The sequence below is a fragment of the Streptomyces hesseae genome (genome assembly GCF_031845785.1).
Lineage (GTDB): Bacteria > Actinomycetota > Actinomycetes > Streptomycetales > Streptomycetaceae > Streptomyces > Streptomyces hesseae.
The window spans coordinates 57672-114299 of record NZ_JAVRFI010000011.1 but is presented as its reverse complement, the minus strand read 5'-3'; the positions used below and the strand labels follow the sequence as shown (position 1 = coordinate 114299).

Sequence of the window (56628 nt, the reverse complement as noted above, 5' to 3'; positions counted from 1 at the left end):
GTGCCGGCCTCGGCGGAGAGCCGGTCCAGTTCGTCGCAGCGGGTCCGGGCGGCGGCCTCCTCGGCGGAGGCGTGCCGCAGCAGCCGGGTCGCGGCGTCGGCGGCCGCGCGGGCCGCCTCCGGGTCGGCGGGCGGCAGCGCGGCGGCCTCCGCCGGGCCGGGGTCGGCCAGTTCGGCGGCGACGGCCGCCTCCTCGCGCCGCCACGCCTCCTCCCGTTCTTCGAGTTCCCGTCGCGCAGGGGCGCTCAGCAGCGCCTCAGCGGCCTGGGCGGGGGTGCCGAAGCCGGCGCGGTAGGCGGCGTCGGCGAGCCGGTCGTCGGCCTCCTTGAGCTGGTCCGCCGTGCGGGCCGTCTCCCGTGCGGCCTCGGCGGCGCCGGCGACGAGGCCCACCCGGCGCTCCAGCAGCGCGGCGCGGTGGGCGACGCTCTCGGCGCCGTCCCGGGCGCGGTCCAGCTCCCGGGTCAGGGCGCGGAGTTCCTCGTCGAGGCTGTCCCGGCGCGTGGCGTGGGCGGCGAGGCGCAGCCGGGCCTCCTCCTGCCCGGCGCGGCGCCGCTCGTGCTCGTGCTCGGCGCTCTGAAGGGCCTGGCGGGCGCGGTGGAGGTCCTCGGCGGCGGCGCGGGCCCCGGCGTGGGCGCGGGCCAGGTCGTCGACGAGGGCGGTGAGGTCGGCGACGGTGGCCTCGCCCGCGTCGGCGGTGGCCACGGCCAGTTCTTCGCGCAGGGGCCGTAGCGCCCGGTCGGCGGCGTCGCGGGCCTCGTCGGCGCGGCGGCTCGCGGCCAGCGCGGATTCCTCGGCGGCGCGGTCCACCTGTCCGGCGTCGGCGCGGGCCGGGCCGGGGTGTTCGGTGGCGCCGCACACGGCGCAGGGTTCGCCGGGCGTGAGCTCGGCGGCGAGCTCGGCGGCGATGCCGCGCAGTCTGCGTTCCTTGAGGTCGAGCCAGTGCTCGTGGGCGGCGACGGCCTCCTCGCGGGCGCGCAGCAGCCGGGCCTCGGCGGTGGACACCTCGTGGGCGAGGCCGTCGCGGCGGCGGGCGGCGGCGAGCCGCTGCCGTTCGGTCTCCAGGCGTGCGGCGAGGCGTTCGGCCTGCCCGGCGGCCTCCTGTGCCTCGTCGACGCGCCGTTGGTGGTCCCGGCGGGTGGCGTCCCAGCCGGCCAGCCAGTCGGCGGCCTCGGCGAGGAGGGCCTCGTCGGCGTCGGCGGCCCGCTCCAGTCCCTTGGTCTCGGCGGTGATCGCGGCGGCGCGGTCCTCGGCCCGGCGGGCGGCGGCGAGCGAGCCGAGCTCCTCGCGGAGGGCGTGCTCCAGGGCGCCGAGCTCCTCGGCGCCGGCCTCGCGCCGCTCGGCGGGGAGCGGCGTCCTGGCCCGGTGCTCGGCCTCGGCCGCGGCCCGGTGCCCGGCCTCGGCCCGGTCGCGCGACTCCAGCGCGGGCGCGACGACTTCGGCCGCCCGCCCCCGCGCGAGCCGCTCGCGCAGCGCGTCCCGCTCCTCCCGCCCCTCCGCGAGGGCGGCGGCGCGCCGCAGGGCGTCGGCGTACCGCCGCTGCGACCGCTCCAGATCGCGGGCCTCGTCGGCGCGCTGCCGCGCGACGTGATACCCGCGCTCGGCGGCGCGGGCCGCCGCGCCGGCGATGTCCCGCCGCTCCCGCGCGTGCGTACGGGCGAGGGCCGCCCACTCCAGCACGGCCTCGGCGAGCCCGGCGTCGCCGGGCGCGAGCGGCACGGGCGCCGAGGCCCGGCCCCGGCCACCGCGGGGCGCGGGCACGCGCCCGGCCGCCGGGCGCGGCACGGCAGCGCCCTCCGCGTCCGGAGCCGTCGCCGGGTGCGGCGCGCCCACCTCCGGCAGGGTCGGGTCCGCGGCCGCCTGCCGCATCCGGTGGCCGAGGGCGAGCAGGCGTTCGTCGCCCGCGCGCACCCGTGCCTCCGCCGCGCGGCGGAGCTCCGCGAGGTGTTCCTCGACCGCGGCGAAGCGGCCGGTGTCGAAGAGGCGGCCGAGGAGCCGGGCGCGGGCGCCGTCCTCGGCGCGCAGGAAGCGGGCGAAGTCGCCCTGCGGCAGCAGGACGACCTGGCAGAACTGCTCGCGGTTCATGCCGAGCAGCCGGGTGACCTCCTCGCCGATCTCGTCGTGGGAGCGGCTGAGCGCCTTCCACTCCGTGGCCCCGGCGGGCAGTTCGCGCAGCGCGCTGTACGCCTTCTCCCGTGTGAAGCCGGTGCCGCGCTTCTTGGGGCGGGGCTGCTCGGGGCGCCGGGTGAGCTCCAGGCGCCGTTCGCCGACGGTGAGTTCGAGGACGACCTCGGTGGCGGTGCCGGGGTCGGCGTGGTCGCTGCGCAAGGTGAGGCCGGTGCCCTGCCGGGCGCCGGGCACGCCGCCGTAGAGCGCGTAGCAGACCGCGTCGAGGACGGAGGTCTTGCCCGCGCCGGTGGGCCCGTGGAGGAGGAACAGTCCCGCGCCGGCGAGCTCGTCGAAGTCGATGTGCTGGGTGCCGCCGAAGGGCCCGAAGGCGGTCAGGGTGAGCCGGTGGAGCCTCACGGGGTCACCTCGCGGGCGGCCTCGTCCAGGCGGACGGAGTCGAGCGCGGCGGTGAGCACGGCGCGCTCGGCCGCGTCGGGTCCGTCGCCGCCGCGTACGTGGGCCACGAAGTCCTCGGCGATCTGCTGGTCGGTGCGGCCGCGCAGCCGCGAGGCGTAGGAGGCGAGGGGGTCCTCGGGGGCCCGGTCGGGTTCGAAGACCAGGCTGAGGGTGTGGGGAAAGCGGTGGGTGAGCCGGGCCATGGGCTCGTGGGGGCGTTCCGGGTCGGTGAGGGTGGCCTCGACCCAGGCGTCCTCGTGCCGCTCCAGGCCCGGGTCGGCGAGGAGCTCCTCCAGCCGGCCGCGGATCCGGGCGAGGCGGCGCGGTACGGGGCAGTCGAGGCGCTCGGCGGTGACGGTGCCGTCCCCGTCGAGGTCGACCAGCCACATGGTCTTGCGGTGGTTCGCCTCGGAGAAGGAGTAGGCGAGCGGGGAGCCGGAGTAGCGGACGCGGTCGGTGATGGCCTGGCTGCCGTGGAGGTGGCCGAGGGCGGTGTAGTGGACGCCGTCGAAGACCTCGGCGGGGACGGCGGCGACGCCGCCGACGGTGATGTCGCGCTCGCTGTCGCTGGTGGTTCCCCCGGCGACGAAGGCGTGGGCGAGGACGACGGCGCGGGTGCCGTCGGGCCGCCCGGCGAGGTCGGCCCGTACCCGGTCCATGGCGGCCCGGAGCACGGCCGTGTGCCCGGCCCTGTCGGCGCCCAGCCGCTCGCGGACGAGGGCGGGCTCGAGGTAGGGCAGGCCGTAGAAGGCGACGTCGCCGTGGTCGTCGGCGAGGAGGACGGGCGTGCCGCAGCCGTCGGGGTCGGTGCGCAGGTGTATCCCGGCGCGCTCGATGAGTCCGGCGCCGACTCCGAGGCGGCGGGGCGAGTCGTGGTTGCCGGAGATCATCACGGTGGGGACGGCGAGCTCGGCGAGCCGGTGGAGGGCTTCGTCGAAGAGCTCGACGGCGGCGAGCGGGGGAACGGCCCGGTCGTAGACGTCGCCGGCGACGAGCACGGCGTCGACGCGGTGCTCGCGGACGGTCCGTACGAGGTGGTCGACGAAGGCGCGCTGGGCCTCCAGAAGGTTCACGCGGTGGAAGGACCGTCCGAGGTGCCAGTCCGAGGTGTGCAGCAGTCTCACAGGACGGCTCCGGCCCGCATCGTCTCGTCCCCTTCGCTGTGGTCCCCGGTATCGGTGGGCGCTTGTGTCACACCTGTTCCGGACGGCACTCTGTCCAGTTCCGTCCCCCAGTTTCGCATCCGGGCGGGGGCCGGGCGGCACGATCGGCCGGAAAGCGGGCGGCGGCCCGCCGGGGGTCAGACGTCGCCGTAGGCCTCCCCGCCCAGTTCCAGCCGGGCCGAGCCCGCCGTGGCGTCGGCGAGCCAGGAGCGGAAGGACTCGACGTCCGCCTCGGGCAGCCCGATCTCGATGCTGACGCCCGTGCCGTAGGTCACGTTCCGCACCTCGCGGCCGGTGGCGCGCAGCTCGTTCTCCAGCTTTCCGGCGCGCTGGTGGTCGACGGTGACGGTCGCCAGCCGGAAGCGGCGCCGGGTGATGGTGCCCAGGGTGTCGAGGGCCTCGCCGACCACACCGCCGTAGGCGCGGATGAGCCCGCCGGCGCCGAGCTTGATGCCGCCGAAGTAGCGGGTGACGACCGCGACGACGTAGCGGGTCTCGCGCCGGACGAGCATCTGGAGCATGGGTACGCCCGCGGTGCCGCCGGGCTCGCCGTCGTCGCTGGCCTTCTGGACGGAGCCGTCGGCGCCGATGACGTAGGCCCAGCAGTTGTGGCGCGCGGTGGGGTGCTCCTTGCGGATCCGGGCGATGAAGGCCTGGGCCTCCTCCTCGGTCGCGGCGGGCGCGAGCGCGCAGATGAAGCGCGACTTGTTGATCTCGATCTCGTGCACGCCCTCGCGCGCGACCGTCCGGTATTCGTCGTGCATCCCGTAAGCCTAAATCGTCCCCCGATCCGGTCCGGATCTTGGCCGGATCTTGCGGGTGATCCCGGGAATGGTGGGATGGGGAAGCTCGTTGAGCGGGCATGTACGCAGAACCGGGGATCATCCGGAAGATCATCGAGGGGACCGGGCCCACCTGGGCGGTGGTCGGTCTGTCAGCAAATGAGCAGCGCGCGGCGTTCGGCGTGGCCGAGTTCCTCCAGCGCCATGGCAAGCGCGTCGTGCCCGTGCACCCCAAGGCCGAGACGGTGCACGGCGAGCGGGGGTACGCCTCGCTCTCGGACATCCCCTTCGACGTCGACGTCGTGGACGTCTTCGTCCGCTCGGAGTTCGCGGGCGCGGTCGCGGACGAGGCGGTCGCGGTGGGCGCGAAGGCCGTCTGGTTCCAGCTGGGCGTGATCGACGAGGACGCGTACGAGCGGACGCGCGCGGCCGGACTGCCGATGGTCATGGACCGCTGCCCCGCGATCGAGATCCCCCGGCTGCGCTGAGGTCCCGTCCCTCCTTGTCACCCCCATGTCCCCGCGGCGGGCGTGCGCTAGCGTCAGTTCATGATCGTTGCGCGTATGGCCCGCCCCGAGGACGCCGCCGAGATCGTCCGGCTGCGTCGAGTGATGTTCGCCGCGATGAGCGGCCACGACTCCCCCGGCCCCTGGGAGGCCGCGGCCGAGGAGATAGCGCGCCGGCAGCTCGCGGAGACCGGGCGGCCGGGGCTCGTCGGATTCGTCGTGGACGGCGAGCCGGCCGTCGACGGTGCCGGCCCGGAGGACGCGCCGCGTCTGGCCGCGTGCGCGGTCGGCCGGATCGAGGAGCGGCTGCCCGCCCCGGGGCACCCGACGGGCCTGTTCGGCTTCGTCTTCAACGTGTGCACCGATGTCCGTTACCGGGGGCGGGGTTTGGCCCGTGCGACGACGGAGGCGCTGCTCGACTGGTTCGCCGGGCAGGGCGTCACGCGCGTCGATCTCCATGCCACGGACGACTCCGAGCGTCTGTACCGCGACCTCGGTTTCGCCGAGCACTCGCTGGCGCTGTCGCTCGACGTATCGCGGCGGCCGAACGGTGTCAGCCGGCGAGACCGTCCAGGACGGTGACCCCCGGCAGCGACGCGATGGCCTTGCCGGGCACGATGAGCTTGCCCCGGCGGCTGCCGCTGCCGATGAGCACGTACGGGCTGTCGGCGACGGCCGCGTCCACCAGCACGGGCCAGCCGGCGGGCAGCCCGATCGGGGTGACGCCGCCGTACTCCATACCCGTCCCGGTGAGCGCGGTGTCCATGGCCGCGAACGAGACCTTGCGCGCGCCGAGATGGCGGCGTACGACGCCGTTGACGTCGGCGCGGGTGTGGCCGAGGACGACGCAGGCGGCGAGCGTGGTCTCCCCGCCGCGCTTCGCCGCGACGATCACGCAGTTCGCGGACTTCTCCAGCAGCCACTGCCCGTAGTGGGCCACGAGGACGGCGGTGTCGGCCTTCTCCGCCGCGGTGTCGACGTGGAGCAGCTCCTCCACGGGCACCGGGCCGCCCCAGCCCCGGATCGCCTCCGCCACGGGCGGGACCAGCAGCCCCAGCCGTTCGGCGGCGGGCCCGACGTCGTCGAACGCCTCCATGGGCGTCGGGTTCTCGCTCACGATCGTCACCGTAACAGCCCCGCCGGAGAGGGCGCCGGGGCGTCTCAGCGGGCGGGCGGGACGGCCACCGCCATGGTCATCTCGACCGGTTCGGAGCCGTCGTTGCGGTAGGTGTGCGGCACGTTCGCCTCGAAGGTGGCCGAGCTGCCGGCCGGCACCCGGTGCTCCGACCCGTCGACGACGAGGGTGAGCTCGCCGGCGGTGACCCGCAGCAGCTCGACCGTGCCGGGCGGGTGGGCGTCCGAGGCGCTGCTGTCGCCGGGCACGATCCGCCACTCCCACAGCTCCAGCGGGCCGCGCGCGTCGGTGCCGACGAGGAGCGAGGTGTGACTGCCGGCCTCGGTGGACCACATCCGCACCGCCTGCTCCCGGGGGACGACCCGGACGCGTGCGCCCTGGTCGTAGTCGAGGAGGGTGGTGATGCTGACGCCGAGCGCGTCGGCGAGTTTGACCGTGGTGCCGACGCTGGGGTTGGTACGGGCCTGCTCGATCTGGATGATCATGCCGCGGCTGACCCCGGAGCGGGCCGCCAGGGCGTCGAGGGTGAAGTTGCGCTCACCACGCCAGCGCTTGAGGTTACGGGCGAGTGACTGTGTGAGCTGATCGAGGTCCGTCACGTTCGATCCCGTCCAATATATTTTTCGCCAAGTTCAACATAATGAACTACGGTGTCCCGGACTCTTACTGTTCACCACACTGTACTGCGAGGTCCTTCCCATGACACCGGTCTTCGCCCTGGCCACCAGCCTCATGTGGGGGCTGGCCGACTTCGGCGGCGGTCTGCTCACCCGGCGCATGCCCGCCCTGACCGTGGTCCTGGTCTCCCAGCTGCTGGCCGTGGCCGCGCTGGGCTCCATCGTCGTCGCCACCGGCGGCTGGTCCGAGACCGGCCCCCAGCTCTGGTACGCGGTCGCGGCCGGCGTGGTCGGCCCGGCGGCGATGCTCGCCTTCTACCGCGCCCTGGCCCTCGGCCCGATGGGCGTCGTCTCCCCGCTGGGCGCGCTCGGCGGCGTCGCCGTGCCGATCGGCGTCGGGCTCGTCCTGGGCGAGCGCCCCGGTCTGCTCCAGCTCGCGGGCATCGCGGTCGCCGTCGCCGGCGTCGTCCTGGCCAGCGGCCCGGGACTCGGCGGCGCGCCCGTACAGCGCCAGACCCTGGTGCTCACGCTCGTCGCCGCCTTCGGCTTCGGCTCGGTGATGGCACTGATCGCCGAGGCCTCGCACAACCTCACCGGGCTCTTCCTCGCCCTGTTCGTCCAGCGTCTGTGCAATGTGGTGGTGGGCGCGGGCGCCCTCTACGCCTCCGTCCGCCGGGGCGCCCCGGCCCTGCCGGACAACGGCTGGCAGGGCATCCGCTCGGCGCTGCCCGCGCTCGCCTTCGTCGGCCTGGCCGATGTGGCCGCCAACGGCACGTACAGCATCGCGGCCAACAGCGGCCCGGTGACCGTCGCGGCCGTCCTCGCCTCCCTCTACCCGGTGGTCACCGCGCTGGCCGCCCGGGGCTTCCTGAGCGAACGGCTGCGCGGGGTGCAGGCCGCGGGCGCGGGCCTGGCGCTCGTGGGAACGGTCCTGCTGGCGACGGGCTGACGGCCGGGTACGGCCCCGGCGCGTCGCCGGGCCGTTCGCCGACGCTCCAGCGCCGGCGCTCAGACCTCGCGGTGGGCCTTCGCCAGTTCCAGGTACATCGCGGCGTTGAGCCGGATGTGCTCGCGCTCCTCCTCGGTCAGCTCCCGGCGCACCTTCGCGGGCACGCCCGCGACCAGTGAGCCGGGCGGCACCCGCATGCCCTGGGGTACGAGCGCCTGCGCGGCGACCAGTGAACCGGCCCCGATCACAGCGCCGTTGAGCACGGTCGCGCCCATGCCGATCAGCACGTCGTCCTCGACGGTGCAGCCGTGCAGCACGGCGTTGTGCCCGACGGTCACCCGCTCGCCGACGCACACCGGGAAGCCGGGGTCGACGTGCACGGTGCAGTTGTCCTGGATGTTGCTGTCGGCGCCCAGCGCGATCGGGCCGCAGTCGGCGCGCAGCACGGCGTGGTACCAGACGCTCGCCCCGGCGGCGAGGGTGACGTCGCCGAGTACGACTGAGGTCGGGGCCGTGAATGCCTCCGGGTCGATCTCCGGTTCCCGCCCGCCCACGCCGGCGATCAGCGCTCGCTCCGTCATCGCCCCGGTCCTCCCTTGATCCACACAACTGATCCACGCGACTGATCCACACGGCGCCCTTCGCGCCCCCGGAACGGTATCCCCCTCCGTCTCCGCCGCATATGACGATGGCCCGAATGTGTCACCTATGAATAACTTTCTGATGATTTGTACAGCCTCGTAGTGCCAGAGCGGATCACGAAGCTGGAGGACGCATGCCGAGTTCGACCCCACCACCCGTCATCGTGCTGATGGACGGCGACCCGCTCCGCAGGAGCTCGCTCGCCGAGACGATCGCGGGCTGGTACGAGCAGGACTTCCAGGTCCTGCAACTGGGCTCCGGCGAGTCCGCCGGCCTCGGCGCCCTGGCCGGGGGCGGCACACGGGTGGCGCTGGTGGCCGAGGTGGGCGAGGACAGCGCCGGGCTCGCCCGGACCGCCGAGGCGGCCAAGATCCCGGACGCGGCCGGCCTGGTGTCGCTGGTGCCCGACGGGGAGACGGCGGCCGTGACCGACGGCGGCGGCCCGGCGAAGGCAGGCTTCGTCGAGGAGGACGGCCTGCGGACGACGCACCTCCGGCTCGTCGACAACCTGCTGTACGACTGGTGGCTGGAGGCGCCGCCGGATCTGCGGAAGCTGTTCGGGTCCGTCGAGATCTCGGGGAACATCAAGGCCAAGGGGGCCTTCAGGATCCGGGAATTCCTCACCGGGTCCGGCGTCGTCTTCCGCTGGCCCAAGGACTCCCAGGGCAAGGACATCCTGGTCAAGGTGACCCCGCCGGGAAGCCGGACCGCCACGGAGCTCACGAACCCGACGCTCGTCCAGCTGGCGAAGGCGCTCGGGCTCCTGAACACGTCGCTGAAGGACTGGTACGACCTGGTGATCGTCGGCGGCGGGCCCGCCGGTCTGTCGGCAGCCGTCTACGCCGGCGCCGAAGGGCTCTCCACCCTCGTCATCGAGGACGACGTCCCCGGCGGCCAGGCGGGCACCTCGTCGAAGATCTGGAACTACCTCGGGTTCCCGGGAGGGATCCCCGGGCACACCCTGGCGACGTCCGCCTTGAAGCAGATCAAGGAATTCAAGGTGCACTGGCACCCGCTCGCCGTCGCGAAGGCCCTGCACCTGGGCACCGACACCGACCAGACCTGGGTGCTCCCCCACGAGGTCGAGCTCTCCGACGGAAAACGGATCAAGGCCGGTGCCGTCGTCATCGCCACCGGCATGACCTGGCGGCGACTGGACAAGAGCACTCGCGCCGACGAGCTGGAGGGCGCCGGCGTCTACTACCACGCCCTCATGACCGACCTCGACTACATCGAGGGCAAGGAGATTGCCATGGTCGGCGGAGGCAACTCCGTCGGGCAGGCCGCGGTCCACTTCGCGCAGAAGGCCAAGAAGGTCACATTGATCGTCCGGTCCGATCTCAAGGGCATGTCCCAGTACCTGGTCGACGCGATCGAGCGCCTGAAGAAGGCCCAGAAGATCGACGTGCTGCTGAAGACCGAGGTCAAGGAATGCGTGGCCGCGAAGACGAAGAAGGAACTGGCGGCCGTGAAGATCGGCCCCACCGGAAAGGAGCATCCCGCCAAGAGCACCCTCGACACCGAGTGGCTGTACGTGCTGATCGGCGGGGTCCCGAACACCAAGTGGCTGAGCGAGAGGGTTCTGCTCGCCCCCAACGGCACGGTCCTGACCGGACATCACGTCCCCGGCCAGGAGGAACGGCTCAAGCGGGTGGAGAAGGAGGTCCGCGAGCGCGCGAAGAAGGAGGGCCGGCCCCCCAAGAAGACCGAGGAAGAGGTGGCGAAGGCCGTCGAGGCCGCCAGGGTGCCGTCCACGGGGACCAGCGTCCCCGGGGTCTTCGCGGTCGGCGACGTCCAGTACGCGGCGCCGCCCCGCGTCGGCGGGGCGGTGGGCCGGGGTGCCGCCTGCGTCGCCGACCTGTTCGGCTACATCAAGGCGTACCCGTACCTCTTCCCGACCTACGCCGGAAAGACCGGCAAGGGCGGAAAGGGCGGAAAGAACGGCAAGGGCAAGGACTGAGCGGGAACGCCGAAGGCCCCCGGCAGCCGCCGGGGGCCTTCACGAGATACGCGTTACGCGTGGCGCGTGGCGCGTCGTCACTCCGCGGCGGCGACGGCCTCGGCCTCGGTGGACCGCCCGGCGGTCGCCTCGCTCTCGCGCGAGGCCTTCTTGGCCTTGATCCGCATCACCACGAAGGACCCCAGGCCGAAGAGCAGCGCGGCCACCAGGCCGAGCCAGGAGAACTTCCCGATCCATTCCTCGGCGACCTTGCCGACGGTGTAGATCAGCGCGACCGTACCGCCGGCCCAGACGATGCCGCCGAGGACGTTGGCGATGAGGAACTTCCAGTACGGCATCTTCAGCACACCGGCGAGCGGGCCGGCGAAGATCCGCAGCAGGGCGATGAAACGGCCGACGAAGACGGCCCACATGCCCCACTTGGTGAACGCCTTCTCGGCGGTGGCCACGTGGTGCGGGCCGAAGTGCTTGGGGAACTTGCGGCCCAGCCAGTCCAGCAGCGGCTTGCCGCCCTTGCGGCCGATCAGATAGCCGATGGAGTCGCCGATGATCGCACCCGCGACGGCGCACCCGCCGAGCACGTACGGGTTGATGTGGTCCTGCGAGGCGGCGAGCAGCGTGGCGCTGACGAGCACGATCTCACCGGGCAGCGGGATGCCCAGGCTCTCCAGTCCGATCACTCCGCCTACCAGGAGGTAGACGGCGATGGCCGGAACTGTCTCGAGCCATTCCTGGATGTGCAACGCCGGATCCTCCCCGGTTGACGGCCCGCTTGTACGCGGCCCGATGTGTACGACCTGCCCCCGGCGCGCCATGTCGCGCACGCCGGAAGACTACCTGGAGGTGAAGACTCGGATCCGGGTCCGCTGGTTGAGGCGGGACGGTCACATCTTCGCCACATCGTCTTCGCCACGCCGTCTTCGCCACGCCCTCGGGGAAGCCGTCCGGCTCAGGCGGCCTCCCGGGCCGTGTCGGCGTCCAGCGCGGCGCCGAGCCAGGCGTGGGCGGAGCCCGCGGTGGGCTCGGGCGGGCCGGAGGGCGGGCTGATCAGCTCGGCGACGAGCCCCCAGTAGTGATCGATCCGCGGATCCGCGGCGAGCTGGCCGCCCAGCAGCCGGCGGAAGGCCGGGGTGTCGGGCGTGCCACGGGCGTGGGCGTAGGCGGAGACGAAGCAGTCGAGCGCCTCGCCGGGCCGCGCCGGGCGCCCCGCCCGCAGCTCCGCCGAGGCCAGCGCGTACGCCTCGATCAGCCCGTCGTAGAGCACGGCCGGGCGGTAGCCCTCCTCGGGCCGGTGCACGGCGGGCCGGTTGTCCGCGCCGCCGCAGTCGCCGGAGACGAAGGCGTGCAGCCGGGCGAAGGCCAGCACCTGGGCGGGGGTCGGGTCCTCGGGGGGCGGAGGGACGGCCTGGTCGATGATCGCGGAGGCGAGCCGGGCCGGCAGCCTCCGGGGGATCCAGGCCCGCCAGAAGCGCACCAGCGAGGCCGTGCTGGGCGGGGTGGAGATGGAGCCGATCAGGAGCAGCCGGTCGGCGCGCTCCTGGGCCGGGCAGTCCCGGAGCAGTTGGAGGGCGGCCTCGCGCCAGCGCAGGGCGGCCATCCGCGAGCCGATCTCCCGCAGCCGCTCGGCGATGACGTCCTCCAGGACGCCGTCCAGGGCGCCGGCCGGGGCGTCCTCCCGGCCGAGGACCCGGCCCACGTCCGGTACCGGCAGGTCCAGGGTGCGCAGCGAGCGGATCAGCCGGAGCCGGTCGAGGGCCTCGGGGCCGTACCGGCGGTGGCCGCCGGTGCTGCGCCCGGCCTCGGGCAGCAGGCCGCGGTCGGAGTAGAAGCGGACTGTCTTGACGGTGGTGCCCGCGCGTTCGGCGAGCTCTCCGATGCTCCATGTGTCGTCGGCGGACAACGTGTTGAACCTCCCCCAGGTGGAGCTCTTACCGTACCGGCGAGCGCGGGCGGCCGGATCGGCCGGCCCGTGGACGACGGCTTACGAGGAGACGCGCATGACGGCATTCGTTCTGGTTTCCGAGGCCTTCACCGGCAGCTGGATCTGGCAGGAGGTGGTCGCGGGGCTGAGGTCGGCGGGGGCGGAGGCGCACCCGGTGACACTCACGGGCATGGGCGACCCGACCCGTCCGGCGGGTCCGGGGACGGACCTGGAGACGCACATCGAGGACGTGGCTCGGGCGATCGACAGCGTGGACGCGCCGGAGGTGGTGCTGGTCGGGCACGGCTACGGCATCCACCCGGTGCTCGGCGCGGCCGGGCGCCGCCCGGGGCGCGTGGCCCGGATCGTCTATCTGGACTCCGGTCTGCCGCAGGACGGTGACGCGCCGCTCAAGGTGGTGCCCGACCCGGCCGTCCACGAACTGCTGGCGGGGCGGGACGGGGGCGGCGACCGGCTGATCCCCGCGCCGGCCCTCGACGAGTGGGGACGCTGGGGCAGCCTCGACGGCGTCCCGGGCGAGGCGCTGGAGCGGCTGACCCGGCTCGCCGCGCCGCAGCCGGCGGGCACGTTCACCCAGCCGCTCCGGCTGCCGGAGGAGGTCGCCGGGCTGCCGACGACCGGTGTGCTGTGCACCGCCAACGGTTCCAGTATCGAGATGGTCGAGGCGTTCGTGCGGCTCGGCGACCCCCAGCTGCGGGCCCTCGTCGATCCCCGGGTGAGCTTCTTCGAGCTGCCCACCGGGCACTGGCCGATGCTCTCGTGCGCCACCGAGCTCGCCGAGGTGCTCGTACAGGCCGGCGCGGGCGAGGGGTACCGGCTGTCGGTGGACGGGCGACCGCGTGAGGAGTCGTTCCTCCTGGAGGTGCCGGAGATGCCCCGCGAGCGGGTGGGGCGGGTCGATCTCCACCTTCCGGACGCCGACGGCCCCCGCCCGGCGGTGGTGTTCGTCCACGGCGGCCCGTTCCCGGCCGACCTGCGGCCGACGCCCCGGGACTCGGCCACCTTCACCGGCTACGGCCGGTACGCGGCGAGCCTGGGCGTGGTCGGCGCGACGGTGGACCACCGGCTGCACGACCTGGCCGACTACGGGCGCGCGGCCGAGGACGTCGCGGCGGCGGTCGAGCTCGTCCGGGCCGATCCGCGCGTCGACGGCGAGCGCGTCGCGCTCTGGTTCTTCTCCGGCGGCGGGCTGCTGTCGGCGGACTGGCTGGCGGCCGCCCCGTCGTGGCTGCGCTGTGTGGCCGCGACGTACCCCGTCCTCGCGCCGATGCCGAACTGGGGGCTCGTCCCGGACCGCTTCCGTCCCGCCGAGGCGATACAGCGGGCTGGCCGGCTGCCGTTCGTCCTCACCCGGGTGCAGCTGGAGCGGCCGGAGATCGCCGCGACGGTCGTGGAGTTCCTGACCGCCGCCGAGAAGTGCGCGGCCGCCGTCGAGATCGTCGACGTGCCGGGCGGCCATCACGGGTTCGAGACGCTCGACCACACCGAGGAGGCCCGCCGGGCCGTGGAGCGGGCGATGGGGTCGGTGCTGGGGCATCTGCGGGGCTGACGCGTCGCGGCCGGATTCCCATCGCGGCCGTCTCCCGCGTCCCCGGCAGCATGGAGGTGTGGTGGATCGGTGACGACGGCTCGGTCAAGGACGCGTGCTAGTACGAGGACAACGGCGACCGGTAACCCGGCCCAGCGGCACCGGCCGCAGCCACGGCCACGGAGGTGACCGGTATGTCCGTGGCCGCGTCGGAGCGGGAGATCGCGGCCGGGCCACCACGGACATCTTGCCGCCAGGGATCGTCACCGCCACCACAGCGGTGTGGAATCTCCGGGATGCGGGACCTCCCGGGCTGATCGGCCAGTTGAGAATCAACTGCGGGACGGCCATCCGGATCGGCTTACTCCTGGCACATGGCGCCGCGCCGTCCACCAATCCTCGCAAGCAGGTGGCCAAGGGGCTGAAGCCGCGTTCTCCTCCGACCTGTCCGCTCCGGGATTCGCAGGCCGACCCTGGTCATCACGCGTGCTGGAGAAGCTGGGCCGTGATGATGTCGCCGGTGGTAGTACCGGAATTCGTCACCACCTGTGTGCTGCTCAGGTTGTTCTCCAGGATGGTTATCCTGTTTTGAATGTCGGGCGTGATCCCGTCCGCAGCACTCAGGTAGAGGTGTCGCAGGACATCGACACCCGTTTGGCTGGCGCTATCGACATACCCGGCGACGGATTCCAGTGAAGCCCTGAGGCTCTGCCATCCGTTGGCGACGCCCTGCGCCGCGGCGGCCGCCTGGTTCGCCTGCTTCCCGAGATCAGTCAGCCCGGCCTCGCAGGCCTGGAGCAGCTTCACCTCATCCCGGATCTTCTGCTGCCTCCTGAGGATCTCACCCTTCTGGTCGTGGAGCTGCGCCAGGGCCTGCCCGTTGGTGCGCCCCATCCCCTTGACGAGCAGCGCGCCGCCGCCGATGGCCAACCCCAGAGACAGCCCGCCGGTGAACACCGCGCCGAGAACACCGACGGCTATCAAGGCCAAGCCGCCGAGGATGGCCAAGCCGTTCGCCGCTCTGGAGGAGTTCGCGTTGATCTTTGCGTTCACATCCTTCAGCTGGTCGTCCAGCTGTTTCAGGATCCCTTGGTCACCGCCCGCTACAGAGTGCAGCTTGGTGGCGTAGGAGGCGAACTCCCTTCCGTTGCCTGTGAAGGCGTCGCGCATGTTCTGCATGGTCACGGCGTACTGCTGCGCCTTGTCCCCGAGCCGGCCCACATCATCCCGAATGGCGCGGAGCATTTGCGCCACGGTGTTCGGAGGTAAATTCTGCTGGAGAATGTTGACGAAAGCTCCTTGGAGATGGAAGTACGCGCGGGTCTCGGCGAGCAGTGCCATGGATTGCGGCTGCACAGTGTTGAGGTACGACCTGGCCGTGTTCGCGGCCTTGTCCAGCTCGTTGTTGATACCCCCTGCGTAAGCCCTTAACTGGCTGTTGTCGCTCCCGCTCAAGTCCAGCTTCGCCTGCTGCATCACGCTCAGCGCATATGACTGAACGATCGCAGTCATTCCCCCCTGCTGTACGACCGCATTCCCCACCTGCTGCTGCGCTGTGATGCTTTGCTGAATGGCCGTGGTCATGCTCTTCCCTTCCTTTACCCTTCTCGATGCTCCGCGTCAGTTGCCGGTGATCGCAGCGCTCAGTGTCTTTGTCTGCTCCCGAAGCGATTCCCACTTGACGGCGGCCCCGTCGATGTCCTTGGCCAGCGCGGCACTCTCACTGGGCTGCGTGTGCTTCACCACGGCCGCCGAGTACTCGGCGTACACCTGCTGCCATATGTTGGCAACGGCTCTGGCCGGCCCTGCGACGGCGCGCACACTGCGCACATAGGCGGCGCAGTCCTCGTCGACCTTCACCATCACCTGCAACCCAGCCTGTAGCCCGGCAAGCTCCTTGTAGAGCGTCTCGAGCTTTTCGCTGTCCTTACGGAGCTTCTGCAATGCTTTGCCGACATCGCCGGAGTAGGTGTCCTCGATCCCCCCGTGCGCGGCCTCCGGGCCATCCGTGGCCTTGCCCTTGCCCCCGATTCCCTTGAGGGCGTCCGCAACGGAATCGAGGATCCTCCGTGCTCCCTTGCCGGCCTTGTGAGACGCCTCGATCACGTCGTCCAAGTCCTTGCTCACCGTCTGCTGCATGTCCTTCAGCGCACGGGACGCGGTGGCGATCTTCCCCTTACCTGCGGATAGCCTCCTGATCTCGGCACCCGCGCAGGTGGCGAGGGCGGCTCCTCTGGTCTCCGCCTGCTCGCAGAAACTCTCATACAGCTTGGCGAACTCATCCGCCATCTGCTGGAAGTTTCCGAAGTCCTTCGTCACGGCGTCGAGGCAGACGGCCGACTGCTCAGGAGCCTGCGCGGCAAGCGTTTGCATGCTTTGGAAAAGCGCGGACGCGCTCTGGATGTCGACGAGCCTTCTGACGACTCCGGGGATCTGTGTACTCAGGTAGGCACGAGCGCTGTCCCTGACCTCTTCCTGAGCCGTGCTCATGGCCTGCGCCTTGCTCTTGTCCGCGGTCTGCACCGTCGCCCCGGCGGCGCTGACCAGGCACCAGGTCTGCGCGGCAAGAGCCGTCGTCACCAGTTTGTCCATGGCACGTCCCAGCGCGAACGGGTCAAGTGACCCGGTCGGCACAATACTCGGTCCGGTTTCCGACGATGACGTCATGCGTACCTCCTCCAGTTGAAGACCAAACGCGCGGGATCACGGGGATCGCGATCCCCGTCGTGCGGCAACTCATGAAATGGTGAACTTCTTCGACACGGCCACCGATCGGGGGTCAGCAGTGCTCGAGCGTGAAGACATGGACCGGGGAACGGGCGAGGCCGGCACCATGTCAACCCGGACCGCTCGGCCCCTAAGGGGCCCAACTTGAAGAAACTCACTGAGGCCCGACGAAGCTACACCACTTAACCCCTGGTCACCATGACGGCTATTCAGCCAAGTTCTGAGAGCAGCGACGCGATGAGGACAGGCGTTGGGCAACTCTCTGCATGAGCATTTAAGTGGAAGATCGGCCACTGCGAAAACCTCTGCATCTGCGGACTGGACAGGCCGACGGTTGACCGGATTCTCCGCCGGGCGACCCACGTCGGGACGGGATCGAAGAAGTCCTCTTCCCGCCAGGAATCGAAGTTTTTGGCCGGTGACAGGTCGGCCTGCTTGCGGTGGCTGCGGCGGGTGGCCCCCACCCTCGGGTGCCCCTCCGCCGGGAAGCGGCGGAGGGACAGGTGGGAGTGAGGGAGGCGCGGTTACGGCTTCGGTGCCGCGGGGCCCATCGCCATGAAGGAGAACCCCAGAGGGGTCCAGGCACCGTTGGTTGCGGTGCGCACGGTGAACAAGCCCGTCTCGGCGGATTCGACCGAGATGGCTCCCCGCTCACCGCCCTTCCACAAAGTGGCCAGGACGGTCGGCCGGGAAACGAAGGCCTTGGTGAAGGCGATCATGTACGTCCCTGTCAGACCCGGCCTCACTACGAAGCCATCGCCGGAGAGAACGTTTCCGTTCGCGTCGACGGTTCCGTACACCTTGTGCTCCACCGACTGCGGAGCGCCGATGCGGAAGCTGAGCTTCGCGGCGGTGACGCCGATGGTGAGGCCGTCCGGGACGGTGCGGTCGCCGGGGGCGGCTGTGGCCGCCGCCTGGACGTTGACGGAGTAGAAGCCGTCCGGCTTGTTGCCTATCGCGTCGGCCTTGAAGCGCACGAGCCGGCCGCCGGGGTCACGGCTCTCGATCGCCATCGGCCGGTTGATGCCCTCGTCGAGCTTCATGTAGCGGATCTCGCCGGTGGGCGGGAAGACCAGGCCCTCGGGGAGCTTCACCTGGATGATCTCGCCGGGGCCGACCGGGTCGCCGTCGACGTACACCTCGACCGTGAACGAGGAGTTGGCACCCGGCAGCAGGACCTGCGGGTTGGGGCTTCCCTGAGCGATGTGGAACGCCATGTCTCTTCTTCCTTCTTCTCTGTGTGTTTCTCGGTGAGCGGTTGAGCGGTTGAGCGGTTGAGCGGTCACCCGTCGGCGACGGGTGCCTCGTACGGGAGCCGGTCGCCCGGGGTGACCCGGTGGTAGGCCGCGAGCTGCGCGGCGGCGATCCGGTCCCAGTCCAGGTGGGCCACCGTCGGCGGCCCCTTCGCGCCCAGCTCCGCGCAGCGGGCCGGGTCGGCGGTCAGGGCGACGAGGGCGGCCGCGTACGCGTCGAGGTCGCCGGGCGGGACGCGCACTCCCACGTCGTCGGTGACCAGGTCGCGCAGGCGGGGGATGTCGAAGGCCAGCACCGGGGTGCCGGTGGCCAGGGCCTCGGCGGCGACCATGCCGAAGGTCTCCTGGCGGCTGGGCACACAGGCCAGCCGGGCCGAGGCCAGCAGGTGGAAGCGGGCCGGGCCGTCGACGCGGCCCAGCCACCGGACGCGGTCGGCGATCCCGAGCTCGGCGGCCAGGGCGCGGGCGTCGGCGGCGTGCGGGCCGTCGCCTGCGATGTGCAGGTCGGCGGTGGTGCGCGGGGCGGCGAGCGCGTAGGCGCGCAGCAGCAGGTCCAGTCCCTTCGACGTCGTCTCCAGACGGCCGAGGTAGAGCACGTGGTCGCCCCGCCGGGCCACGGGCGGTACGAACGCGGCCCGGTCGACGCCGTTGGGGATCACCTCCACCCGCGCGGCCGGGTTGCGCCGGCGCAGCTCCTCGCCGAGGTCGTCGCCGACCGCGAGCAGCGTGGTGTGCGAGGCGAGCCCGCGCCGCTCGACGGCGCCGAACGGCAGATGGAACTCGCGTGCCTTGTCGGCCGCGAACAGCCACTGCACCAGCCCGACGACCGGCCTGCGGGTCAGGTAGGGCACGCAGACGGACGAGAACGGGGCGGCGAAGTCCTCCACCACGACGTCCGGGTCATGACGGCGCGTCAGCCGGCCCAGCCGGGTGACGACGACGGCGAAGTAGGCGATCTGCGCGGCGAAGCGACTGCGGGCGAGCGGTCCCGGACGCGCGGGCAGCGGCACGTACCGGACGCCGTCGCGGACGGTCCCGGTGGCGCCGGGCCACGGGGCGACGACGACGGTCACCTCGACTCCCCGCGCTGCCAGCCGCCGGTTGACCTCGTGCGTACGGACCGAGCCGCCGCCCGCGCCGGGCCGCCGGGGGTCCTCGAAGCCCAGGTGGAGCACGCGGTACGGGCCGGGGCGGCGGGGCCGGACGCGGATCGCGAGCGCCGCCCCGGCCAGGACCGCGAGCGCCGCGAGAGCCCACAGCGCGGGGTACGGCCGGAGGGCGAACAGCGCGCAGCAGGCCATGGCGGCCACGGCGAGCGGCGCGGCGGCCCCCGCCGCCGGGCCGAGTCCGGGGACCAGGCGCCGCGCCCGTAGGACCGTCACCAGTGCGACGACGCAGGTCACGGCGGCCGAGCACCAGGCCAGGGCCAGGGGTCGGGCGGCGGTGAGCGCGTAGCCGGTGCCTCCGGTCAGGCAGGCGAGCCCCAGCGTCATGACGGTCGGCCGGGCCGGGCCCCAGGTCTGGAACACGACGCTCGCCAGGGCGGTCGTGGCGCCCGCGAACCCGGCCAGGGCCAGCGGCGGCAGCAGCGCGGCGGAAGCGGTGTAGTGCCGGGGCAGCACGAGTCCGGTGATCGCGTCGGGGCAGGTGGCGATGGTGAGGGTGACGGCCGCGCCGGTGATCCAGTGCAGCCGCAGCGCGCCACGGAAGCCGTCGCGTGCCGCCGGGGACGGGCCCGCCGCGAGGCGCGGGAAGACGACGGTGGCCAGGGCGGTCGACAGGAAGAGCGGCACCCGGGCGAGGACGAGCAGGGCCTGGTAGGGCGCCAGGCCGGCCGAGCCGCCCCGTACCGCCGTGGCGACGACCACGTCCAGCGTGAACAGCACACAGGTGAGGACCTGGATGCCGCCGATGGCGGTGGCGTGCCGCCACAGCCCGTGGTCCGCGCGCACCGGTTCGTCCCCGTCGACCGCCACGGGCCTGCCCATGTCCCCTCGCAGGGCGACGAATCCGGCCGCCGAGGTGACGGCCGCGCCGGCGGCGAAGGCACCGACGGCCCCGGCGCTCCCCCACCCGGCCGCGACGGCCCCGACGGTGACCGCGACACGGACGGCCACCTCGGCGACCCGCAGCGCGGCCAGCCCGGCGAAGCGCTCGCGCCCCTGGAGGTATCCGGCCCCCACCGAGTTGAGCCAGAGCATCAGGCACGCCGCGGCCAGCCCGGCGAGCGGGCCCGGACCGGCGTACGAGGCGACGGCCCCGCACGCCGCGCCGGCGGTCAGGACGGACAGGCCGAGCGCCAGCCACAGGCAGGTCCGCACCGACAGCCGCCGTCGTGCGCTGCCCGGGGCGCTGTCGGCGACCTCGCGGGCCAGCACCCAGGGCACTGTGGCACCGGCGAGGGTGCCCACGCTGAGCAGGACCGAGGAGAGGGCGGCGTAGACGGTGAAGTCGGGTGCGGGCAGACGGTGGACGAGGAACAGGGAGAGGCCGTAGTTGCCCATGCCGACCAGCACGGCGGAGAGGGCGAGGGGCAGGGCTCCCCGCGCCGTCCCCTTCTGGCGGTTCTGCCGGTTCTGCTGGTTCTGCCGGGGCGCGGCGGGGGCGGTGGCGGTGGTGGTGGCGGCGGTCATCATCGTCGGCCCTCCTTTCCTGAGCCGGCGACCAGTGCCCGCACGTCGTACACGCGCAGCGCGCCGACGGTCCTGCCGCGCTCGCTGTGGACGAGCCGGGCCTCGCGCTCGAGCACCCGGGGCAGCCCGGAGCCGATCCGCGCGTACCCCTGCCTCACGAGTTCGGTGGAGAGCACGAGGTAGTCGACGTGGTCGCGCCGGAGGTCGGCCGTGGTCCGCCAGTCGGCGAGCCGGGCGCCGGGCAGGACGAAGGACGCGCCCTCGTCGGTGGCCGCGACGACGCTGCCCTCGGGCAGGTGGGCGCGGGACCAGGCCAGGGTCCGCCGGAGGGCGTCGTCGTGGCGGGTGTGGACGCGCACCCAGACGACGGCGTTCACGGTCAGAGCGATCAGGGCGAGGGCGGCGGCCATCTTGGTCGCCATGGCCCTGGATGGGAGAAGAACGTCGGCCGCCAGTGCGAGGGCGGCGGTGCTGGTGACGACCAGCGGGTAGAACATCTGCTCCTCAAGGGTTCCCACCGCCATCGCGTACATCAGGTGCAGCAGCGTGCACGCGGCCCACGCCGTGATCAGGGTGCGCCCGGGGCGGCCCGTGAAGATCCCGGGCCGCCGGGCGCGGCACCACAGCAGCCAGGCGGTGGCGGCGGTGCCGAGGGCGATCAGCGCGTAGGGGACGGCGAACTGGCCGAGCTGGACGAGCAGCCGGTCGGTGAAGGCGACGGAGCCGTCGTCGCTGTTGAAGCCGCTGATCTGCTTGATGCCCAGGGCGCGGGCGACGCCGTCGGTCTTCTGCGCCCACCAGGGCGCCCAGTTGCCGGTCGCCACCACCGTCACGACGTACACCGCGTACCCGGCGGCGGTGACGGCGGCCGCCGTCAGCCGGGTCCGCCGCGCCTCACCGCGCGCGGCGATCCCCAGGACGGTGACGGGCACGAACGTGCCCAGCGCGTACGGCTCCTTGGTGGTCACCGCGAGCGCGAACAGCAGCCCCGCGCCCACGCCCGTGGCGGTCCGGCCGCGGGGGGTCGCCGGGGTGCGGGCGAGCACCAGCATGCCGAGCGCGGCGGCGGCCGTGGCCTGGGTCTCCAGCATGACGCGGCTGTCGAAGCGGTTCAGGAACGGGTCCAGTGCCAGGAACAGCCCGGCGAGCAGCGCCAACGGGCCACGGACGGCGTGGCGCAGCAGCGAGGTGACGGCGATGACGGTCAGCGCCCCGGTCGCGGCCACGACGGGTCGCAGGTCCAGCACTTGGTGGAGCAGGTCGCCGGAGGCCCGGCCGGTGAGGCGCATAAAGGCCGCGAGCAAGGCGAAGAGGGCGGGCGGGTGGAGGGCGAAGAACTGTCCGTCGAAGACGGGTCCTTGGCCGTCGGCGAGGTGGCGGCTGATGGCGGTGTAGTAGAGCTCGTCGACGTGGACGTCGTACGAGCGCCCGACGAAGGCCAGCCGCAGGGCGAGTGCGAGGGCGAGGAGGGCGCCGAGGACGGCGGCCCGGGTGGTGGCGCGGCGGTGGCCCGTGTCATTCCGCCGCGCCCGGGCAGGGGGGTGGGCCTGCCAGCCGAGGATGTCGTAGTGGCGGGCGAGGCGGATGGCGACGCGGGTGTCGGCGGTGTCGACGCCGATGCGGGCCAGGACGGCTTCGGCGTCCCGTTCGTCGGCGCCGAGCAGGAGCAGTCCGGGGCGGGGGCCGGTGAGGTCGATGAGGTCGGTGGTGCGCAGGGCGGCGAGATCGGCACGTTCGAGGACCTCGGCCGGGGCGCTGACGAGCGTGCACGCGTCGGTGACGGTGCGCCGCTCGGCGGCCTTGCCCCGGCCGGTCCCGCGCAGCCGGCCGTCCTCGGCGGTGAGCGCCGCGAGCAGGTGGGCGGTGGTGGCCGTCCAGCTGAACCTGGTCGCCCACGCGCGGCACTCGGCCTCCCAGCGGGCGGCGTCCCGCGGTGCCTCGACGGTGCGCAGGGCCTTGGCGAGGCCGGAGGCGAGATCGTCGTCGGGGCCGAGGAGCCAGCCGGTGACGTCGTGGCGGACGGTGTCGCGCAGCCCGGGAACGTCGTAGGCGAGCGCCGGCACCCCGGCCGCCGCGGCCTCCATCACGGACAGGCCCCAGCCCTCGGCGAGGGAGGTGGTGGCGGTGATCCACGCGGAGTCGACGAGGGCGTCCCGCTCCTCCTGCGGCACGCGGCCGTGCAGGACGACGCAGTGGCCGACGCCGAGTTCGTCGACGAGTGAGGCGAGCTCTTCACGTGCCTCGCCGTCGCCGACGATGTGCAGTTCCGCGCCGGGCAGTTCGCGGCGGAGGGCGGGCATGGCGTGGACGAGCCGGTCCACACGCTTCTGTGTGACGAGCCTGCCGACGCAGACGATGCGCGGCGCGGGCGCGCGGTGGCGCGGCCCGATGGCGGGCGGGGCAGTGTCGAGGCCGGCGGGCGCGAAGTGCACCGGGCCCCGTACGGCGAGCCGTCGGCGGATCTCGGCCCGGGTGGAGGGCGACACGGCGCACACCGCGCGCCGCCCGTACACCAGCCCGCTGCCCCGCCCCTCCAGCCAGCGGCCGAAACCGGCGACGGGCCGGGGGAACCACAGGGCGAACTGGCCTTGATGGACGTGGTGGATCAGCAGCACGACGGGGGTGCGGCGACGCAGGACGAGCGGGGTGAAGAAGGGGATGCCGTTCTGCGAGTCGATGACGGCCGCCACCGAGCGGCGGTGGCGCAGCAGCCACAGCAGGACGAACACGTAGACGGTGAACCGGCCGCCGCCGCGTACGACGGTGCCGAAGCCGGTGTCCTCGCGGCGGGCGGCGCCCTGGGGACGGGAGGTCAGGTAGGTGACGCGGACGCCGGAGTCGTGGAGTTGCCGGGCGACTTCCTCGCAGTACAGCTCGGCGCCGCCCGCCTGCGGGTGGCGGCTGTCGCGCCAGTTGCACACGACGACGTGGCGGCCGCGCCAGTCCGGGGCGGCGGGGAGGGCGGCCCGTAAGTCCGTCGGATTCATCCCGCCCCCTCGGTCGCGGGGGCGGAAGGGGCGGCGGGGGTGGAGGGGGCGTGGTGGACGACGCGGGGCGGGAGGCGGTGCATGGTCCGGTGCAGCCGCCACAGTTCGCCGGCCACACGACGCCCGTCGGCGAACGGCCGGAAGCTGGAACCCTCCTGGTCGCTCCAGACGACCGGGAACTCGGCCAGGCTCAGCCCGAGGGCGCGGGCCCGGGCGATCACTTCGAGGTCGAAGGCGAAGCCGGTGGTGGTGACATGGGCGAAGATCCGCCGCGCGGCCTCGGCCTCGAAGAACTTGAACCCGCACTGGGTGTCCTTGACCGGCCCGGAGAACCGCCGTGTCGCCAGCCGGAACCCGGCCCCGCCGAGCCGCCGCAGGGCGGGCTGCCGGACGGGGACGCTCGCCCCGGTGCAGCGGCGGGAGCCGATGACGACCTGCCGTCCGTCCCGCAGGAGGGCGACCGCGTCGTCGATCGCGGTGGCGGGGGTGGCGAGGTCGGCGTCGCAGAAGCCGACCCAGCGCGCCTTGGTGGTGACCATTCCCCTGGCCACCGCGGCCCCTTTGCCACGGCGGGAGCACCCGGTGACGGTGATGGGGATGCCGGACGCGGCGAGCCGGTCCACGCACTCGGCCGTGCGGTCGCTGCTGCCGTTGTCGACGACGCGCAGCGCGGCGGTCAGGGGCATGCCGCGCAGATGGCCGGCAAGGGCGAGGACGGTGGGGGCGAGGCGCTGTTCCTCGTTGTAGGCGGGGATGACCAGTTCGAGATCGCAGGTGGTGGTGACCGGCGTGGGGCCGGCGGTTCCGGGTAAGGGCACGCGGGCGGCGTCCTCACCCGGTGGGGTCGCTGCGGTGCGGGGCGTACTCATGGCTGGGGACGTCTCCTCGGGCGATGGCGTGCGGGCGGCGCGGGAGCCGGTGGCCCGCCCTCGCGCACGGGCGCGGGAGGGCAGGGGCCACCGTCTCCGTCGTGCGGTCACCCGGTCGGTCGTGCGGTCACCGGGGCGTGGGGTCACCGGGTCGTGGGGGCACCGGGGCGTGGGGGCACCGGGGCGTGCGGGTTACCGGGTGGCGCTGAGCCGTACGTGGGCGAGCAGCATTCCGGAGCTGCCGTCGGGGTTGGCGTCGAGTTCCTCGTTGAAGCCGGCCCGCCCGGGGTTGGCGAACCTCACGGTCACCGCGGTGACGCCCTGGGGCACCCGGAAGGGCAGCCGGCGCTCGCGCCAGCCGGGGTCGTTGAGCTTCTTGTCGGCGTCGTGGGAGGCCGCGGCGCCCGGGCCGGTGTAGTACTGGACGTAGTCGTCCCAGGTCAGGACGGTCTCGGCGCCCGGCCTGCCATATCGCATCTCGGCCCTCAGGTACGTGGGCCGGCGGTAGGGCTCCTCGGGGTTGGGCAGGACGTGGTAGCCGGTGTGGAAGGCGAGCTCGTACGAGGCGCCGGGGGCGACGTCGACGGTCTGCTCGATGAAGCCGCAGGTGTTGTCGCCGTTGATGTCGACGACGTTCTCACCCTTGTCGAAGGGGGGCTCCGCGTCGGCCGGGAGGTGCCCGTCGGCGTCACCGTTGATCAGGTCGATGAGCCTGCCGGGCACGCCGGTCTTCGAGGCCGCCCAGACGCCCCTGCCCTTGTACTCGCCGACGGTCCACGCGTCGAGCTTCTGGGCCTCCCGCCCGTAGAGGACTCCCTCAAGGGGACGCCAGTCCTTGCCGGGCCGGAAGCGGACGTCGGTGAAACCACCGTTCCGGATCAGGTTCCCGGGCACGGGCCGAGGCCCGGGGGATCCGACCTGAATGCGCAGCGGCGCGGTGGCGGTACCGATCCCCAGCCGTCCCCACAGCAGGTCCTCGAAGGCGTCGGGCAGCACCTGGACGCTGACGGAGTAGAAGCCGTCGGCCTCGTCCGATTGATCTCCGAGGTGGATGGAGTTGTTGAACTGAAGCCGCCGGTTCGCCTCGTCGTAAGGGGAGTACGCGAGCTCCTGCCGGGGCTTCTTCGGGGGGGTGTAATAGACCTTCCCGTCTTTGGGGAACGTCGTCCCCACCGGGAACTCCACCCAGATCATTTCCTTCTTGCCGCTGATCGGCGCGCTGCCGGGCGTCAGCCGGAGGTCTATCGCGAAGAACTCCTGCTGCCCCTTGGCCAGACGCGCCGGCACGGGTAATCCCTGAGCGATGACGAAGGGCATTCTGCCCACCTCTCACTTGTCCGTTCGAGCCGGGGAAGACATTACCGGTGAGCCGATAAAGAAATGCAAAACGGAGCAGTCCGCTTCGGTAAACGCCACAGTATTTGGCCAGCGGGCCGCACCGGACCCGGACTTTATGATCTTGAGAACCCCGGACCCGATTACCGTTACCGCCGACGTGACGTCAAGAACGCCCTGACCAGGCATAAACGCACGTAAACGTTGCCGGAGGGAAGCGGCTCAAAAATACCGCCAATAAAGTTGAATCCGCATCGGAGTCAGGGGCTGGCCGAAACCTGGCGCCACGTTCTTCATCGATTTGCCAGATGCGTTGCGAGGCGTGCTACCAATGACCCCGCAAGGTCGCTGCGGCGAATTCACCGGCGCAGCGGGCCAAACCGTTTCCTGAATTCCATCGGAGGAAAAGTCATGGCACTCGCATTCAAGACCCGTGAATTCCAGCTCCGCATCACCCCGAGCGCGGACGAGGCAAAGGACAGCTTCGACTTCGAATTCCCGAGCGATCTCCGGGAGGACAACAACGGCTTTGTCGTCGATGCGGCGATCCAGTCGTACAGGTTTGAGAACTTCATCAACGGCAGCACGGAGGACTGGGAGATCGGCGGCGAGTCCGTCACGCTGGAGGTGAAGAACAAGGCCCGCCGCAAGGCCACGGTCGTCGTGCGCGCCAACATCCGCCCGCAGGAGGCCGTCGCCCGGACGAACCCGGCCTTCCAGTACCGCGCGACCGTCACCGTGCTGGTCATAGCGGACCTCAAGGGCTCCACCTCCAGCTCCGCCTCCTGACCGAGGCCGTAATCCGACGTAAGGCCCCACCCGGGTTACCTGGGTGGGGCCTTACGTCGGTGCTCGCCCGGCTGCCAAGGTGGTGCCGTGTGACTCGCAGGGACGGGGCGATCGACCAGGGGGCGGAGTGATGACTCACGTGACCGATGTCCACTACCGGCGACACGTCCTGCCGTACTACCGGGCGTTCGAGTCACGCTTCGGGTATGCGGCGCTGCTCGGTCGCACGCGTCACTTCGGCTGGTACGAGCCGGGCCAGTCCCCCTGGGGATTCGCGGCGGCCATGCGGCGCATGGAGCTCGTCGTGGCCCGGAACCTGGCCCTGCCTCCGGCGTCGTCGGTGCTCGACGCCGGGTGCGGGGTCGGCGACACGGCGCGCACGATCGCACGGGCGAGCGGGGTGCACGTCACCGGGATCGACGGGATCGAGCCGGACGTCGTCATCGCGCGGCAGCGGTCGGCCCGTGCCGGCGAGCCGGGCAGGCGCACGCGTTTCCTCCTGGCCAACTACCACGCCCTCCCGTTCGCCGACGCCTCCTTCGAAGGCGTCTACACGATGGAGTCCTTCGTCCACTCCCCGGACCCTCGGCAGGGGCTCGCCGAGTTCTTCCGCGTCCTGCGCCCCGGCGGAAGGCTGGTGATGTTCGAGTATTCGAGCACTCCGCAGGCCCAACTGCTGCCACGGGCACGGTCCGCACTGCTCAGGGTCTGTGAGCTCTCCGGTATGCCGGGCATGCTCACAATGACCCACGGGCACCTGGAGCGGCTTCTCCAGCAGACCGGTTTCGCCGTCGAATCGGCCTATGACGCGACGGAGAAGGTCCTGCCCATGCTGCGGTGCTTCTCGGTGCTCGGCCGACTGCCCTATGCGCTCGCACGCGGCGTGGGCCGCGGAGACAGGCTGGTCAATGCGATGAGCGGGGTGGAGATGTACCGGCACCAGGAGACATGGCGGTACAACATCTGTACCGCCACCCGGCCATGACGCTCCTGCAAAACGGCAGATCGGCGCCTTCCCGGGGCAGGGGCTACGTCGGCGACGTCGAGAGCGAGCCGGACGCGGGAAATGGCGATCTCCTCGATCCACTGCATCGATCGACTTCAATACAAGGTTGCGCCTTGGATCGAAGAACGTCAACATAGAAGAATGTCGAATCAGGAACTCGTGGTGCTCGGGCAGGGCGGCCCCGGCGACTGCTGTCCCGGCCTGCTGACCGCCCCGCTCGCCGAGGACCAGGCGGTGGAGCTGGCGAAGGTCTTCAAGGCCCTGGGCGACCCGGTACGGCTCCGGCTGCTTTCGCTGATCGCCTCCCGGGCGGGCGGTGAGGTGTGTGTCTGTGACCTGACCCCCGCCTTCGACCTCTCGCAGCCGACCATCTCGCATCACCTGAAGCTGCTCCGTGAGGCCGGGCTGATCGCCTCCGAGCGGCGCGGGACGTGGGTGTACTACCGGCCGCTCCCGGAGACGACCGACCGGCTCGCCGGGATCCTCACCCGCCCCGCCGGAGAGCCCCTGCCCGAGCCCGCCGAGGCCCCGTCGTGACCCGCACGACCACCGCACCGGTGGCAGTCCGGCTGCCCTTCCTCGACCGCTACCTCGCGGTGTGGATCCTGCTGGCGATGGGCGCCGGCCTCGGGCTGGGCCGCCTCGCCCCCGGACTGGGCGACGCGCTCGCGAAGGTGACCGTCACCGGCGTCTCCCTGCCGATCGCGCTCGGCCTGCTGGTGATGATGTACCCGGTCCTGGCCAAGGTCCGCTACGACCGTCTCGACACCGTCACCCGCGACCGCCGCCTCCTGATCCCGTCGCTGGTGCTGAACTGGGTGCTCGGCCCGGCGGTGATGTTCGCTCTGGCCTGGCTGTTCCTGCCGGACCTGCCCGCGTACCGCACCGGTCTGATCGTCGTCGGCCTGGCCCGCTGCATCGCCATGGTCATCATCTGGAACGACCTCGCCTGCGGCGACCGTGAGGCCGCCGCCGTGCTCGTAGCCCTCAACAGCGTCTTCCAGGTGATCGCCTTCGCCGGACTCGGCTGGTTCTACCTCTCCGCACTGCCCGGCCGGCTCGGTCTCGAACAGACCGCCCTCGACGTATCGGTATGGGAGATCGCCCGCAGCGTGCTGATCTTCCTGGGCATCCCGCTCGCCGCCGGATACCTCACCCGCCGCCTGGGCGAGAAGGCACGCGGCCACACTTGGTACGAGACGAGGCTGATCCCCCGCCTCGGCCCGTTCGCCCTGTACGGGCTGCTGTTCACCATCGTCGTGCTCTTCGCCCTCCAAGGCGACGCCATCACCTCCCGGCCGCTCGACGTCGCGCGGATCGCGCTCCCGCTACTGGTCTACTTCGCCACCATGTGGGCCGGCTCGATGGCGCTCGGCCGCACCGTCGGCCTGGACTACCCGCGCACGACCACGCTCGCGTTCACCGCGGCGGGAAACAACTTCGAGCTGGCCATCGCGGTGGCCATCGCCACCTTCGGCGCCTCCTCCGGCCAGGCCCTCGCCGGAGTCGTCGGCCCCCTCATCGAGGTCCCCGTCCTCATCGGCCTCGTCCACGTCGCGCTCGCCGCGCGGCGCCACTTCCCCTCGCCTCCCACCGGCCACCCGGCCGTCAGCCCGGAAGGTTCCGCCCATGTCTGAGAAGAAGCCCTCCGTCCTGTTCGTCTGCGTCCACAACGCCGGACGTTCCCAAATGGGTGCCGCCTTCCTCGCGCACCTCGGCAGCGACGGTGTTGAGGTGCGCTCCGCCGGCTCGGACCCCGCCGAGACGGTCAACCCGGCCGTGGTGGAGGCCATGGCCGAGGTCGGTATCGATATCTCCGCCCGGACGCCAAAGCCGCTCACCACCGAAGCTGTACAGACATCCGACGTCGTCATCACCATGGGCTGCGGCGACGCCTGCCCCGTCTTCCCCGGCAAGCGGTATCTGGACTGGAAGCTGGACGACCCGGCCGGGCAGGGAGTCGAAGCGGTCCGACCGATTCGCGACGAGGTGGAGCGGCGCGTGCGCGCCCTGCTCGCCGACCTCGGCGTCCAGGCCTGCCCGTGAGTACGGTCGCCCGCATGTGGAATCGGAAAGAGGCGCGACCTCAACGTGCCCTACGGAAGCGGCAGATCAGCGCCTTCCCGGAGCAGGGGCTGGTTGTCAGGGGCTACTTGTTGGGGCGCAGGGTCCACCAGATCGTCATCTCGCCCGTCTCCGCGCCGTCCTCGCGGGTGATCGAGACGCGCACCGGGAACTCCGGGCGCTGTCCCGCGTCCAGTTCGGCGACGACCTCGGCGGCCGGGCGGCCGAGTTCGGCGGTCGCGGTGACCGGGCCCATGGCGAGCTTCTTGTAGCCGATCTCGGCCTTGACGGCCAGCGGCACGGCGCGGGAGAGCTGGTCGCCGAAGGCGGCGAGGACGATCGCGCCGCTGGCGGACTCGGCGAGGGTGAACATCGCGCCGGCGTGCGGGCCGCCGACGTGGTTGTGGTAGTCGGGCTGGTCGGGCAGCCGGAGGACCGCGCGCTCGGCGGTGATCTCGTCGAAGACGAGGTTGAGGGTGCGGACCATGGGCACGGTGGCCGCGAGGGCGTCGCCGATCGAGGGCGTGGTCTGTGACATGCCAGTAAGTTACCAATCAGTAGCACGATCGGGAAGGGGTGACGACCACAACCGTTACCCGCGGCCTCTATCGTTGTCGGCCATGTGGCCAGGACAGCAGCAGCCCGGGGGCGAGCAGAACCCGCAGGACCCCGACCGGAACCCGTACGCACAGCCCGTGCCGGGTCAACCCCAGGGTGGTAACCCGTATCAGCAGCCGGGCTACCAGCAGCCCAACCCCTACGCGCAGCAGCCCGCCGGGGCACCGCCCGTACCGCCGCCGGGCGCCCCCCAGTGGTCCCCGCCGGGTGCGCCCGGCGGGCCCCAGCCGCAGGGCGGGGGCGGCGGCCGGGACAAGCGCACCACGGTGATCGCGATCTCCGTCGCGGCGGCCGTGGTCGTCGCGGCGGGCATCACCGGTTTCCTGGTCCTGAAGGACGACGGCGGCAAGGACGACCCGTCGCCCGCCGCGAAGGACACCAAGCCCTCGGCGTCCGCCCAGGCCCCTTCGCCCGCCGCGAGTTCCCAGGCGCCGCTGGACAACCCGCGGGTCGGCGGCGACATCAAGCCCGTGGTCGGCGGCTGGAAGGTCGTCGTCAACTCCAAGCGGCACCTCGCCTTCGACGTCCCCACCGACTGGGAGGTGCCCCCGGACGGGACGGCTCTGCGAATCCCCGACGAGGCCGACACGTCGGGCATGAAGCTGGCCGAGGCGGCGTCCTCGCCCGCCTACTTCCAGCGGGAGCAGTGCTCGGTCAAGAACGACCGCGGCACCGACGACACCTACTCGTCAGGCGTCTCCGGCACCAAGGGCGCCCAGGGCGCCAAGGGCCCGGAGGAGGCGGCCCAGAACGAGGCGTCGGCCTGGGCGTGGGCGATGTTCGACCAGAAGAAGCAGGGCAAGTACGACATCGGCAAGGCCACGCCCTTCAAGAACGACTACGGCATCACCGGGGCCACCGCGACGACCACGGTGACCGGCGTACCCAAGGCCAACAAGTGCTCCAGCGACGGCAAGGCCGTCGCCGTGGCCTTCAAGGACGCCAACGGCGACTTCGCCGTCTGGTTCTTCTCCGGGGCCAAGGGCACGAAGGGCGAGGTCGCCGACGACACCCTCAAGAAGGTCATGACCACCCTCAGGCCGCTCCCCTCCTCCTGACGGACGCGCCCTGCCCCGGGAGCGCGTACGGGCCGTACGGCTCGTACGCGCTCAGCCGACCGTGAACTCAGCCGACCGTGAACGCCCCGCCCGGCGGTTCCGGCGAGGCCACCGCGTCCGCGTCGCGCACCGGCACCGCGCCCCGGGCGAACCGTTCCAGGGCCGCCCCGTGCTCCACCCGCGCCGGGAAAACATCGGAGGCGGTGCGGCGGGCGAGGTCGGCGAGCGGCGGCTCCCGGTGCGCGGCGACCAGGACGGCGTTGCCGAACCGGCGGCCGCGCAGCATCGGGGCCTCCGCGATCAGGCACAGGTGCTCGAAGACGGCCGCGAACGTGGCCACCTGGGCGCGCAGGAAGCCGAAGGGCGCGCCGTCGGCGAGGTTCGCCACGTAATGGCCGTCCGGCCGCAGCACCCGCTCGACGCTACGCGCGTACTCCAGGGACGTGAGGTGCGCGGGCACCCGGGAGCCGCCGAAGACATCGCCGATGATCATGTCGGCGGAGCCGGCCGGCGCCTCCTCCAGCACGGCCCGGGCGTCCCCGGCGAACACCTCGATCCCCGACCCGTCGGGCAGCGGCAGGTGTTCGGAGACCAGCTCGATCAGGCCACGGTCCGCCTCGACGACCCGCTGGCGCGAGCCGGGGCGGGTCGCGGCGGCGTAGCGGGGCAGGGTGAGGGCCCCGCCGCCGAGGTGCAGCAGCGTCAACGGGCTGCCCGGCTCGGCGACGGTGTCGAGGACGTGGGCGATCCGGCGCGCGTACTCGAATTCGAGGTGGGTGGGGTCGTCGAGGTCGACGTACGACTGGGGGGCGCCGTCCATGGTCAGCAGCCAGGCCCGCGCGCGGTCCACGTCGGGCATGAGTTTGGCGGTGCCATGGTCGACCTCGCGGGTCACGGGTATCGGTTCGTCCACTCCCCCATTCTTCCCCCTTCCCGACCCCTCCCGACCGCTGAGCGGGTGGCCGGGCGCCCGCTCACGCCGCTACGGCCGTCACCGTGCCGGTGCCGATGGTGCGGCCGCCCTCACGGATCGCGAAGGGCAGCCCGGCCCGCACCGGGAGCGGGCGGTCCAGCCCGACCGTCAGAGCCGTGCTCCCGCCGGGGCCGGCGCTGTCGCGCGGCCCGAGGCCGATCTCCCCGGTGACCTCGGCGGTCCGCAGATGGAAGCGGGCCCGGAAGCCGGTGCGGACCGGGGTGCGCCGGCCGCCCTCGGCCGCCGTCAGCAGCCGCGCCCGGGCGGTGAAGCGCCGGTGCACGGTGGCGCTGCCCGGCGCGGCGACCACGTCCCCGCGCCGTACCTCGTGCCCCTGCAAGCCGCGCAGCAGCAGCGCCACGCTGTCACCCGCCTGGGCGACCTCCATGCTGTGGCCGAAGGTCTCCATGCCCAGGACATGGGTGAGGCCGTACCCCTCGGGCAGCTCGACGACGTCGCGCGGGCGGACGGTGCCGCGCTCGACGGTGCCGGTGACGACGGTCCCGCGCCGGGGCACGATCAGGACGCGCTCCACCGGCAGCAGGAAAGGCGCGTCCGTGTAGCGGACCGGGGTGGGGAGGCAGGTGTCGACGGCGTCGAGCAGGGCTTCGATCGAGGCGGTCCAGCGCGGCTCGCCCCGCAGCGCGCCCAGCGCGGACACCCGGACGACGGGGGTGCGGCGGCCGTTGCCGCCCCGCGCGGTGAGCAGCCGCCGGACGTCCGCCTCGACGGCGTCGGCGCGCTCGGGCCGGGCGGCCTCGGCCTTGGTGAGGGCGACGACGAAGTGCTCCACGCCGGCGCGGCGGGCGAGGAGCAGATGCTCCGCGGTCTGCGGCCGGACGCCCTCCAGCGCCGAGACGACGAGGATCGCGCCGTCGAGCCCGGCGGTCCCCGACAGCATGTTCCCGGTGAAACGGGGGTTTCCGGGCAGGTCGGCGTGGGCGTAGTGACGGGTGTCCGTCTCATAGGCGACGTGCGCGGTGGCGACCGTGGGGCCGGACGGGAACCGTCGCGTGGGGGTACGGCCGAGACACACGGCGATGGCGCGGGTGAGTGTGGTCTTGCCGTGGTCGAGGTGGCCCATGGTGCCGATGTTGAGATGCGGCTTGGTGCGCGCATAGGCCTGCTGGGTCATGGCTCCTTCTCTCCGGGCTCTGGCGGAAGCGCTCCGGATCTCTCCGGGCTGGGTGGACGGGGCGGCGTCGTGGCGGCGCCGTGGCCCGTCCCCGGGCCCGACCGCACTGGCCCACGGCCCCCCAAGCGCGATGCTCGCGCACGGCCCCGGGCCCGTCGAATGCTTTTCCCCTGCGCCTTCTCACCGAGATCACACCGTCCATACGGCCACGTCGGTTACGCTCCTTCGATGCTCGATACCGCAGCGCCGCCCCCCGGCCCCGCCGAGCGCCGCGCCCGTGTGCTGCTGTCCCCGCGGGCCCGGCTGGGGCTGCTCGTCGCGCTGGTCGGCGGGGCCGTCGTGGCCGTGCTGCTCCTCCATCCGGAGCGCCTGCTCACGGGCGGCTGGCCGGACCGGCTGTCGGGCGGGGCGGCGGCACTGGTGCTCTTCGCCGGCGCGTACGGGCTGTGCACGGCGGCGTTCGTCCCGCGCCCGGTGCTGAGCCTGGCGGCGGGCGCCCTCTTCGGCGCGCCGCTCGGCACGACGGCGGCCGTGGTGGGGACGGTGCTGGGCTCGGCGCTCTCCTTCGGGCTGGGCCGGCTGCTGGGGCAGGATGCCCTGCGGCCGCTGGTACGGGGACGGTGGCTCACGGCCGCCGACCGGCAGCTGAGCCTCCACGGCTTCCGTTCGATGCTGGCGCTCCGGCTCTTCCCGGGGCTGCCGTTCGCCGGCGTGAACTACTGCGCCGCGGTCTCCCGGATGGGCTGGGCGCCCTTTCTGCTGGCCACCGCCCTGGGCAGCGCGCCCAACACCGCCGCCTACGTCATAGCGGGCAGTCGCGCGGCGTCCCCCACGTCCCCCGTGTTCCTCGGCGCGGCGGGCTTCCTGGCCATCACGGGGCTGGCGGCGGTCTTCGTCGCCTGGCGGCGGGGCGGGCGCCGGGACGAGCGCCAGGGCGGGCGGACCGCCGGTGACGCCCGGCCGTCCAGTGAGTGAATTGTCGCCACGAACTCCCGTACGCCAGACACCAGTTCGATCTAACGTGACATTCTGCGACCATCCCACCGGATCAAGGCGGCGCGTCGGCGCGGACCGTTCCGGGCCACGCCACGACCACCGCTATGGATGGCGCAGACTTCATGAGCTGGTTCGAATCCCTCGTCCTCGGGCTCGTACAGGGACTGACCGAGTTCCTGCCGATCTCCTCCAGTGCCCATCTGCGGCTGACCGCCGCCTTCGCGGACTGGCCGGACCCCGGCGCGGCGTTCACCGCGATCACCCAGATAGGCACCGAGGCCGCCGTCCTCATCTACTTCCGCCGGGACACCGCGCGCATCGTCTCCGCGTGGTTCCGCTCGCTCACCGACCGCCGGGCCCGCGCCCGCCGTGACCACGACGCGACGATGGGCTGGCTGGTGATCGTCGGCTCGCTCCCGATCGGCGTGCTGGGGCTGCTGCTCAAGGACGCCATCGCGGGCCCGTTCCGGGACCTCCGGCTGATCGCGACGACCCTCGTGGTGATGGGCGTCGTACTGGGCGTCGCCGACCGGCTGGCGGCCCGCGACGCGACGGGCGGCCGCCACCGGGCCGTACGCACGCGCAAGGGGCTGGCGGAGCTCGACGTCAAGGACGGCCTGGTCTTCGGCTTCTGCCAGGCCATGGCCCTGGTCCCGGGCGTCTCCCGGGCGGGCGCCACGATCAGCGGCGGTCTACTCATCGGCTACACCCGCGAGGCGGCGGCCCGGTACTCCTTCCTGCTGGCCGTGCCCGCGGTGCTCGCCTCGGGGCTCTTCGAGCTCAAGGACGCGGGCGACGGGCACACGGCGTGGGGGCCGACGCTCTTGGCGACGCTCGTCGCGTTCGTCGTCGGATACACCGTCATCGCATGGTTCATGAGGTTCATTTCGAGCAGGAGCTTCATGCCGTTCGTGATCTACCGCATCCTGCTGGGGCTGCTGCTCTTCGCCCTCGTCGGCGTGGGCGTCCTCGCCCCGCACGCCGGGGAGCTCTCGGGCTGACGGCCGGACGCGCGCGAGCGCTGATGCCCGGATCATCCCCCGCATGACCCGGACACCAGCGGACGAGCCGCTGTCCCGCCCGCCGGGAGGGACAGCCGGCCACCCCCTGAGTATATTGGCTCGGAGCCAGTCAACGCAGGAGTTAAAAGCAATGTCTCCGCGCAGCCCGGCGGTCAACGAGGAACTGCGCCGCCGCTCCATCGAGCGCCTGCTGCGGGCGACCGTCGAACTCGTCGACGAGCGGGGCTACGAGGCGACGACCCTCGCGGACATCGCGGACCGGGCGGGCACGGCGCGCGGGCTGGTCTCCTATTACTTCCCCGGCAAGCGGCAGCTGCTCCAGTCCGCCGTGCACCGGCTGATGCACCTGGAACTCGCCGCCTTCCTGGAGCGCGAGCCGCGCACGCGCGAGGGGCACGACCTGCTGGCCCGCGCGATCGACGCGGTCCTGGGGCTCGCCCGGGACCGGCCCAGGCTGATGCGCACCCACATGGCGGGCATCCTTACCGCCGAGGGCTTCATCCAGTGCCCCGAGCAGCAACGCCTCGCCGCCCTGCTCCGCGACACCATGGCCCGCTACGGCTCCGCCGACCCGGAGACCGACTACCGCCTGCTGCGCGCCCTGTTGATGGGCTCGGTCGTGGCGATCCTGCTGCCGGGGGCGCCGATGCCCGCCGAGCGGCTGCGCGCGGAGCTGTTCCAGCGGTACGCGCTCGCGTGGGAGCTCGGCTTCCCGCCCGGCGAACCGCCGCCGGCCCCGGGCGTCTGACGGACTCCCGGCGTCGGGGATCGCATCCGATCGCACCCGTGTGGCCCTTCTGCCCCTGCCGTGACACGGCCTTCGATGGGATCCTGGACGCACCCGCGGGAAGGAGCCCCTGTGCTTCGCGTCGCAGTCGTCGGATCGGGACCGAGCGGTGTCTACACGGCTCAGTCCCTGGTGGAGCAGCACACGGTGCCGGGAGTCAGGGTCGACGTGCTCGACCGGCTCCCCTGCCCGTACGGGCTGGTGCGCTACGGCGTCGCCCCGGACCACGAGAAGATCAAGTCGCTTCAGAACAACCTCCGCACCGCGCTGGAGCTGCCCGGGGTGACCTTCCTCGGCAATGTCTCGGTGGGGAACGGCCCGGGCGAGGTGACGCCGCGTCGGCTGCTGGAGCTCTACCACGCGGTGGTCTACTGCGTGGGCGCGGCCACCGACCGGCGGCTGGGCATCCCCGGCGAGGACCTGCCGGGCAGCTTCTCGGCGACCGATTTCGTCTCCTGGTACAGCGCCCACCCCGACGCCGCGCCCGGCGGGTTCGCGCTGGAGGCGCGCTCCGCCGTCGTCATCGGCGTCGGCAACGTGGCCGTCGACGTGGCGCGGGTGCTGGCGCGCCGCGCGGACGACCTACGGCCCACCGACGTGCCGGACGCGGCCCTGGCCGCGCTCGCCGCCAGCCGGGTGCGGGAGATCCACATGGTGGGCCGGCGGGGCCCGGCCCACGCCCGGTTCACCACCAAGGAGCTGCGCGAACTGGGCGCCCTGCCGGGTGCCGGGGCGCACGTACGGGCCGACGAGGCCGCGCTGGACCCCGCGTGGGCCGACCCCTCCGCGCTGCCCGCGGCCGCCCGCCGCAATGTGGAGGTGCTACGGGAGTGGTCCGGGCGGCCGGAGGCGGACGGGCTGCGGCGGATCCGGCTGCGGTTCTTCCTGCGGCCTGTCGCCCTGCTGGGTGACGATGCCGTACGGGCGGTGCGCTTCGAGCGGACGGCGCCGGACGGCAACGGCGGCGTCGTGGGCACCGGGCGGTTCGAGGAGATCGAGGCGCGGCTGGTCCTGCGCTCGGTGGGCTATCGCGGAGTGCCCATCCCCGGCCTGCCGTTCGACCCGGAGCGCGGCACCGTCCCCCACGACCAGGGGCGCGTGCTGCGGGACGAGGCGTACTCGCCGGGCGAGTACGTCGCGGGCTGGATCAAACGCGGGCCGACCGGGGTCATCGGCACCAACCGCCCCTGCGCCAAGGAAACCGTGGGCGCGCTGCTCTCCGACGCCCGGGCCCTCCTGGCACGCCGGCCGGCCGAGGACCCCCTCACCGCGCTGCGCGCGGCCGGCGGGGAGCCGGTGGAGTGGCCGGGCTGGCTGGGCATCGAGGCGGCCGAGGCCGCGCTGGGGCGGCGGCTGGGCCGGGGCACCGTGAAGATCCCGGACTGGGAGGGCTTGCTGACAGCGGCGCGCTCGACCAGCGGGACACCGGTGAACTGACGTCTCGCGGCGCTTCGCCGGGGGGACGGTGGAGCGGGGCGTCGGGGCGTCGGGGCGAATGCTGCCGGGCGGACGCCGTCGTACGGGCCGTCGCGTGGAACGCCCAGGTGGACCGTCACACGGGCCGTTCGGGCGGACTGGCGTGCGGGGCATGCGGAACGTGCCGACGGGCCGTCCGGGCGGACTGGCGTTCGATGGCGACGAGGGCGACGTCGTCGCCCAGGAAGCCGCCCGCGTGGGCGACCAGATCGCCGTGCAGCCGCTGGGCGAGCCGCTGGGGATCGGTTTCCCGCCACGCCCGGAGCCGGTCGGCGAGGGGGTAGAAGACGCCGTCGGCGTCACGGGTCTCGATGACCCCGTCCGTGTAGAGCAGCAGGAGGTCGCCGTCCCGGTAGGGGAAGGTCTCGGCCTCGTAGTCGTCCTCGGTGACGCGGCCGTCCACCCCGAGGGGGAGGGCGGGGTCCCGTACCGCCAGTTCCGTCGGCTCGCCGTCGCGCAACAGGATCGGCGGCGGGTGGCCGCAATTGATGAGCCGGACCACCTGCTCGTCGTCGGGGATGTCCAGGACCGCGGCCGTGACGAACCGTTCCCCGGCCGAGGCGTCGCCGGTGAGCTCCTCGGGCTCCGAGTAGATGGCGTTCTGGAGGTGTGCCACCAGCCGGGGCAGCGGCGGATCGCGGTGGGCGGCCGCGCGGTAGGCGCCGAGCAGCAGGGCCGCGTCGCCGACCGCCGTAAGCCCCTTGCCCCGTACGTCGCCGATCATCACGCGGGCGCCCCGGGGGGTGCGTACGGCCGCGTAGAGGTCGCCGCCGATCTGCGCCCCGGCCTCCGCCGCGATGTACACCGACGCGATCCGCAGCGGGCCCAGGTGGGCCGGCAGCGGCCTGAGCAGGACCTTCTGGGCGACGTCGGCCACCCAGCGGGCCTGGCTGAGCGCCCTCTCGCGGCCCTCGTGGACGGAGCGGAAGATCACGACGAACAGGGTGATCACCACGAGCGCGATGATCTGCGCCTGATGGTTGGACGTCCACAGCCCGCCGTGGAAGATGCCGATGATGATCTGGGCGGCCACGGCGAGGGCGCCGATGAGGGCGGTGAGCCGGGGGCCGGCGAACACCGCGGTGATCGTGGGGGCCACGACCAGCAGGGGGCCGAGGTGGATGTTGGGCGCGGTCAGCAGGTCCATCGCCGTGATCAGGCCGATCAGCCCCAGCGGCACCGCGATCAGCGTGCGGCTGGGGCGCCACGACTCACCGGGGTCCGGCAGGCGGTGCTGAAGGCGCATGCTTCCTGCTTACATTCCCCGGGGCCCGGCCGCCTGTCGGACGGGGAAGTCCCGTCAAGGCCCGCCCGAGGTTAAGTCATAAAGGATGACAAGCCGGTGATGGGCCCCGGGCACCGCGGCGGGTGAATCCGCAGGACGCGTGGCGCCGTCGCACCGGCCGGTCCGCGCTCCCCGTCCCGGCGTCCCCACCGGGCGGCGGCCCCGTCTCGCGTACGATCTTTGCCTCACGCACCAGTGTCCACCGCGACAGCGTCGACACAGCGACACCGTCCGTATGCGGCGACACCGTTGCGAGGACAGTCCGTATACAAGGACAGGGAGGCACGGCAGCCGTGGCTGCGAGACCCTTGAACGAAATCGTCGAACCGGGCTGGGCCAAGGCGCTCGAGCCGGTGGCCGGGCGGATCGCCGCCATGGGCGACTTCCTGCGCGCCGAGATCGCGGCGGGCCGGACCTACCTGCCGTCGGGCGCGAATGTGCTGCGCGCCTTCCAGCAGCCGTTCGACGACGTCAGAGTACTGATCGTGGGTCAGGACCCCTATCCCACGCCCGGCCACGCCGTCGGCCTCAGCTTCTCCGTAGCCCCGGAGGTGCGCCCGCTCCCGGGCAGCCTGGAGAACATATTCCGTGAGCTGCACACGGACATCGGGCTGCCCCGGCCGTCCAACGGCGACCTCACCCCGTGGACCCGGCAGGGGGTGCTGCTGCTCAACAGGGCGCTGACCACCGCCCCGCGCAAGCCCGCCGCCCACCGGGGCAAGGGGTGGGAGGAGGTCACCGAGCAGGCGATCCGGGCGCTGGTGTCCCGGGGCAAGCCGATGGTGGCGGTGCTCTGGGGGCGCGACGCCCGCAATCTGCGGCCGCTGCTGGGCGGGGTGCCGTGCGTGGAGTCGGCGCACCCCTCCCCCATGTCGGCGGACCGCGGCTTCTTCGGCTCGCGCCCGTTCAGCCGGACCAACGACCTGCTCGACCGGCAGGGCATGGCGCCGGTCGACTGGCGACTGCCCTGACTGCCCTGACACGGGGCCGGGCCCGGGCGATAGGGTGCGCGCCATGTCGCTTCGTACCGGCACGGCGGGCAGGGGCAGAGCGGGCACGGTCCTGGGCGTCGACTCGGGCGGCTCGGGCCTGCGGGTGGCCCTCGCCCCGGCCGATGGCGACGGCTCCGCGCTGACCTGGTCCTCGCCCGTGCCGGTCGGCACGGGCGAGCGCGGCATCGACGCGCCGGACCTGCTCGACCGGGTGCTGCCCGCCGCCCGGCGGCTGCTCCACGAGGCCGGGTCGCCGGGCTGCGACGCCGTGTGCGTGGGGGCCGCCGGCATGGCGACCCTGGGCGACGACCTCCACGCCGTACTGCCCGGAGTGCTGCGCGCCGAACTCGGCGCCCGGCGGCTGGCGCTGGCCAGCGACGCCGTGACCGCCTACGCGGGCGCGCTGGGGCAGCGCCCGGGTGTGGTCGTCGCCGCCGGAACGGGCGTGATCGCGCTCGGCACCTCCCTCGGCCCGGAGGGCCGCTGGCGGCGCGCCGACGGCTGGGGCCATCTGCTGGGCGACTGCGGTGGCGGCGCCTGGATCGGACGGGCCGGGATGGAAGCGGCGATGCGCGCGTTCGACGGGCGCGTCGGCGGATCACCGGCGCTGCTGGCCCGTCTGGAGGCGGTCTTCGGCCCGGCGTGCGGACTGCCCGGAAAGCTCTACCCCCGGCCGGACCGGCCCGCCGTCCTGGCCTCCTTCGCCCCCGAGGTGGGACGCTGCGCGGCGGACGACCCGGTCGCGGCGGGCATCCTGCGGGAGGCCGCGCGCCACCTCGCCGCGGCGGCCGCGGCGGCGTGCCCGTCGGCGATGGGTCCGTTGTCAACCGGCCCGGGGGCGGCACCCGAGGTGGCGCTGACGGGTGGGCTGTTCCGTATGGGCGAGGCTCTGCTCTCCCCCGTCCAGGAGGAATTGCAAAAGCAACTTCCGCAAGCCCGACTGACGACCTCCCAGGGCGACCCCCTCACGGGGGCGTTGCGCGTGGCCACGGCACTGGCGGAGGACACCCTCGCACTGCCGGTGGACGGCGCGCTGCTGCGCGTCGTTCGCTGATCACATCCGCACCCAACGGATGAGTCGGCGAATAAAGCCGGACAGACCTTGATCATTTACCCCCACCCAAACGGACGAGTCGTATGAACGGCTAGCATGCAACGCCATGAGCTCCCCCACAGGGCCCACGCCGGGCCTGCCAGTACGAATGCCGCGCCCCCGTCAGCCCGGGCGGCACCGGCGGCCGGAGCCCGCGGCTGCTCCGGCGGGCGCTCCCCCGCTGGTACTCGCCGTGCCCGGGACGCCCGACATCACCACGCACCGTCTCGCCGAGGAGCTGCTGAGCATCGCCCGCTCGGAGCTTCCGGGCCTCGACGCGCGCATCGGCTACGTGGACGTCGCCGAGAGCGGCGACGCCGGTGACGGCTTCCCCGCCCTGGACGCCGTCCTCGGCCACGCCTCCGCCCAGCGCGACGCCCGCATGGCCGAGGCCGAGGCCGCCGAGGGCCCGGAGGGCGCCGCCGTCTGGGCGCAGGCGCCCGACGCCGTCGTCGTGCCGCTGCTGGCGGGGCCGGACAGCGCCGTCGTCCGCCGCATACGCCAGGCCGTACTGAACAGCGGCTGCGCCAGCGAGCTCACCGACGCGCTCGGCCCGCACCCGCTGCTCGCGGAGGCCCTGCACGTCCGCCTCTCGGAGGCCGGGCTGGCCCGCGCCGACCGCGCCCGACTGTTCACAGTCACAACGGCCGCTGACGGCATCGTCCTGGCGACGGTCGGCGGCGAGGAGGCCGTGCAGTCCGCCGGCATCACCGGCATGCTGCTCTCCGCCCGTCTCGCGGTGCCGGTGCTGCCCGCCGCGCTGGACGAGGACGGCGCCGTCGCCCGCGCCGCCGACCAGCTGCGCTCCTCCGGCTCCCGGAACCTGGCGCTGGCCCCGTGCCTCATCGGCCCCGAGGTCGACGAGACCCTCACGGCCATGGCGGCGAAGGAGGCCGGCTGCGCCGCCGCCGAGCCGCTGGGTGAGTACCCGTCGGTAGGCAAGCTCGTCCTCGCCACGTACGCGGCCGCGCTCGGCATCACGCTGCCGGCGGCGCAGGGCGCCCCGGCCGCCCGGTAACCCGGCCGTCCGTACCGCCACGGGAGGGGCCTCCGCTGCCGGAGGCCCCTCCCGGCGTTTTCGGCCCCGCGCCCCGCGCTGCCGGGGCGAAGGAGACCGGGGCTCAGGCGAAAACCACGCAGGACGCCGCCGCGATCACGGTCGAGCCCGTCCGCGCCGGTATGCCCGTGTCCGGGTCGACGGCGAACCAGGTGACGTCCCCGGAGCGCTCGTTGGCCACGTACAGCACCCGTCCGTCCGGGCCGGCGGCCAGGTCGCGGGGCCAGTGCCCGCCGCAGCCGACGGTGCCGAGCAGCACGAGCTCGTCGCCGGCAGGGTCGAGGGAGAGCGTGGCGACGCTGTCGTGGCCCCGGTTGGCCGCCCACAGGAAGCGGCCGTCGGCGGAGATCACGGGCGCGGACGGATACGTCGGCCCCTCCGTCCCGGCCGGTACGACACGCGTCTCGCCCAAGGGCTCGAGCGTCCCCGCGGCCCCGTCCCAGCGGCAGACGGTGACGGTCGGCTCCAGCTCGTTGAGGACATAGGCGCGGTCACCACGCGGATGGAAGACCAGATGCCGGGGGCCGCTGCCTGGGCGCAGCCGGGCCTCCCCGTGCGGGCCGGGGGCGCCGGTGACGGGGTCGGTCCCGTAGATCCACACCGAGTCCGTGCCCAGGTCGGTCGCGAGCAGCCAGCGCCCGCTGGGGTCGGGCACCACCGCGTGCGCGTGCGGGCCGGCCTGACGGTCCGGCACCGGGCCGCCGCCCTGGTGCGGGAACACCGCCGAGGGGGCGCCCAGGGCTCCGCCCATGCGGACGGGCAGCGCGCTGACGCTGCCGGAGCCGTAATTGGCGGTGAGCAGCCACGGGCCGGCGGTGGCGAGGTGGGTGGGCCCGTCGCCCCGGACGGGAACGGGCGGGCCCAGGAGCGCGGGCCGCGCGGGATCCGCGAGGGAGAACGCGGCGACGGCTCCCTCGTCGGTCTCGCTGACCGCGTAGAGCACGTCGCCCCCGGGGGAGAGCGCGAGGTACGACGGGTTCACGACCGCGTCGGTGGTGTGGACGGGTCTGAGCGCGCCCGTCACGGCGTCGACCTCGGCGACGGTCAGGCCGGCGCCGCCCGCCTCGGTGAACGAGCCGATGTACGCCCACCGGCGCCGGGGTCCTTCGCTGCCGTTCGCCATGCCGTCCTCCCCCTCGCGGCCCGCCGGGTCCGTCGTGGCCCGTCGAGCGCTGGATCACTGTCAGTGGCTCCGACGCTACACGGCGGCACTGACAACGCCTCGACCGGCCGGTTCCCCGTCCGGCGCGCCGCCTGCCCGGGGCTCCGCACGTCGGGGAGGGCCCGGGGGCGGGGCCGCTCAGGCGGCGGGGGCGAAGACCCCGCGCGCGCCTTCCCGCAGCGGCGCGGCCAGCGAGGCGAGGGACGCCTCCAGGTCGCGCAGGTGGGCGAGGGCGGTCTCGGCGCCGGGGTGGTGGTGCGGGTCGGCGCCGGGCCCGGCCGTGGCCAAGGGCGTCTCGCCGGGGGCGGCCAGGGCCAGCAGCGCGGATTCGACGCGGTCGCAGGCGGCGGTCAGCCGGGCGTCGTGGGAGGCGGCCGGATCGGCGGCGACCTCCGCCAGGCCGCGGGCCTGCCGGGCGCAGTCGTCGAGGTGGGCGAGGACCGCCAGGGCCCGCTCGCGACGTGCCCGCAGCGGGCTGAGCGGGTGGAGCAGCGGGGCGAGGGAGACCCGCACCTTGGTCAGGAGGAGCTCCAGTTCGGCGACGTGCGGGGCGGGGTCGGCCGTCTCGTCGCCGGCCAGCCGGCGCGCGGAATCGGCGGTGCAGTGGCGCACGGCCAGCAGGGACCGCTGGATCCAGGCGTCGGTGGCGGCGTGCGTGGTGACGGGCAGGACGACGGCGACGGCGACGACCGCGCCCGCCGCGCCCACGAGGGTCTGTTCGAAGCGCAGTGCCAGCAGGCCTGGGTGGAGCACGCCGAGGAGCCCGTACAGCAGGCCGGCCATGACGGTCACGAAGAACATCATCCAGCTGTAGGAGGGGGCGGCGGTGTAGAAGATCCCGAAGACGCAGAGGGCGACCAGGGCGGCGGTGGGCACGGGCGCGCCGTGCAGGGGTACGGCCACGAGCAGGCCGGCGGCGATGCCCGCGAGGGTGCCGACGACGCGGCGGAAGCCGCGGACGAGGGTCTCGCCGCGCGAGGCGGTGTTGACGAAGATCCACCAGGCCGTGCCGACGGCCCAGTACCAGCGCTCCTGGGAGACCAGCTGGCCGACGGCGAGGGCCAGGCCGCAGGCGAGGGCGGCCTGGAAGGCCTGCCGGGTGGTGGCGCGCGCGAGGCCCCGGACGGCGAGGGGTGCCGGGGCGGCGGGCGGCGGGGTGCGCCGCTCGAGGGGCCAGGCCAGGAAGCGGACGCCGCCGGCGGCCGCCAGGCCCAGGAGCACCGCCGCGTAAAGGTGCGGCAGCTGGGCGGGGACGGCGTGGAGGAACTGCGTCGCGAAGAACATCATGAAGCCGAAGATCCCGAGGGCGTTGCCCCGGGGGCCCCAGCGGCGGGCGTACACCCCGCAGAAGACGACGGCGAGGAAGGCCGCGTCACGGAGGAGCGGCAGCCCGTGGAGGGCCGTCGCCAGCGCGAGGACGGGCAGGCCGACGGCGGGCAGCAGGGCGGTGGTGACCGTCTGGCGGCGGACGGTCGGGTCGGCGACCGTGAACAGCGCGAGCAGTGCCGCGAGCCCACCGGTGATGGAGGCCGTCAGCGGCAGCCCGGACAGTGCCACGACGGTGACCGCGAGGCCCACGCCCAGCACGGCGCGGGTGGCGGTCCGAAGCCTGGCCCGGCCCGGATCTGGTGCCACGAACGCCCTCTTCAGCACTGATTACCGCCCCTTCGACGCCCTGATGCGAACTGATGCGACCTGATGCGAAACCGCCGTGGATCCCGGCGCGGAGCCATGGGGAAACCCGGCATGAAAAAGGCGCCGCGGGAATCCGCAGCGCCATCGACCGGAACATCACACCATCACTTCGGCTGTTGGCTCAAGAGTGCCGAGAAAAACTGAGCCATTGGCCCAGCAGAACGCCGGGTAGCTGCGCCATGAGAGGGCCAATGGCCGCGTTCCGGGGGTTCGAGCGGCTCCGCCCCCGGCGACTGGGCCATTGGTACAGTGCGGGCCGGGACGAACGACCACGAGGGAGCCGATGGCCCATGGCCGTGGACGCGCTGGACGCCAGGATCCTGCGGCTGCTGCTGGAGCGGCCGCGGACGAGCGCTCGGGAGTACGCGCGGCTGCTGGGGATCGCGCGCGGCACGCTCCAGGCACGGCTCGACCGGCTGGAGCGCGACGGTGTGATCACCGGGACCGGCCCCCGTCTCTCCCCCGCCGCGCTGGGCCACCCGGTGCTGGCGTTCGTCCACATTGAGGTCACCCAGGGCCATCTGGACAGCGTGGCGAACGACCTCGGCGACGTGCCGGAGATCATCGAGGCGTTCTCGATAACGGGCGGCGGTGATCTGATGGCGCGCGTCGTCGCCCGGGACCCGGCGCATCTGGAGGATGTGATCCAGCGGCTGGTGCAGCTGCCCGGCGTGGTGCGCACGCGGACCGAGATGGTGCTGCGCGAGCGGGTGCCGTACCGGATGGTGCCGCTGGTGGAATCGGTGGGGCGGGCGGCGCAGCGCTCCACCTGACCGTCGGGCCCCGTGGGCTCCATGGGCTCCATGGGCTCCATGGGCTCCATGGGCTCCATGGGCTCCATGGGCTCCATGGGCTCCATGGGCTCCTGCCATGCTGGGGCGCGTGATCACTTCAGACGTGCCCTCGCCTCTCGCGGTCATCTTCGATCTCGACGGAACGCTGGTGGACAGCGAGCCGAACTATTTCGAGGCGGGCCGGGGCGTGCTCGCCCGCCACGGTGTGCGCGACTTCGGCTGGGACGAGCACCTGCGGTTCGTCGGCATCGGCACGCGCGAGACGCTGGAGACCCTGCGTAGGGAGTACCGCCTCGGCGTGCCCGTGGACGAGCTGCTCGCCGAGACGAACCACGCGTATCTGGAGCTGGCGGGCACGCGCACCGAGGCGTTCCCCCGGATGCGGGCGTATGTGGAGCGGCTGTACGCGGCCGGGGTACCGCTGGCCGTGGCGTCCGGTTCCTCGCTCCGGACCATCGAAGCGGTGCTGAAGTGCGTCGGTCTGACGGATCGTTTCGCCGCGGTGGTCTCGGCCGAGGAGGTGGCCCGCGGCAAGCCCGGGCCGGACGTCTTCCTGGAGGCGGCACGGCGGTTGGGCGTGGAGCCCGGTGAGTGCGTGGTGGTGGAGGACGCGCCTCCGGGCGCCGAGGCGGCGCACCGGGCGGGGATGCGGTGCGTGGGGGTGCCGTACGCGCCCTCCGTGGCCGCGGATCCGGCGTTCGGCACGGCGGGGCTGCTGTTCCCGGGCGGTCAGGCGGAGTTCGACGCCGCGCGGGCCTATGCGTGGGTCTTCGACGGCTCCGGCGGCCGCTGAGGAAAGCCTCGTTTCCCGGTCTCCCCGCACGTTTCTCCCCGTGGAGTTGTGGGTGCGATTATCTGCACGCCCATACCCCATCCACGAGGAAAAGGTCCGTCCATGGATCCACTCAGGAGCAGATCCGTCCGTCGCCGGTGCGTGGCCGCGATCGCCTCGGCGATCGCGCTGGCCGTCGCGCTGCCCACGGCGACCGCCCAGGCGGCGAGCGGCCCGTCCGGTATCGCCGCGAAGGGCGCATTCCTGCTCGACAGCGGAGCGAACCACGCACTGTGGGGCAAGGAGGCCGACACCCGGCGGCAGATGGCCAGCACCACCAAGATCATGACCGCCATCACGGTGCTGGACAAGCGCGGCGTCGACCTCGGCAAGAAGGTCACCGTCAAGCAGTCGTACCGCGACTACGTGGCCCGCACCGGTGCCAGCACCGCCGATCTACGGACGGGCGACACCCTGACCGTACGTCAGCTGCTGTACGGGCTGATGCTCCCCTCCGGGTGCGACGCCGCGTACGCGCTCGCCGACACCTTCGGCATGGGCAACACCGAAGCCGCCCGCACGCGGTCGTTCATTGCCAAGATGAACAAGACGGCCGAGGACCTGGGTCTGAGGAACACCCGGTACGACTCGTTCGACGGCATATCGGCCGGGGGCGACAACTACACCACGCCCCGTGACTCGGCCACGCTGGCCCGGCACGCGATGGCCAACAGCACGTTCGCCACGGTGGTCGGAACGACAGCCACCCGCCAGAAGGCCGTGAACGTCAACCGCACCTACTACTGGGACAACACCAACAAGCTGCTCGGGTCCTACCAGGGGGCGATCGGCATCAAGACCGGTACCGGCACGGCCGCCGGGCCGTGCCTGGTATTCGCCGCCCAGCGCGGCAAGCGCACGGTCGTGGGCGTCATCCTCAACGACCCCACGAACCGCTACCCGGACGCCGCGCGGATGCTCGACTGGGCCTTCGGCACGAAGACCGCGCTGAAGCTGCGCCGGCTTCCGCAGTCGGCGCAGAAGGACTGATCCTCAGCCCAGGAAGCTCAGCCGCACCTGGCGGTCCGGATTGTCCACGTTGGTATCGACCAGACACACGGACTGCCAGGTTCCGAGCTCCAGCCGCCCGCCGATGACCGGGAGGGTCGCGTGCGGCGGCACCAGGGCCGGCAGCACGTGGTCGCGGCCGTGGCCCCTGCTGCCGTGCCGGTGCCGCCAGCGGTCGTCCGCGGGCAGCAGGTCCCGCAGCGCGGCCAGCAGGTCGTCGTCGCTGCCCGCACCCGTCTCCAGCACCGCCACACCGGCGGTCGCGTGGGGCACGAACACATTGAGCAGGCCGTCGCGGCCCCCGGCCGCCTCGCGCAGGAACGCCTCGCAGTGGTCGGTGAGGTCGTACACGCGCTCGGAACGGCCGGTGGTGATCTCCAGGACATGGGTGCGGAAGGTATCGCTCATGCGCTCATCTTCGTACGGATACCGCGCCCCGTCGTACCGGTAGCCCCGGTCGGTGCCCGCCGGGAAGGGATCGCCCACTCCGATAGTTAGTAGAAACATGAACGAAATCGGGGTGCGGGACGTCGAGGCCGTGGTCGTGGGCGCCGGGCAGGCGGGCCTGTCCGCCGCCTACCACCTGCGGCGCACGGGACACGAGCCGGAGCGGGACTTCGTCGTCCTGGACCGGTCGCCGCGCCCGGGCGGCGCCTGGCAGTTCCGCTGGCCGACCCTGACCTACGGCAAGGTGCACGGCATGCACGCCCTGCCGGGCATGGAGCTGACGGACGCGGACGACGACCGGCCCTCCTCGGAGGTGATCGCCGGGTACTTCGCCGACTACGAGCGCGCCTTCGGCCTGCGCGTGCGCCGGCCGGTCGAGGTGCGCGCGGTACGCGAGGGCGACGGCGGACGGCTGCGGGTGGAGACGTCCGAAGGAACCTGGTCGGCCCGTGCGCTGATCAACGCGACCGGCACCTGGGACCGGCCCTTCTGGCCCCGCTACTCCGGCCAGAAAAGCTTCCGGGGCCGTCAGCTGCACACCGCGGACTACCCCGGGCCGGACGCCTTCGCCGGGCTGCGGGTCGTGGTCGTCGGCGGCGGCACCTCGGCGGTGCAGCACCTGCTGGAGATCGCCGAGGTGGCGGCCGCCACGACCTGGGTGACGCGCCGGCCGCCGGTGTTCCGCGACGGCCCCTTCGACGAGGCGCGCGGACGCGACGCCGTCGCCATGGTGGAGCGACGGGTACGGGAGGGCCTCCCGCCGCGGAGCGTCGTGTCGGTGACGGGCCTCCCGATGACGGCCGCGATGGAACGGGCCCGCAAGACCGGAGTCCTGGACCGGCTGCCCATGTTCGACCGCGTCACACCGACCGGTGTCGCCTGGGCCGACGGCACGGCCGTCGACGCGGACGTCATCCTGTGGGCCACCGGATTCCGGGCGGCCCTCGGCCACCTCGCCCCGCTGGGGCTGCGCGAACCGGGCGGCGGCATCCGGGTCGAGGGCACACGCGCGCTCCGCGACCCCCGCGTCCACCTGGTCGGCTACGGCCCATCGGCGAGCACCATCGGCGCCAACCGCGCCGGGCGCGCCGCCGTGCGCGAGATCGGGGAGCTCCTGGCGGAGGGCCTGCCGGACACGACGGGATCTTCGGATTCCCCGGGTTCTTCTGATTCTTCGGGTTCTTCCCAGCGGGCGCTCGCTGCGGCAGTATGAGGCGGCGAAGACGATCACTGGCCGGAGCGTCACCGACCGCGAGGAGATGGCCGAGGTGTCATGCGCGTAGGGCTGTTCGTCACCTGCGTCAACGACACGCTGCGGCCGCAGACCGGCCGGGCCGTGGTCACACTGCTCGAACGGCTCGGCGTGCGCGTCGACTTCCCGCCGGCGCAGAGCTGCTGCGGCCAGCCCCTGTACAACACGGGCTACCGCCACGGCACCGAGCCGCTGCTCCTGCGCACCGCTGCCGCGTTCGCCGACCACGAGTACGTCGTCACCCCCTCCGCCTCGTGCGCCGCGATGGTCCGGGACGCCTACCCCCGGATCGCCGCCCGCGCGGCCGCCGAGGGGCGCCCCGCCGACGCGGCGCGGCTGCGGGCCGCCGTGGAGCGGCTGGCGCCCAGGACCTACGAACTCACCGAGTTCCTGGTGGACGTACTGGGCGTCGTCGACGTCGGCGCCCGCTTCCCCCACACCGTCACCTACCACCCCACCTGCCACGGGCTGCGCGCACTGGGCCTGCGTGACCGCCCGCGCCGGCTGCTGGAGCACGTCGAGGGACTCGAACTGCGCGAGCTCGAAGGCGCCGACGAGTGCTGCGGCTTCGGCGGCACGTTCGCGGTCAAGAACGCGGCCGTCTCCGCCGCCATGGGCGCCGACAAGGCACGGGCGATCGACCGGACCGGCGCCGCGACGGTCTGCGCGGCCGACAACTCCTGCCTGCTCCACATCGGCGGCACCCTCGCCCGGGACGGCTCCCCCGTGCGCGCCCTCCACCTGGCGGAGATCCTGGCCTCCACGGACGGAGTCGTGCCATGAGCCGTACGTATCTGGGCATGCCCGCCTTCCCCCGCGCCGCCGCCGAATCGACCCGGGACGGCACGCTGCGCGCCAACCTCCGGCACGCCACGCACACCATCCGCGCCAAACGGACCGCCGCCGTGGCCGAACTGGAGGACTGGGAGCAGCTACGGGCGGCCGGAGCGGCCGTCAAGGACCGCACGCTGCGCCACCTGGACCACTATCTGCTGCGGCTGGAGGAGAACGTCACCCGCGCCGGGGGCACGGTCCACTGGGCGGCCGACGCCGACGAGGCGAACCGCATCGTCACCGAGCTCGTACGGGCCACCGGCGAGCGCGAGGTCGTCAAGGTCAAGTCCATGGTCACCCAGGAGACCGGCCTCAACGCCGCCCTGGAACAGGCGGGCATCCGCGCCTACGAGACCGACCTCGCCGAGCTCATCGTCCAGCTCGGCGACGACCTGCCCTCCCACATCCTCGTCCCGGCGATCCACCGCGGCCGCCGGGAGATCCGCGACATCTTCCGCGACCGGATGGCCGACTGGGGCCGCCCGGCCCCCGAAGGGCTCACCGACCGGCCCGCCGACCTCGCCGAGGCCGCGCGGCTCCACCTGCGCGAGAAGTTCCTGCGGTGCAAGGTCGGCATCTCCGGCGCCAACTTCATGGTGGCCGAGACCGGCACCCTGGTCGTCGTCGAGTCCGAAGGCAACGGCCGTATGTGCCTCACGCTCCCCGAAACCCTGATTTCCGTGGTCGGAATCGAGAAGACCGTACCGACCTGGCGGGATCTGGAGATCTACCTCCAGCTGCTGCCGCGCTCCTCCACCGCCGAGCGCATGAACCCCTACACCTCGATGTGGACGGGCACCACGGCCGAGGACGGCCCCCGCGACTTCCACCTCGTGCTGCTCGACAACGGCCGCACCGACACCCTCGCCGACGAGGTCGGGCGCCAGGCCCTGCGCTGCATCCGCTGCTCGGCCTGTCTCAACGTCTGCCCGGTCTACGAGCGCGCCGGCGGCCACGCCTACGGTTCGCCCTACCCCGGGCCCATCGGCGCGATCCTCACTCCACAACTGCGCGGCCTCGTCTCACCGCTGGAGGAGTCGCTCCCCTTCGCCTCGTCCCTGTGCGGCGCCTGCTACGAGGTGTGCCCGGTGGCCATCGACATCCCGGAGGTCCTGGTCCATCTGCGGGAACGGGTGGTGGAGGGCGGCCCCGTCACCGTCCGCGGCAACCGCACCGTCATCAGGCCCGCGAAGCGCCACGCCCTGGAGCGCGCCGCGATGCGCGCGGCCGGCTGGGCCTTCGACCACCCGGCCGCGCTGCGGCGGGCCCAGCGACTCGCCGCCCGGACGCGCCGCGCCCACCCCCGGCGGCTGCCGGGCCCGGGCCGCGCCTGGTCGGACACCCGCGAACTGCCGGAGGTGCCCGAGGAGTCCTTCCGCGACTGGTGGGCCCGTACCCGGGGAGAGCGGCGGCCATGACCGGCGACCCGGCGCACTCCCCGAGCAGGGCGCGCGTCCTGGGGCGCGTACGGCGCGCACTGGCCGATGTGCCGCGCTACGAGCGCCCCGACGATCACCCGGTTCCCCGGGATTATCTGCGGACGCACGGCGAACGGACACCCGCCGAGTCCGTCGACCTGCTCGCCGCGCGGCTGGCGGACTACCGGGCCGTCGTGCACCGCACGGACCCGGCCGGGCTGCCCGCCCTGCTCGCGGAGCTGCTGCGCCGCCGCGGCGCCCGCCGGGTCGTCGTACCGGCCGGTCTGCCGGACGGCTGGCTGGCCGAGGCGACTGCCGAACGGGTCGTGGACGGTCCGGGGCTGACGGCCCGTGACCTGGACGCCATGGACAGCGTGGTCACCGGGTGCGCGCTGGCGATCGCCGAGACCGGCACCCTGGTCCTCGATGCGGGCCCGGACCAGGGCCGCCGCCGCATCACCCTCGTGCCCGACCACCACCTGTGCGTGGTCCGGGCACCCGGGCAGGTGGTGGACTCGGTGCCGCGGGCCCTGGAACGCCTCTCCCCCGTCCGGCCCCTGACCTGGATCTCGGGCCCGTCGGCGACGAGCGACATCGAACTGGACCGCGTCGAGGGTGTCCACGGCCCGCGCGCTCTGGAAGTGATCCTCGTCGAGGGCCCGGAACCGCCCTCCTGACAGCACCCACCCTTACGCCCACCCTTATCAACCGTGCTCGTTTCAACCGTGTTCGTTCCCAAGGAGGAACCGTGCCGGAACCACCCCTGCGCGGCATCACGGTCGTCGCCCTCGAACAGGCCGTCGCGGCCCCTTTCGCCACCCGTCAGCTCGCCGACCTGGGAGCCCGGGTCATCAAGGTCGAACGCCCCGGTCGCGGCGACTTCGCCCGGGACTACGACCGCCGGGTGAAGGGCCTCTCCGCCTACTTCGTCTGGGTCAACCGGGGCAAGGAGAGCGTGGTCCTGGACCTCAAGGACGCCACGGACCGGGCACTGCTCGACCGGCTCCTCGCCCGCGCCGACGTCTTCGTGCAGAACCTCGGCCCCGGCGCCGCCGACCGGCTGGGCCTGGCCCCCGGCCCCCTGCGGGCCCGTCATCCCCGCCTGATCACCTGCGACGTCTCCGGCTACGGCACGACCGGCCCGTACCATGACCGCAAGGCCTACGACCTGCTGGTGCAGTGCGAGGCCGGACTCGTCTCACTCACCGGAAGCCCGGACTCCCCCGCCCGGCCCGGGATATCCGTCGCCGACATCGCCGGAGGGATGTACGCCTTCACGGGCATCCTGACCGCCCTGTACGAACGCGAACGCACCGGCGAGGGCTCGGCCCTGTCCCTCTCCCTCTTCGACGCCCTGGCCGAGTGGATGGGGCAGCCGTACTACGCGGAGGCGTACGACGGGCCGCCCCTGGCCCGCACCGGGGCCCGGCACCCGTCCATCTCCCCCTACGGCCACTACCGGTGCGGCGACGGCGCCCGGGTCTTCCTCAGCGTGCAGAACGACCGCGAGTGGCGGACCCTGTGCGAACGGGTGTTACGGCGCCCGGAGTTGGCGGACGATCCGCGCTTCGCGGACAATCCGCTGCGCCACACCCATGACGAGCAGCTGACGGCCGTCATCGAGGAGTGCTTCGCCGGGCACACGGCCGAGGGCGTCCTCGCCCTGCTCGACGCGGCGGGCATCGCGGCGGCCCGGCTGCGCACGGTCGCCGAGTTCGCCGCGCACCCCCAGCTGGCGGCGCGGGACAGATGGCGGGAGTTCGGCTCGCCCGCCGGTCCGCTGCGCGGGCTGCTGCCTCCGGTGGCAGTGACGGGTCGGGAGGCGGTGATGGGCGCGGTGCCCGCGCTCGGGGAGCACACGGCCGCGATCCGCGCGGAGTTCGGCGAGCCGGAGGAACCGGGCACCCGTCGAAGGTGACCCTGCCGGTGGTAGGCACCCCGTGCGTACGCGAAGCCGGGGGCTGGGCGGGTCGGTCCCGGGGCGGCAGGCTCTGTCCCGAAGCGGAAGATCGCCGGGGAACCGGCGGACCCATCCAGAAGGGGGACGACCCATGGTTGCGTGGACAGCGGGGCTCGACACGGCGGCACGGGCCGGGACGACGGGCGGAGCGGACACGGGGACCCGGTGGCGGGCGGGCTGGTCGGCCCCGGTGCAGCGGCCCAGCAGCGGCTTCGAGGAGAACTGGGCGGAGACCGGCTTCGACCGCCAGTCGGTACGTCAGGTCGTCCGGGTGACGGACGGCGGCTCCGGGGCCCGGATCCGGCTGTCGAACCGCTATGGCACGGGGCCGTTGACCGTGGACGCCGCGTCTCTCGCCCTGGCCGGTGAGGGGGCCGCCGTCCGGCCCGGCACCTTGCGGCCGCTGACCTTCGACGGGGCGCCGTCGGTGGTGATACCGGCGGGTGGCGAGGTGGTGAGCGACCTGGCGGAGTTGCCGGTCGAGCCGCTGTCCTCGGTCACGGTGACCCTCTACTTCGGGGGCCCGACGGGACCGGCGACCTTCCACGCGCAGGCCTATGCCACATGCTTCAGGGCGTCCGGCGACCGGACCGCCGACGCCGGTGCCGAGGGCTTCGCCGGGCGGACCCACTCGTGGTACTACCTCTCCGATGTGGAGCTGACGGGCGGTGACGCCCCTGTCTCCGGTGCCTCCGGGACGGTGGTGGCCTTCGGCGACTCCCTCACCGACGGCTTCGGCTCGACCGTCGGCGCCGATCGGCGCTACCCGGACGCGCTCGCCGAGCGGCTCCGGTCCGCCGGCCACTCCTGGGCCGTACTCAACGCGGGCATCGGCGGAAATCTGCTGCTCAACGACTCGCCGTGGTACGGCGAGCGGGCGCCGGCCCGCTTCGACCGGGACGTCCTCGACAAGCCCGGCGTCCGCTCGGTGATCGTCCTCGTCGGACTCAACGACATCGGGTTCAGCGAGGTGGATCTGCCCACCTACCGGCCCAACCCGCAGGTGTCGGTGGCCGAGCTGACGGCCGGATACCGCGAGCTCGTCGAGCGGGCGCACCGGCGTGGCGTCAAGGTGATCGGAGGGACGGTCCTGCCGTTCAAGGGCGCCGAGTACCACACGCCGCGGGCCGAGGCGAAGCGCGTCGCGGTCAATGAGTGGATCCGCACGTCCGGGGTCTTCGACGCGGTGGCCGATTTCGCCGTGGCCCTGTCCGCACCGGACGACACCGAGACGCTTGACCCCGCGTACGACAGCGGGGATCACAAGCACCCCAATGACGCGGGGTACCGGGTGATGGCCGGTGCCGTGCCGCTCGGGTCGCTCTGAGGTCCCGGCGGCGGGGTGGCACGCGGCCGGGCGGGCCGGCTGGGCCGGGCCAGGACCCGGCCTCCCGCCCCGCGCGCGGGGTCAGACCTTGGCCACGAGGGGGATGTCGCGCCGGACCAGCGCGGCGTAGCGCCCGTCGTCGGCGAGGAGTTCCTGGTGGGTGCCGCGCTCGGTGATCCTGCCGCCGTCGAGGACGATGATCTGGTCGGCGTGGCGGACCGTGGAGAGCCGGTGCGCGATGGTGATCGTCGTACGTCCCGCGGAGAGGGTGTCGAGGGCCTGCTGGACGGCGTGTTCGGTGTGGGTGTCCAGAGCGCTGGTCGCCTCGTCGAGGATGAGCACGGGCGGGTCGCGGAGGATCGTACGGGCGATGGCGAGGCGCTGTTTCTCGCCTCCGGAGAAGCGGTAGCCGCGCTCGCCGACCAGGGTGTCGTAGCCGTCGGGCAGGGAGGCGACGTAGTCGTGGATCTGGGCGGCCTCGGCGGCGGCTCTGATCTCCTCGTCCGTGGCGTCGGGCTTGGCGAAGCGGAGGTTGTCGGCGACGGAGGCGTGGAAGAGGTAGGTCTCCTGGGAGACGACGCCGACGGCCCGGGCGAGGGTGTCGAAGTCGAGGTCGCGCACGTCCTCCCCGTCGATGAGGACGCGTCCGCCGGTGACGTCGTAGAGGCGGGGCACGAGATAGCTCAGGGTGCTCTTGCCCGAACCGGTGGGGCCGACGACGGCCAGGCTGCCGCCGGCGGGGATGACGAGGTCGATGCCGCTGAGGGCCGCGCTGCCGGGGCCGTAGGAGAAGGAGACGTTCTCGAAGGCGACCTCGCCGCGGATCTTCTTCAGGCGCACCGGGTGCGTGGGCTCGGCGATCTCCACGGGCAGGTCGAGGTATTCGAAGATCCGCTGGAAGAGGGCGACGGAGGTCTGCACCTGCACGCCGGTGGACAGCAGCGCGACGGTGGGTCTGAAGAGCCCCTGCTGGAGGGAGACGAAGGCCACGAGCGTGCCGAGGGAGATGTCCGGTCCGCCGGTCCGCAGGGCGATGCCGGCCGCCCAGTAGATGAGGGCGGGCATGGCGGCCATGACGACGCCGATGGTGGACATGCGCCAGCGTCCCGCCATATTGGTGCGTACTTCCAGCTCGACGAGCCGCTCGGACTCCTCGGTGAAGGCCTTGGTGAGGGAGTCGGCCCGGCCCATGGTGCGGCCGAGCAGGATGCCGCTGACGGAGAGCGATTCGGTGACCATGGCGGCCATGACGGCCATCTGGGTCTGCCGTTCGGCGGTGATCCTCTTGCGCTCGTTGCCCACGCGCCGGCCTATCCAGACGAAGACCGGCAGCAGGAGCAGGGAGACGACGGTCAGCCGCCAGTCCAGGGCGATCATCGCGACGACGGTGGCGATGACGCTGGTCAGGTTGGAGACGAGTGAGGTCGCGGTGGAGGTGACGGTGGCCTGCATCCCGCCGATGTCGTTGGCGATGCGGGACTGCACCTCGCCGGTGCGGGTCCGGGTGAAGAACGCCAGCGGCATGCCCTGGAGCCGTCCGTAGACCGCGGTGCGCAGATCGTGCATCACGCGCTGGCCGACGGTGGTGGAGATCAGGGTCTGGAGCACGCCGAAGACGCTGTTGACGACGGCCGCGGCGATCATGCCGAGGGCCAGCAGACTCAGCAGGCCCATACGGCCCTGCGGGATGGCGACGTCGAGGACCGCGCGCAGCATGAACGGCGAGGCGACGGTGACGAGCGACGAGGCGGCGACCAGCAGCGCGACGAGCGCGAGCCGGCCGCGGTACGGGTGGAAGAGACGGAGGATGCGCCGCACCTGCGCGGGCCGCTCCGGGTCTGCGGGAGGTGGTGTCCAATCCAGTGCGTCGTGAGGCATGGGCTCCTTCAGCGAGGTCGGGTCCGGGAGGCGGACGGCACGGTGACGCCGGAACGGTGCCAGGTGGCTCATACGTCATGA

General features: G+C 72.9%; 50 protein-coding genes (1 of these 50 cut by a window edge). 27 read left to right on the top strand and 23 right to left on the bottom strand.

Annotated features, from left to right (window positions below):
• The 3 genes from RM609_RS18685 to RM609_RS18675 all read right to left on the bottom strand — a co-directional run.
• Positions 1 to 2522, bottom strand: partial view of an AAA family ATPase gene (locus RM609_RS18685; protein WP_311612306.1) — the 5' portion only. 595 nt of this gene lie to the left of the window's left edge; 2522 of the gene's 3117 nt are visible here — the first part of the coding sequence; its start codon is at positions 2520 to 2522; its stop codon lies beyond the left edge, outside the window.
• Positions 2519 to 3685, bottom strand: a complete 1167-nt coding sequence (locus tag RM609_RS18680; protein ID WP_311612305.1) for an exonuclease SbcCD subunit D — start codon at positions 3683 to 3685, stop codon at positions 2519 to 2521. Before RM609_RS18680 ends, RM609_RS18685 begins: the two co-directional genes overlap by 4 nt.
• A 176-nt stretch (positions 3686 to 3861) precedes the next feature.
• Complete coding sequence (locus RM609_RS18675) at positions 3862 to 4488, bottom strand: YigZ family protein (protein ID WP_311612304.1); 627 nt, start codon at positions 4486 to 4488, stop codon at positions 3862 to 3864.
• Between the two features lie 98 nt (positions 4489 to 4586).
• Between RM609_RS18675 and RM609_RS18670 the strand changes: the two genes are divergently transcribed.
• Entirely contained in the window at positions 4587 to 4994 is a 408-nt protein-coding gene (locus tag RM609_RS18670) for a CoA-binding protein (protein ID WP_311612302.1), read from the top strand.
• A gap of 60 nt (positions 4995 to 5054) precedes the next feature.
• Complete coding sequence (locus RM609_RS18665; RefSeq protein WP_311612300.1) at positions 5055 to 5594, top strand: GNAT family N-acetyltransferase; 540 nt, start codon at positions 5055 to 5057, stop codon at positions 5592 to 5594.
• Here the strand turns inward: RM609_RS18665 and RM609_RS18660 are convergent.
• Positions 5566 to 6108 (bottom strand): YbaK/EbsC family protein, encoded by a 543-nt coding sequence (locus tag RM609_RS18660; protein WP_311612441.1) that lies wholly within the window; start codon positions 6106 to 6108, stop codon positions 5566 to 5568. The two genes, RM609_RS18665 and RM609_RS18660, sit on opposite strands and share 29 nt — an antisense overlap.
• A 65-nt stretch (positions 6109 to 6173) precedes the next feature.
• A complete protein-coding gene (locus RM609_RS18655) occupies positions 6174 to 6746 on the bottom strand; it encodes a helix-turn-helix domain-containing protein (protein ID WP_311612299.1) in 573 nt (190 codons plus the stop codon).
• 100 nt (positions 6747 to 6846) lie between these two features.
• Here RM609_RS18655 and RM609_RS18650 point away from each other — a divergent pair, with 100 nt between their 5' ends.
• Positions 6847 to 7713 carry an EamA family transporter gene (locus tag RM609_RS18650; RefSeq protein ID WP_311612298.1) on the top strand — a complete coding sequence of 289 codons (867 nt, stop codon included), beginning with the start codon at positions 6847 to 6849 and terminating at the stop codon, positions 7711 to 7713.
• 59 nt (positions 7714 to 7772) lie between these two features.
• On the opposite strand, the gene RM609_RS18645 is transcribed toward RM609_RS18650, so the two are convergent.
• Complete coding sequence (locus tag RM609_RS18645) at positions 7773 to 8294, bottom strand: gamma carbonic anhydrase family protein (protein ID WP_311612297.1); 522 nt, start codon at positions 8292 to 8294, stop codon at positions 7773 to 7775.
• A gap of 194 nt (positions 8295 to 8488) precedes the next feature.
• On the opposite strand from RM609_RS18645, the gene RM609_RS18640 reads away from it, so the two are divergent.
• Positions 8489 to 10315, top strand: coding sequence for an NAD(P)/FAD-dependent oxidoreductase (locus tag RM609_RS18640; protein WP_311612296.1), 1827 nt, complete (start codon positions 8489 to 8491; stop codon positions 10313 to 10315).
• A 77-nt stretch (positions 10316 to 10392) separates the two neighbouring features.
• Here RM609_RS18640 and RM609_RS18635 read toward each other — a convergent pair whose 3' ends face one another.
• Together RM609_RS18635 and RM609_RS18630 are read right to left on the bottom strand one after the other, a co-directional pair.
• Positions 10393 to 11058, bottom strand: a complete 666-nt coding sequence (locus RM609_RS18635) for a DedA family protein (RefSeq protein WP_311612294.1) — start codon at positions 11056 to 11058, stop codon at positions 10393 to 10395.
• 206 nt (positions 11059 to 11264) lie between these two features.
• Positions 11265 to 12215, bottom strand: a complete 951-nt coding sequence (locus tag RM609_RS18630; RefSeq protein ID WP_311612292.1) for a MerR family transcriptional regulator — start codon at positions 12213 to 12215, stop codon at positions 11265 to 11267.
• Positions 12216 to 12312: 97 nt separating this feature from the next.
• On the opposite strand from RM609_RS18630, the gene RM609_RS18625 reads away from it, so the two are divergent.
• On the top strand, positions 12313 to 13806 hold the full coding sequence (locus RM609_RS18625; protein ID WP_311612290.1) for an alpha/beta hydrolase: 1494 nt from the start codon (positions 12313 to 12315) through the stop codon (positions 13804 to 13806).
• Positions 13807 to 14265: 459 nt separating this feature from the next.
• Here the strand turns inward: RM609_RS18625 and RM609_RS18620 are convergent, their stop codons facing one another.
• From RM609_RS18620 to RM609_RS18590, 7 genes are all read right to left on the bottom strand, one after another.
• Positions 14266 to 15369, bottom strand: a complete 1104-nt coding sequence (locus RM609_RS18620) for an HBL/NHE enterotoxin family protein (RefSeq protein ID WP_311612288.1) — start codon at positions 15367 to 15369, stop codon at positions 14266 to 14268.
• Between the two features lie 36 nt (positions 15370 to 15405).
• The gene (locus RM609_RS18615; protein ID WP_311612287.1) at positions 15406 to 16452 is read right to left on the bottom strand and encodes a hypothetical protein; all 1047 of its coding nucleotides are present in this window, start codon (positions 16450 to 16452) and stop codon (positions 15406 to 15408) included.
• Positions 16453 to 17036: 584 nt separating this feature from the next.
• Positions 17037 to 17729: a hypothetical protein gene (locus tag RM609_RS18610; RefSeq protein ID WP_311612285.1), complete on the bottom strand. Its 693-nt coding sequence runs from the start codon at positions 17727 to 17729 to the stop codon at positions 17037 to 17039.
• Between the two features lie 65 nt (positions 17730 to 17794).
• The gene (locus tag RM609_RS18605) at positions 17795 to 20398 is read right to left on the bottom strand and encodes a glycosyltransferase (protein ID WP_311612284.1); all 2604 of its coding nucleotides are present in this window, start codon (positions 20396 to 20398) and stop codon (positions 17795 to 17797) included.
• Complete coding sequence (locus RM609_RS18600; protein WP_311612282.1) at positions 20398 to 23385, bottom strand: glycosyltransferase; 2988 nt, start codon at positions 23383 to 23385, stop codon at positions 20398 to 20400. The genes RM609_RS18605 and RM609_RS18600 overlap by 1 nt, the downstream gene beginning before the upstream one ends.
• A complete protein-coding gene (locus tag RM609_RS18595) occupies positions 23382 to 24254 on the bottom strand; it encodes a glycosyltransferase (RefSeq protein WP_311612280.1) in 873 nt (290 codons plus the stop codon). The genes RM609_RS18600 and RM609_RS18595 overlap by 4 nt, the downstream gene beginning before the upstream one ends.
• A 192-nt stretch (positions 24255 to 24446) precedes the next feature.
• Positions 24447 to 25541 (bottom strand): hypothetical protein, encoded by a 1095-nt coding sequence (locus RM609_RS18590; protein ID WP_311612278.1) that lies wholly within the window; start codon positions 25539 to 25541, stop codon positions 24447 to 24449.
• 459 nt (positions 25542 to 26000) lie between these two features.
• Between RM609_RS18590 and RM609_RS18585 the strand changes: the two genes are divergently transcribed.
• The 5 genes from RM609_RS18585 (at position 26001) to RM609_RS18565 (ending at position 29430) form a co-directional block, all read left to right on the top strand.
• The gene (locus RM609_RS18585) at positions 26001 to 26378 is read left to right on the top strand and encodes a hypothetical protein (protein WP_311612276.1); all 378 of its coding nucleotides are present in this window, start codon (positions 26001 to 26003) and stop codon (positions 26376 to 26378) included.
• Between the two features lie 130 nt (positions 26379 to 26508).
• On the top strand, positions 26509 to 27363 hold the full coding sequence (locus RM609_RS18580; protein WP_311612274.1) for a class I SAM-dependent methyltransferase: 855 nt from the start codon (positions 26509 to 26511) through the stop codon (positions 27361 to 27363).
• 162 nt (positions 27364 to 27525) lie between these two features.
• Complete coding sequence (locus RM609_RS18575) at positions 27526 to 27921, top strand: ArsR/SmtB family transcription factor (RefSeq protein WP_311612273.1); 396 nt, start codon at positions 27526 to 27528, stop codon at positions 27919 to 27921.
• Entirely contained in the window at positions 27918 to 29021 is a 1104-nt protein-coding gene (gene arsB, locus RM609_RS18570; RefSeq protein WP_311612271.1) for an ACR3 family arsenite efflux transporter, read from the top strand. The genes RM609_RS18575 and arsB overlap by 4 nt, the downstream gene beginning before the upstream one ends.
• Entirely contained in the window at positions 29014 to 29430 is a 417-nt protein-coding gene (locus RM609_RS18565) for an arsenate reductase ArsC (RefSeq protein ID WP_311612270.1), read from the top strand. Before arsB ends, RM609_RS18565 begins: the two co-directional genes overlap by 8 nt.
• A 103-nt stretch (positions 29431 to 29533) precedes the next feature.
• Here RM609_RS18565 and RM609_RS18560 read toward each other — a convergent pair whose 3' ends face one another.
• The gene (locus tag RM609_RS18560; protein WP_311612269.1) at positions 29534 to 29986 is read right to left on the bottom strand and encodes a DUF4442 domain-containing protein; all 453 of its coding nucleotides are present in this window, start codon (positions 29984 to 29986) and stop codon (positions 29534 to 29536) included.
• An 82-nt stretch (positions 29987 to 30068) separates the two neighbouring features.
• Here RM609_RS18560 and RM609_RS18555 point away from each other — a divergent pair, with 82 nt between their 5' ends.
• Positions 30069 to 31124, top strand: a complete 1056-nt coding sequence (locus RM609_RS18555) for a DUF8017 domain-containing protein (protein ID WP_311612267.1) — start codon at positions 30069 to 30071, stop codon at positions 31122 to 31124.
• Between the two features lie 67 nt (positions 31125 to 31191).
• Here RM609_RS18555 and RM609_RS18550 read toward each other — a convergent pair whose 3' ends face one another.
• Both RM609_RS18550 and RM609_RS18545 read right to left on the bottom strand, forming a co-directional pair.
• Complete coding sequence (locus RM609_RS18550) at positions 31192 to 32037, bottom strand: spermidine synthase (RefSeq protein WP_311612266.1); 846 nt, start codon at positions 32035 to 32037, stop codon at positions 31192 to 31194.
• A 61-nt stretch (positions 32038 to 32098) separates the two neighbouring features.
• Positions 32099 to 33232, bottom strand: a complete 1134-nt coding sequence (locus tag RM609_RS18545) for a GTP-binding protein (protein WP_311612264.1) — start codon at positions 33230 to 33232, stop codon at positions 32099 to 32101.
• A gap of 228 nt (positions 33233 to 33460) precedes the next feature.
• Between RM609_RS18545 and RM609_RS18540 the strand changes: the two genes are divergently transcribed.
• The 4 genes from RM609_RS18540 (at position 33461) to RM609_RS18525 (ending at position 37474) form a co-directional block, all read left to right on the top strand.
• Positions 33461 to 34207 carry a TVP38/TMEM64 family protein gene (locus tag RM609_RS18540; RefSeq protein WP_311612263.1) on the top strand — a complete coding sequence of 249 codons (747 nt, stop codon included), beginning with the start codon at positions 33461 to 33463 and terminating at the stop codon, positions 34205 to 34207.
• Between the two features lie 143 nt (positions 34208 to 34350).
• The gene (locus RM609_RS18535) at positions 34351 to 35229 is read left to right on the top strand and encodes an undecaprenyl-diphosphate phosphatase (RefSeq protein WP_311612262.1); all 879 of its coding nucleotides are present in this window, start codon (positions 34351 to 34353) and stop codon (positions 35227 to 35229) included.
• Between the two features lie 151 nt (positions 35230 to 35380).
• Positions 35381 to 35998, top strand: a complete 618-nt coding sequence (locus RM609_RS18530; RefSeq protein ID WP_311612260.1) for a TetR/AcrR family transcriptional regulator — start codon at positions 35381 to 35383, stop codon at positions 35996 to 35998.
• Between the two features lie 111 nt (positions 35999 to 36109).
• A complete protein-coding gene (locus RM609_RS18525) occupies positions 36110 to 37474 on the top strand; it encodes an FAD-dependent oxidoreductase (RefSeq protein WP_311612258.1) in 1365 nt (454 codons plus the stop codon).
• Positions 37475 to 37589: 115 nt separating this feature from the next.
• Here RM609_RS18525 and RM609_RS18520 read toward each other — a convergent pair whose 3' ends face one another.
• Positions 37590 to 38759, bottom strand: a complete 1170-nt coding sequence (locus RM609_RS18520) for a PP2C family protein-serine/threonine phosphatase (RefSeq protein WP_311612257.1) — start codon at positions 38757 to 38759, stop codon at positions 37590 to 37592.
• A gap of 332 nt (positions 38760 to 39091) precedes the next feature.
• On the opposite strand from RM609_RS18520, the gene RM609_RS18515 reads away from it, so the two are divergent.
• The 3 genes from RM609_RS18515 (at position 39092) to RM609_RS18505 (ending at position 41901) form a co-directional block, all read left to right on the top strand.
• On the top strand, positions 39092 to 39769 hold the full coding sequence (locus RM609_RS18515; protein ID WP_311612256.1) for a uracil-DNA glycosylase: 678 nt from the start codon (positions 39092 to 39094) through the stop codon (positions 39767 to 39769).
• Positions 39770 to 39812: 43 nt separating this feature from the next.
• Positions 39813 to 40844 (top strand): N-acetylglucosamine kinase, encoded by a 1032-nt coding sequence (locus tag RM609_RS18510; protein WP_311612255.1) that lies wholly within the window; start codon positions 39813 to 39815, stop codon positions 40842 to 40844.
• A 106-nt stretch (positions 40845 to 40950) separates the two neighbouring features.
• Complete coding sequence (locus tag RM609_RS18505) at positions 40951 to 41901, top strand: sirohydrochlorin chelatase (protein WP_311612254.1); 951 nt, start codon at positions 40951 to 40953, stop codon at positions 41899 to 41901.
• A gap of 103 nt (positions 41902 to 42004) precedes the next feature.
• Here the strand turns inward: RM609_RS18505 and RM609_RS18500 are convergent, their stop codons facing one another.
• Entirely contained in the window at positions 42005 to 43063 is a 1059-nt protein-coding gene (locus RM609_RS18500; RefSeq protein ID WP_311612253.1) for a lactonase family protein, read from the bottom strand.
• Between the two features lie 177 nt (positions 43064 to 43240).
• Positions 43241 to 44737, bottom strand: a complete 1497-nt coding sequence (locus RM609_RS18495; protein ID WP_311612251.1) for an FUSC family protein — start codon at positions 44735 to 44737, stop codon at positions 43241 to 43243.
• A gap of 350 nt (positions 44738 to 45087) precedes the next feature.
• Here RM609_RS18495 and RM609_RS18490 point away from each other — a divergent pair, with 350 nt between their 5' ends.
• From RM609_RS18490 to RM609_RS18480, 3 genes are all read left to right on the top strand, one after another.
• Positions 45088 to 45570: an Lrp/AsnC family transcriptional regulator gene (locus tag RM609_RS18490; protein ID WP_311612250.1), complete on the top strand. Its 483-nt coding sequence runs from the start codon at positions 45088 to 45090 to the stop codon at positions 45568 to 45570.
• Between the two features lie 97 nt (positions 45571 to 45667).
• Entirely contained in the window at positions 45668 to 46384 is a 717-nt protein-coding gene (locus tag RM609_RS18485) for an HAD family hydrolase (RefSeq protein ID WP_311612249.1), read from the top strand.
• A 102-nt stretch (positions 46385 to 46486) separates the two neighbouring features.
• Positions 46487 to 47413 (top strand): D-alanyl-D-alanine carboxypeptidase family protein, encoded by a 927-nt coding sequence (locus tag RM609_RS18480; protein WP_311612247.1) that lies wholly within the window; start codon positions 46487 to 46489, stop codon positions 47411 to 47413.
• Positions 47414 to 47416: 3 nt separating this feature from the next.
• On the opposite strand, the gene RM609_RS18475 is transcribed toward RM609_RS18480, so the two are convergent.
• Positions 47417 to 47839 (bottom strand): secondary thiamine-phosphate synthase enzyme YjbQ, encoded by a 423-nt coding sequence (locus tag RM609_RS18475; protein WP_311612246.1) that lies wholly within the window; start codon positions 47837 to 47839, stop codon positions 47417 to 47419.
• A gap of 97 nt (positions 47840 to 47936) precedes the next feature.
• On the opposite strand from RM609_RS18475, the gene RM609_RS18470 reads away from it, so the two are divergent.
• The 6 genes from RM609_RS18470 to RM609_RS18445 all read left to right on the top strand — a co-directional run bounded on the left by RM609_RS18470 (position 47937) and on the right by RM609_RS18445 (position 54669).
• A complete protein-coding gene (locus RM609_RS18470; RefSeq protein ID WP_311612245.1) occupies positions 47937 to 49091 on the top strand; it encodes an NAD(P)-binding domain-containing protein in 1155 nt (384 codons plus the stop codon).
• A gap of 60 nt (positions 49092 to 49151) precedes the next feature.
• Positions 49152 to 49913, top strand: coding sequence for a (Fe-S)-binding protein (locus RM609_RS18465; protein ID WP_311612244.1), 762 nt, complete (start codon positions 49152 to 49154; stop codon positions 49911 to 49913).
• Positions 49910 to 51382 carry a lactate utilization protein B gene (locus RM609_RS18460; protein ID WP_311612243.1) on the top strand — a complete coding sequence of 491 codons (1473 nt, stop codon included), beginning with the start codon at positions 49910 to 49912 and terminating at the stop codon, positions 51380 to 51382. Before RM609_RS18465 ends, RM609_RS18460 begins: the two co-directional genes overlap by 4 nt.
• The gene (locus RM609_RS18455; RefSeq protein WP_311612242.1) at positions 51379 to 52059 is read left to right on the top strand and encodes a LutC/YkgG family protein; all 681 of its coding nucleotides are present in this window, start codon (positions 51379 to 51381) and stop codon (positions 52057 to 52059) included. The genes RM609_RS18460 and RM609_RS18455 overlap by 4 nt, the downstream gene beginning before the upstream one ends.
• 71 nt (positions 52060 to 52130) lie before the next feature.
• Positions 52131 to 53300: a CaiB/BaiF CoA transferase family protein gene (locus RM609_RS18450; RefSeq protein ID WP_311612240.1), complete on the top strand. Its 1170-nt coding sequence runs from the start codon at positions 52131 to 52133 to the stop codon at positions 53298 to 53300.
• Positions 53301 to 53433: 133 nt separating this feature from the next.
• Positions 53434 to 54669 carry an SGNH/GDSL hydrolase family protein gene (locus tag RM609_RS18445; RefSeq protein ID WP_311612238.1) on the top strand — a complete coding sequence of 412 codons (1236 nt, stop codon included), beginning with the start codon at positions 53434 to 53436 and terminating at the stop codon, positions 54667 to 54669.
• An 81-nt stretch (positions 54670 to 54750) separates the two neighbouring features.
• Here the strand turns inward: RM609_RS18445 and RM609_RS18440 are convergent, their stop codons facing one another.
• Entirely contained in the window at positions 54751 to 56547 is a 1797-nt protein-coding gene (locus tag RM609_RS18440) for an ABC transporter ATP-binding protein (RefSeq protein WP_311612236.1), read from the bottom strand.
• Between the last annotated feature and the right edge of the window lie 81 nt (positions 56548 to 56628).

Coding starts and splice junctions, on each gene's coding strand:
- RM609_RS18520 (WP_311612257.1), bottom strand. CDS start 38,759: ATGCGCCTTCAGCACCGCCTGCCGGACCCCGGTGAGTCGTGGCGCCCC.
- RM609_RS18535 (WP_311612262.1), top strand. CDS start 34,351: ATGAGCTGGTTCGAATCCCTCGTCCTCGGGCTCGTACAGGGACTGACC.
- RM609_RS18560 (WP_311612269.1), bottom strand. CDS start 29,986: ATGTCACAGACCACGCCCTCGATCGGCGACGCCCTCGCGGCCACCGTG.
- RM609_RS18505 (WP_311612254.1), top strand. CDS start 40,951: ATGAGCTCCCCCACAGGGCCCACGCCGGGCCTGCCAGTACGAATGCCG.
- RM609_RS18615 (WP_311612287.1), bottom strand. CDS start 16,452: ATGACGTCATCGTCGGAAACCGGACCGAGTATTGTGCCGACCGGGTCA.
- RM609_RS18460 (WP_311612243.1), top strand. CDS start 49,910: ATGAGCCGTACGTATCTGGGCATGCCCGCCTTCCCCCGCGCCGCCGCC.
- RM609_RS18585 (WP_311612276.1), top strand. CDS start 26,001: ATGGCACTCGCATTCAAGACCCGTGAATTCCAGCTCCGCATCACCCCG.
- RM609_RS18470 (WP_311612245.1), top strand. CDS start 47,937: ATGAACGAAATCGGGGTGCGGGACGTCGAGGCCGTGGTCGTGGGCGCC.
- RM609_RS18490 (WP_311612250.1), top strand. CDS start 45,088: ATGGCCGTGGACGCGCTGGACGCCAGGATCCTGCGGCTGCTGCTGGAG.
- RM609_RS18445 (WP_311612238.1), top strand. CDS start 53,434: ATGGTTGCGTGGACAGCGGGGCTCGACACGGCGGCACGGGCCGGGACG.
- RM609_RS18455 (WP_311612242.1), top strand. CDS start 51,379: ATGACCGGCGACCCGGCGCACTCCCCGAGCAGGGCGCGCGTCCTGGGG.
- RM609_RS18645 (WP_311612297.1), bottom strand. CDS start 8,294: ATGACGGAGCGAGCGCTGATCGCCGGCGTGGGCGGGCGGGAACCGGAG.
- RM609_RS18620 (WP_311612288.1), bottom strand. CDS start 15,369: ATGACCACGGCCATTCAGCAAAGCATCACAGCGCAGCAGCAGGTGGGG.
- RM609_RS18625 (WP_311612290.1), top strand. CDS start 12,313: ATGACGGCATTCGTTCTGGTTTCCGAGGCCTTCACCGGCAGCTGGATC.
- RM609_RS18665 (WP_311612300.1), top strand. CDS start 5,055: ATGATCGTTGCGCGTATGGCCCGCCCCGAGGACGCCGCCGAGATCGTC.
- RM609_RS18565 (WP_311612270.1), top strand. CDS start 29,014: ATGTCTGAGAAGAAGCCCTCCGTCCTGTTCGTCTGCGTCCACAACGCC.
- RM609_RS18575 (WP_311612273.1), top strand. CDS start 27,526: ATGTCGAATCAGGAACTCGTGGTGCTCGGGCAGGGCGGCCCCGGCGAC.
- RM609_RS18555 (WP_311612267.1), top strand. CDS start 30,069: ATGTGGCCAGGACAGCAGCAGCCCGGGGGCGAGCAGAACCCGCAGGAC.
- RM609_RS18465 (WP_311612244.1), top strand. CDS start 49,152: ATGCGCGTAGGGCTGTTCGTCACCTGCGTCAACGACACGCTGCGGCCG.
- RM609_RS18670 (WP_311612302.1), top strand. CDS start 4,587: ATGTACGCAGAACCGGGGATCATCCGGAAGATCATCGAGGGGACCGGG.
- RM609_RS18480 (WP_311612247.1), top strand. CDS start 46,487: ATGGATCCACTCAGGAGCAGATCCGTCCGTCGCCGGTGCGTGGCCGCG.
- RM609_RS18640 (WP_311612296.1), top strand. CDS start 8,489: ATGCCGAGTTCGACCCCACCACCCGTCATCGTGCTGATGGACGGCGAC.
- RM609_RS18595 (WP_311612280.1), bottom strand. CDS start 24,254: ATGAGTACGCCCCGCACCGCAGCGACCCCACCGGGTGAGGACGCCGCC.
- RM609_RS18500 (WP_311612253.1), bottom strand. CDS start 43,063: ATGGCGAACGGCAGCGAAGGACCCCGGCGCCGGTGGGCGTACATCGGC.
- RM609_RS18650 (WP_311612298.1), top strand. CDS start 6,847: ATGACACCGGTCTTCGCCCTGGCCACCAGCCTCATGTGGGGGCTGGCC.
- RM609_RS18600 (WP_311612282.1), bottom strand. CDS start 23,385: ATGAATCCGACGGACTTACGGGCCGCCCTCCCCGCCGCCCCGGACTGG.
- RM609_RS18580 (WP_311612274.1), top strand. CDS start 26,509: ATGACTCACGTGACCGATGTCCACTACCGGCGACACGTCCTGCCGTAC.
- RM609_RS18440 (WP_311612236.1), bottom strand. CDS start 56,547: ATGCCTCACGACGCACTGGATTGGACACCACCTCCCGCAGACCCGGAG.
- RM609_RS18605 (WP_311612284.1), bottom strand. CDS start 20,398: ATGACCGCCGCCACCACCACCGCCACCGCCCCCGCCGCGCCCCGGCAG.
- RM609_RS18675 (WP_311612304.1), bottom strand. CDS start 4,488: ATGCACGACGAATACCGGACGGTCGCGCGCGAGGGCGTGCACGAGATC.
- RM609_RS18530 (WP_311612260.1), top strand. CDS start 35,381: ATGTCTCCGCGCAGCCCGGCGGTCAACGAGGAACTGCGCCGCCGCTCC.
- RM609_RS18660 (WP_311612441.1), bottom strand. CDS start 6,108: ATGGAGGCGTTCGACGACGTCGGGCCCGCCGCCGAACGGCTGGGGCTG.
- RM609_RS18540 (WP_311612263.1), top strand. CDS start 33,461: ATGCTCGATACCGCAGCGCCGCCCCCCGGCCCCGCCGAGCGCCGCGCC.
- RM609_RS18485 (WP_311612249.1), top strand. CDS start 45,668: ATGCTGGGGCGCGTGATCACTTCAGACGTGCCCTCGCCTCTCGCGGTC.
- RM609_RS18545 (WP_311612264.1), bottom strand. CDS start 33,232: ATGACCCAGCAGGCCTATGCGCGCACCAAGCCGCATCTCAACATCGGC.
- RM609_RS18610 (WP_311612285.1), bottom strand. CDS start 17,729: ATGGCGTTCCACATCGCTCAGGGAAGCCCCAACCCGCAGGTCCTGCTG.
- RM609_RS18510 (WP_311612255.1), top strand. CDS start 39,813: ATGTCGCTTCGTACCGGCACGGCGGGCAGGGGCAGAGCGGGCACGGTC.
- RM609_RS18475 (WP_311612246.1), bottom strand. CDS start 47,839: ATGAGCGATACCTTCCGCACCCATGTCCTGGAGATCACCACCGGCCGT.